Origin of the sequence: Kitasatospora sp. NPDC050463 (assembly GCF_040655255.1) — a bacterium.
Taxonomy (GTDB): domain Bacteria; phylum Actinomycetota; class Actinomycetes; order Streptomycetales; family Streptomycetaceae; genus Kitasatospora.
In genome coordinates, this window is sequence record NZ_JBFAJO010000070.1 from 1 (window position 1) to 44303 (window position 44303).

The 44303-nt window shown below is 74.5% G+C and carries 20 protein-coding genes; 8 read left to right on the forward strand and 12 right to left on the reverse strand.

Going from position 1 to position 44303, the window contains the following annotated elements; translation table 11 throughout:
* Positions 1 to 161: 161 nt before the first annotated feature.
* The 5 genes from AB0J08_RS32200 (at position 162) to AB0J08_RS32220 (ending at position 26310) form a co-directional block, all read left to right on the forward strand.
* The gene (locus AB0J08_RS32200) at positions 162 to 18896 is read left to right on the forward strand and encodes an EndoU domain-containing protein (RefSeq protein ID WP_360641392.1); all 18735 of its coding nucleotides are present in this window, start codon (positions 162 to 164) and stop codon (positions 18894 to 18896) included.
* 145 nt (positions 18897 to 19041) lie between these two features.
* Positions 19042 to 20601, forward strand: coding sequence for a hypothetical protein (locus tag AB0J08_RS32205; protein WP_360641393.1), 1560 nt, complete (start codon positions 19042 to 19044; stop codon positions 20599 to 20601).
* Positions 20602 to 20752: 151 nt separating this feature from the next.
* Positions 20753 to 24127: a right-handed parallel beta-helix repeat-containing protein gene (locus AB0J08_RS32210; RefSeq protein WP_360641394.1), complete on the forward strand. Its 3375-nt coding sequence runs from the start codon at positions 20753 to 20755 to the stop codon at positions 24125 to 24127.
* Entirely contained in the window at positions 24124 to 25419 is a 1296-nt protein-coding gene (locus AB0J08_RS32215; protein WP_360641395.1) for a S8 family serine peptidase, read from the forward strand. The genes AB0J08_RS32210 and AB0J08_RS32215 overlap by 4 nt, the downstream gene beginning before the upstream one ends.
* A gap of 231 nt (positions 25420 to 25650) precedes the next feature.
* A complete protein-coding gene (locus tag AB0J08_RS32220) occupies positions 25651 to 26310 on the forward strand; it encodes a sigma-70 family RNA polymerase sigma factor (RefSeq protein ID WP_360641396.1) in 660 nt (219 codons plus the stop codon).
* Between the two features lie 62 nt (positions 26311 to 26372).
* On the opposite strand, the gene AB0J08_RS32225 is transcribed toward AB0J08_RS32220, so the two are convergent.
* Both AB0J08_RS32225 and AB0J08_RS32230 read right to left on the reverse strand, forming a co-directional pair.
* Entirely contained in the window at positions 26373 to 26645 is a 273-nt protein-coding gene (locus AB0J08_RS32225; RefSeq protein WP_360641397.1) for a hypothetical protein, read from the reverse strand.
* Positions 26646 to 26731: 86 nt separating this feature from the next.
* Positions 26732 to 27118, reverse strand: a complete 387-nt coding sequence (locus AB0J08_RS32230; protein WP_360641398.1) for a barstar family protein — start codon at positions 27116 to 27118, stop codon at positions 26732 to 26734.
* A 502-nt stretch (positions 27119 to 27620) separates the two neighbouring features.
* Between AB0J08_RS32230 and AB0J08_RS32235 the strand changes: the two genes are divergently transcribed.
* Positions 27621 to 29207, forward strand: coding sequence for a glycosyl hydrolase family 18 protein (locus tag AB0J08_RS32235; protein ID WP_360641399.1), 1587 nt, complete (start codon positions 27621 to 27623; stop codon positions 29205 to 29207).
* A 94-nt stretch (positions 29208 to 29301) separates the two neighbouring features.
* Here AB0J08_RS32235 and AB0J08_RS32240 read toward each other — a convergent pair whose 3' ends face one another.
* The 3 genes from AB0J08_RS32240 to AB0J08_RS32250 form a co-directional block, all read right to left on the reverse strand.
* Positions 29302 to 29805: an ATP-binding protein gene (locus tag AB0J08_RS32240; RefSeq protein ID WP_360641400.1), complete on the reverse strand. Its 504-nt coding sequence runs from the start codon at positions 29803 to 29805 to the stop codon at positions 29302 to 29304.
* A gap of 254 nt (positions 29806 to 30059) precedes the next feature.
* Positions 30060 to 31754: a CehA/McbA family metallohydrolase gene (locus AB0J08_RS32245; protein ID WP_360641401.1), complete on the reverse strand. Its 1695-nt coding sequence runs from the start codon at positions 31752 to 31754 to the stop codon at positions 30060 to 30062.
* Between the two features lie 117 nt (positions 31755 to 31871).
* Entirely contained in the window at positions 31872 to 32744 is an 873-nt protein-coding gene (locus AB0J08_RS32250) for an SMP-30/gluconolactonase/LRE family protein (RefSeq protein WP_360641402.1), read from the reverse strand.
* 232 nt (positions 32745 to 32976) lie between these two features.
* On the opposite strand from AB0J08_RS32250, the gene AB0J08_RS32255 reads away from it, so the two are divergent.
* Complete coding sequence (locus AB0J08_RS32255) at positions 32977 to 33927, forward strand: polysaccharide deacetylase family protein (protein ID WP_360641403.1); 951 nt, start codon at positions 32977 to 32979, stop codon at positions 33925 to 33927.
* A gap of 346 nt (positions 33928 to 34273) precedes the next feature.
* Positions 34274 to 34501, forward strand: a complete 228-nt coding sequence (locus tag AB0J08_RS32260; protein WP_360641404.1) for a hypothetical protein — start codon at positions 34274 to 34276, stop codon at positions 34499 to 34501.
* Between the two features lie 111 nt (positions 34502 to 34612).
* Here the strand turns inward: AB0J08_RS32260 and AB0J08_RS32265 are convergent, their stop codons facing one another.
* The 7 genes from AB0J08_RS32265 to AB0J08_RS32295 all read right to left on the reverse strand — a co-directional run bounded on the left by AB0J08_RS32265 (position 34613) and on the right by AB0J08_RS32295 (position 44148).
* The gene (locus tag AB0J08_RS32265) at positions 34613 to 35278 is read right to left on the reverse strand and encodes a 4'-phosphopantetheinyl transferase superfamily protein (RefSeq protein WP_360641411.1); all 666 of its coding nucleotides are present in this window, start codon (positions 35276 to 35278) and stop codon (positions 34613 to 34615) included.
* 143 nt (positions 35279 to 35421) lie between these two features.
* Positions 35422 to 37827 (reverse strand): arylsulfatase, encoded by a 2406-nt coding sequence (locus AB0J08_RS32270; protein WP_360641405.1) that lies wholly within the window; start codon positions 37825 to 37827, stop codon positions 35422 to 35424.
* A complete protein-coding gene (locus tag AB0J08_RS32275) occupies positions 37824 to 39425 on the reverse strand; it encodes an ABC transporter ATP-binding protein (protein WP_360641406.1) in 1602 nt (533 codons plus the stop codon). Before AB0J08_RS32275 ends, AB0J08_RS32270 begins: the two co-directional genes overlap by 4 nt.
* The gene (locus tag AB0J08_RS32280; RefSeq protein WP_360641407.1) at positions 39422 to 40288 is read right to left on the reverse strand and encodes an ABC transporter permease; all 867 of its coding nucleotides are present in this window, start codon (positions 40286 to 40288) and stop codon (positions 39422 to 39424) included. Before AB0J08_RS32280 ends, AB0J08_RS32275 begins: the two co-directional genes overlap by 4 nt.
* A 3-nt stretch (positions 40289 to 40291) precedes the next feature.
* Entirely contained in the window at positions 40292 to 41236 is a 945-nt protein-coding gene (locus tag AB0J08_RS32285) for an ABC transporter permease (RefSeq protein ID WP_360641408.1), read from the reverse strand.
* A gap of 3 nt (positions 41237 to 41239) precedes the next feature.
* Entirely contained in the window at positions 41240 to 42826 is a 1587-nt protein-coding gene (locus tag AB0J08_RS32290) for an ABC transporter substrate-binding protein (protein ID WP_360641409.1), read from the reverse strand.
* 80 nt (positions 42827 to 42906) lie between these two features.
* Positions 42907 to 44148 (reverse strand): ROK family protein, encoded by a 1242-nt coding sequence (locus AB0J08_RS32295; RefSeq protein ID WP_360641410.1) that lies wholly within the window; start codon positions 44146 to 44148, stop codon positions 42907 to 42909.
* Between the last annotated feature and the right edge of the window lie 155 nt (positions 44149 to 44303).

Below are 44303 nucleotides of genomic sequence, written 5' to 3' on the forward strand. Positions count from 1 at the left end.
CGTCGTTCCATGCTCCGTCGCGCCGGGCCCGGTCGTAGACATCGCTGTGGTCGTCACGCCAGGACTGCGGCTCCGCGACGACGCCGTCGGTCCGGCGGGGCTGGTGGAGCGCTGCGGAGATCCACACCGCCGCCCCCCGCGAGGAACTGCGCGCCAGGGGTATGGACCTGTCCGCGCTGCCGGTGACGGAGACGGACCCCGCGTCCGAGCACGGCTTCCGCCGGGTGCGGGTCTGGACGCTCGACGAGGCCGTGGAGCCGGGGGCCCCGATGGCGGCCTTCACGTCCCGCTGGCACGCCTCGGCCGACGCACGGGGGCACCTGCTCTACCCGACCTGGATGCGACCCGCGGACATGGCGGAGTTCGCCCAGGAGGCGTTCGCCAATCGCACCGCTGAGCTGTCCACGGACGGCGGCCGTACCGTCCGGTGGCTGGGAACGGCCGGTCTGACCCCGATCGCGGGCATCTCGCGGGACGGCGTGATCGTGGCCCACGGCCCGGCGGAGCTGCGGCCGCACGCCCCGTACACGCGCTGGGAGGAGCACGGCGTCGCGGACCGGTCCGAGGCGGCGGACGTGCCGGTCGGCGGCCTGACGCTGACCGGTCGGCGTCACCTGCTCGACAGCGGCCAGGAGGCCGTCCGGTTCTCCGTCAGGGTCCACCTCCGGTCGGAGCCCGGGACGGGGCCCGACCGGCTGGCCGACGCCGGGCAGCATTTGCAGCGGCTGGCCGACGACCACGCCCTCACCCTGGCCGACGGCCGACTGGTCACCGTGCGCCTGGAGTTCACCGACGACCCGGCCACCGCCCACCTGACCCGCACCGTTCACGCCGACGCCGACCCGGTGCTGGCCGACCACCTGCCCGCGGAACTCGCCTCCGGCGGGCCCGGTCTGGACCGTGCGGTGCGCCTGCTCGCCGAGCGGGCACCGCTGCGGGCCACCCCGGCGGACCTCCCGGTGCTCCACGTGCGCGAGCCCGGCCTGCCGGGGGCGGACGAGCCGGCGCCCGCCCTGATCGACCGGCTCGGGAACGGGCTGGACCGTGTGCGCGGCCTGTTCACCGAGCAGGCCTGGGCGTCCCGTCGCGGCCTGCCCGAGGCGTGGACGGCGGACGAGGTCCGACTGGCCGCCGCCGAGACCTTCCGGGTCCAGGGCCACCGGCTCAACAACGATCAGCACGCGTTGGCGGCCGACCGGGTCGGCGAACCCGGCCCCGACGGCCGGGCGCCGCTGGTGCTGCGCGGCGAGTTCGCCGGGGTCCGGATCAACGTGCGCCACGAGAACGGGCTCATCACGGACGTCTGGGGCGAGCCGGGCCAGCGGTTCGGGCGCCGGCTGTTCGACGCGACGCCGGAGCCGGTGCGGCTGCTGGCCACCGCCGACGTCCTGGAGCCGAAGGGCACCCGCTTCGAGGCCCGGAGGGTCGAACTGCCGGACGGCGACACCCAGACCATCGTGTCGGTGAAGCTGTACCTCCGGGCGCCGGCGGGGGCGGACCGGAACGCGCCGCCGTTCACCGACTGGCTGCCGGAGCTGCGGCGCCGCGCGGAGGAAGGGGTGAGCCGGGTCTACGACCGGGGGCAGCGGCTGCCCAACGGGGATCTGCTGAAGGTGGAGCTCCGTTTCGTCGACCGGCCGTCGGACGGCGCCTATCCGATCACGGCATGGCCGCGCCTGGATCGCCCGAACGCGGGCAACTGGCGGTTGGACGGCCAGTGGTACACCCATGCCCATGAGGTCGGCCATCTGATCGGCCTGGCCGACGAGTACCGTGAGGCGGCGAAGGGCCCCAGGCCCGCGTACGCCGACGGCGGGTTGATGGGAAGCCGGAACCTCGACGCCTTCGGCCGTTACTCCTTCGACCGGGAGTACCGGACGCAGGAAGGCGAGATCCTCGGTGGCACCAACCAGTTGATGCCGCGCAACCTGACCGAGCTGGGCGAGGTGCTCGACCGGGCTTTCGGGACCACCCCCCGGAAGCCGCGCGGGTTCGAGCCGCCGGAGCGGGCGATCTTCCCCGAGGCCGTGCGCCGGGCCGCGCTCTTCGACGGCCCGGACGGGCGGGGCGGCCATCTGACCCCGCCGGCGGCCTCCGGGCGCCGCCGCCTGCCGGCGGCGCCGGGTGACCGCGGCATGCTCCTCGCGGACCCCGGCGCGGCGCCGGTCGGCCCCAACCGCAACGGCACGTTCCTCGCCGACGCCGGTGAGGCGCCGGGTACCCGGGCCGTGGACGACCTGGCCCTGCTGCGGCCCAGGCCGGTCCGGATGATGTTCCCCGAGCACTGGACGGCCGACATCGCGGTGTACGCGGCGCAGCAGGCGTACCTGCACGCGCGCCGGACCGGCGCCATCACCACACCCGAGCCCGGCTCCGTCTCGCGGCACTGGGTCGGCGAGTACGGCGGTGTGCGGATCGAGGGCGAGACCGAGGGGAGCCACTTCGTCTCGTTCCGTCCCTCGCTCGACCAGAGCGGACTCGACACGCCCGCCCACATGCCGTGGAGCTCGACGCACGGCCTGTTCGGGACCCGCGTGTCGGACGTCGTCCGCTACGGGGACCGGCAGACCCTCGGCGGCGCGCACCACGAGCCCGACCCGGCCGTCGCCGTCCGCCACGGCCTCTGGATCGATCCGCCGGAGAGGGTGAACACCAACGGCACCTATCACTCGCGGGTCTGGTTCCTGGACGCGGCGGTCCGCCCGTCCACCCCGCTGTCCCAGGCACTGACCCGCTGGCACAGCCGCGCGGGCGGCGAGCCGAACACCTTCTATCCGAAGGAGTGGACGTCCACCGATCTCCTCCGCGCGGTGGAACGGGCGGGCCTCTCGCCGGAGCACAGCTTCACCCGGGCCGACGGGAGCACCTACTGGGTCGGCTCCGCCTACGGGGTCCGGATCGAGGGCGTCACCAGGAACGGGCAGCACGTCGCCCACCGCCCGGCCACCGAGCAGCACGTGTACGAGGGCTGGGAGGCCGCTGCCGAGGTCGCGCGTTCGACGGGGCGCCGGGAGCCCATCGCCGCAGACCCCGACCTCGACGTGCTCGTCCGGTGGGTCCGCTTCGACAACGCCCAGCACGGGGTCGAGTTCGTCGTCCCGGTCCACCTGGAGTTCGACGGGCTCGACGCGGGTGCGCAGGCCGCGCACAGGCAGCGCGTGCAGGACGCCGCCGACGCGTTCGCCCTGCGCCACCGGGGGCCGGGCGACCTCCTGACCAGGATCACCGTCGAGTTCGTCGATTCACCGGAGGGCGCGCACTCCAGCACCCGGATCACGCCGGCGAACCGGGCGGACGCCATCGAGCTGCCGGCGCTGCTGCCGGACTTCACCGCCCTGACCGGTACCGATCTCGCCGGCTGGGCGGGCACCTACGGCGCGAGGGAGCGGAGCCCGCGGTGGCTGCCCCTGGACGGTGGGCGGGTGCCCGACCTCGCCGAGCCCGGCACTCCCGGGACCGGCCACCGCCCGCCGACCGTGGGTAAGATGACGCCGAGTCAGGAGGAGTCGATCACGGGCGAGTTCGCCCCGGCCTTCCGCCGGCGCGAGGAGCCGCTGGCGGGAGGATGGACGGCCCGCGACGCCATGTTCGCGGTGTCGGCGGGGGCACGGGCGGAGGAACGACCGCATCCGGCCGCCCCGGACGACCGGACGATCGGCCAGGTGGTGTTCCAGCGAGCCGTCCTGGTGTACGAGCGCCGGACGAGTGACGGACTGATCGTCGACGTGCGGGTGGTCGACGAGGGACGGCCCGCCGGGCCGCCGAACGCCCAGCAGCACGATTTCGACGGTCCCGCGGACCTGGACGGCGCCGCCGCCCGGCAGCCGGCGGGCCCGGCGGAGCCGCTCCACGCACCGCCGCACACCGTGGACCTGGACGAGCACACGTCGCCGGTGACCGAACCCCGTACGGAGCTCGCCCCGCGGCCGACCGGCGGCGAGGACGCGTTCCCGGACACCCGGGTGCTCCTGGACGGGGACACCGGGCCGGGGCCGTTCCACGTCCTGGAGACCGCCGCGGCCACCGGCGCGCCCGACCAGATCGCGAAGCCGCTCGGCCGGGAGGCCGGCGGGGTCTGGCAACGGCTCGTGGTCGGCGGCACGCCGACCGAACCGGCGCGGCCCGGCGCGTGGCCCGCGACCGAGCACGCGGTGGACCACAACGGCGTGGTGCGCCTCCACGAGTGGACGCCGGTCGACGGGGTCGAGCCGGGGTCGCCGGAGGCGGCGTTCCCGTGGAACCTGCGCCGGCCGGCGGACGCTCCGGGAATCGGCGCGTACTACCCCCGGGACTGGACGCCGGAGATCACCGCGCGGCACGTCGAGGAGGCCTTCGCCAACGCCGTCCACCGTGAGCAGGTGCCGGAGTCCGCGCTGTTCTGGGTCGACAGGCCGAGCGGCCGCAAGCTCCTGCCGCTGCCCGCCGGTGCCGCCCACTACTGGGTGGGCGAGGCGGGCGGGGTGCGGATCGAGGGCATCGCCGTGGACGGCGTGGTGATGCTGCACAGCCCGACCCTGCGTCAGCCGTACCCGTCCTGGCCCGAGGGCCGCCACGTGGCCCACGTCGGCGAGCAGGCGCCGTTGTTCGACGACCCGTTCGGTACGCCGATGCGGCTCCGGCGGGTGCTGTTCGACAGCGGCCAGGTGGGTGTCGAGGTCGCCGCCGAGATCCGGCTGGAGCGTCCGGCCGGCGCGAGCGACGAGCAGGTCACCGCGACGCAGCGGCACCTGCAGGGTCTGGCCGACCGCTTCGTCGCGGAGAACACGACGCCCGAGGCCGGTCTGGTCAGGCTGCGGCTGGAGTTCATCCCGGTAGCGGAGGAAGGCCTGTTCCGGGTCGGTGACCAGGAGCCGCAGTCGCTCCAGGAGCTGCTGCCGGACTTCGTGGACGAGGTGCACGGCTCGGGTCTCGCGGACCTGCGCCAGGGCTTCGAGCTCGACGCACCGGCACTGGACCGGGCTGTGGTGACGGCGTTCCTGTCGCACGGCGCCACCACGCCGGACCACCCCGGGGCGGGCGACGCGCCGGGGGCCGCCGGCTGGGTGCACGGGCAGGCGGAGGACATCGGGGCCGCGTTCCACCCGTCCGTCCCCGGGACGGCGGGGCGCGGTCTGCCCGAGAGCTGGACGGCGGAGGCCAAGCGGTACGCCGCTCACTGGGTCAGGGCGCACAGCCAGGGGGGGAGGGCCGCGCACGAGGCCGCCGTCGTCACGACGCCCGGCGCCGACGGGACGACGGTCACCACCTACGGGGAGCCGGCACCGACGGTCCACCGCGGCTCGTTCGGCGGCCTGCGGGTCAACGTGCTGGTCGAGGGCGGTCTGATCACCGACTTCTGGGGTGAGCCGCAGGCCCGGAGCCAGCGGTCCCTGCCGGACCTGGGGGAGCCGCTCGCCACGGTGGGTCCGCCCGCGGACGCCCGCAGGCGGGGCATCGCGGCGCAGAAGATCCAGCGGTTCGAGGTCCACCGGGTCGACCTGCCCGACGGGGACCGCGAGAGCGTCCTGACGGTGCGCCTCCACCTCGACACCCGGGACCTGGACCTGCGACAGCCGGTGACGCGGCGCGCGCTGGACGCGCTGAAGGAACGGATGGTGCAGGGAGTCGACCAGGCCTACAACCTCGGCCAGCGGCTGCCCAACGGCGATCTGCTGAGGGTCCGGGCGGATCTCGCCGAAACCCCGGGGCCGTCGGAACAGACCGTCAGGGTCGAGGCCGGGCGCGGGCGCGAGAGCCATGTGCGCTGGAACCTCGGCACCGAGGCGCAGGTCCTCGCCCACGAGCTCGGCCACCACCTCGGGTTCCCCGACGAGTACCGGGAGGCACGGCTCGGCACGGGGCGGCGCGCGCTGTACCCCGACGGCGGGCTGATGGGCTCCGACAGCGTCGACGCCCGCGGCCGGTTCCACCTGGACCAGAACAACTACTCGCACGGCGGGGAGTTCCTGGTCACCGAGCGGACCCTGCAGCCGCGCAACCTGCGCCAGCTGGGCTCGGCCATCGGACACGTCCTCGGCGAGCCCTCGCCCGGTTACCGGGCCGGTGGCCGGCCGAGTCGCGTCGAGTTCACGGCCGAGGGTCTGCCGACCGACGTCGAACTCCGGGGCGACGTCATCCACCGCGCGTTGTTCGGCGACTCGGACGGGCAGGGCGGCCATCTGTTCCCGCGGGCCGGTTCGGACCGGCCCGGACCGGAGCGCGTGCCCGGGCCGGTGAACCGCAACGGCACGTTCGAGGTGCTGGAACCGACCCCCCGGCGGGTGACCCACAGCGACCCCTCGGCCGGTGACGTCGAGTCCGGCCGCCGCCGGGCCACGCGGATGATGTTCCCGAAGAACTGGACGTCGGAACAGGCCGTGTACGCGGCCGAGCAGGCCCATCTGGCCGCCCGGCGGACCGGGACGATCGAGCGGAGCCGGGCAGCGGCACCGAGCAGCCCGAACGAGCGGTTCCCGGACGTGACCTACCGCTGGGTCGGTGAGTACGCGGGGGTGCGGATCGAGGGCGAGGTGCGGGGCGGCGAGATCGTCTCGTTCCGTCCGTCGGACCGGCAGGAGGGGCTGGAGACGCCCGGGTACCTGCCGTGGCGTTCCGTGGACGCGGCGTTCACCCAGGCCACCGAGGACCGGGTGCGCTACGGCGACCGCCAGACGCTGGAAGGGGTCCACCACGAGGGTGACGTCCGCGCCGCGAGGTTCCACGGCGTGAACGTCGAGCAGCCGTGGAAGGTGAACCACAACGAGACCTACCGGGCCGTCGTGTGGTTCCTGGACCCCAAGGTGCACCCGGACTCGCCGGAGTCCTGGTTCACGTCCACCTGGCACGCGCGCAAGGACGGGCTCGCCCACACCTTCTACCCCAAGCGCTGGACGCACGCCCAGGTCGAGAACGTGGTGGAACTCGCCTACCGGAACCGGCGGCCGGACCAGGTGCAGATGCTGGACGCCCGGACGGAGTACTGGGTGGGCCAGGCGCACGACGTCTGGATCGAGGGGATCGTCCGGGACGGGCAGCACCTCGCGCACCGGCCGACCACCGTTCAGCCGCACGAGCGCTGGAGCGCCGACGACGTGGCCGGGCGCTCCGGCTGGCAGGCGGTCCCGATCGCACCGGGGCACCTGCTCACCGCGGGCATCCGCCACGTGGTCTTCGACAGCGGTCAGCCGGGCGTCGAGCTCACCGTCCCGGTCCACCCGGCCATCGCCCCCGAACGGGGCGTGGACGTGGCGAAGTTCCGGGCCCGGTTGCAGGACGAGCTGGACGAGTACCTCCGGCAGGACTTCGAGGCCCCGCTGGTCCGGCTGCGGCTGGAGTTCACCGACGAACCGTGGCAGGCGCACCCCCGTTTCGGCGGCGACATCGTGGAGCTGCACCGGTGGGCCGACGCCCAGGCCCGGGACGCCGCCGCCGCCGGCGACGCCGACGGGGCCCGGCAGGCCCGCGAGACCGGCCTGCGGGACATCCTGGCCACCGTCGTGCCCGACCTCACGGCGCTGGCGGGCCACGACCTCGCGGGGTACATCCACCGGCTGGGAGAGGCCCACCCGGACGACCTCGTCGAGTGGGTGTCCCCGAAGGCCTCGCCGCCCCCGCTGCGCCCACCGGGTGCGCCCGGAACGGGCGAGCGTCCGCCGACCGACGACCTGACACCGCAGTACGAGGCGCTGGTCGCGGCACACCTGGCGGGCGTCGACCCCGCAGCGGGCCGGGGCATGCCCGCCGCCTGGGCGGAGGGCGACCGCAGGAACCTCGCGTACAGCATCCTGGAGCAGGCCCAGGTGTCGCACCGGGCGTCGCAGAAGGCGTCGCAGGACGGATCGCAGGACGGATCGCAGGACGGGGCGAAGCAGGTGCTGCCCGAGGTCCTCCAGCAGCGCTTCGGGGCGCTGACGGTCAACGTCCGCCAGCAGAACGGGCTGATCACCGACTACTGGGCCGAGCCGACCCCCGCGGCCGGGCAGCAGCCGCAGGCGGGACCGGCCCCGGTGGCCCACGCCCCGGGCGACCAGACCGCCGTGGCCGGACCCCCGTCCACGGCCGAGCAGCCGGCCGGGGGAACGAACCCGGACCACCAGGTGCTCCTGGAGTCCGGCGCCGAGCCGGAGCCGCTGAACACCGCCTCGGTCTACGGACCGGTGTCCGGCGTTCCGGGAGGGGCGGCGCGCACGCCGATCGGCCAGCCGGCCGGCGGGGTGTGGCACCAGCGCACTCCGGGCGGCGCGCTGCCCGAGCCGGTGCGGCCGACTGCCTGGCCGGCCCCGAACCACACCGTGGACCACAACGGCGTCGTGCGCGTCCACGAGTGGTCGCCGGTCCCGGGCGTCACGCCCGGATCGGCGGAGGCCGCCCTGCCCTGGAACCAGCGCCGCGCGGCCGACGCGCCGGCCAAGGAGGCGTACTACCCGCTGGACTGGACGGCCCAGATCACCGAGCAGCGGGTCCAGGAGGCCTTCGCCAACCGGATCCACGCCGACAGCGTGAGCCCCGGCACCCTGCACTGGGTCGAGACGGCGAAGGGCCGCCACCTCCAACCGCTGGGGCCCGGCCAGGCCGTGCGCTGGGTGGGCGAGGCGGGCGGCGTGCGGATCGAGGGCATTTCCGTGGACGGCCGGGTGGTCTTCCACAGCCCGACCCTGGACCAGCCGCACGCTCCCCACCCCGCCTGGTCGGAGAACCACGTCGCCCACCGGGACCGGTTCCACCCGGCACAGGGCGAGGACTACGGCATGGAGGTCCACGTCCGACGGGTGCTGTTCGACAGCGGCCAGGAGGGTGTGGAGCTCGTCACCGACATTCAGCTCCTGCCCGGCGAGGCGACCGCCCGGCAGGTCGGGGAGATGAAGGAACACCTGCAGCGGCTCGTCGACACCCACCTCCGCGACGCCCCGCGCGTGCCGGGCGCCTCCGGCCTGGTCCGGATGCGGCTGAACTTCGTCACCGACTCCGCAGACGCGCCGCAGGTCGAGGCCCACGAGGCCATCAACTCCTTCGACGAGTTCTTCCCGGACCTCGGGGACGCGGTGCGCATCTCCGGGCTCGACGCTCTGGTGCGCGAATTCACCACCGGCGTACCGCCGTTGGAAGCGCGGACGCGGCTGCTGGCCGTGGCGTACCAGCGGCCGTCGGGCGCCGGCCGGGGAGACGGCACGCCGGCCGGCGGCTGGGTGCACGGGGAGGCCGGGGACATCACCCAGAGCTTCGCCCAGGCCCTCGCCGACGGCGCCGGCCGCCGCCTGCCCACGACGTGGTCGCAGGACGTGAAGCGGTACGCCGCCCACTGGGTCGTGACGCACAGCGACGGCGCACCGGCCCACGAGGCCCCGGCCGGTGGACCCCCGGCTCCCGCGGTCCACCGCGGCAGCTTCGGCGACGTCCGGCTCAACGTGCTGGTCGAGAACGGGCGGATCACCGACTTCTGGGGCGAGGCGCACCACCGGAGGGTGTCCGCCGCGGACACCCTCGGGCAGCCGCCCGTGGCCACCGTGCGGCCGCCGACGGACGCCTTCGTCCGGGGGATGGAGGCACGCAGGGGCCAGCGCTTCGAGGTTCACCGGCTCGACCTGCCCGGAGGTGACCGCGAAACGCTGCTGACGGTGCGGCTCCACCTGGACACCAGGGGGCTGGACCTGACGAAGCAGCACGTCCGCGAGTCGCTGAACGCGCTGAAGGAACGGATGGCGCAGGGTGTCGACCAGGCGTACAACCTGGGGCAGCGGCTGCCCAACGGCGATCTGCTGCGGATCCGCGTGGACCTCGTCGAGACCCCCGGGCCGGCGGCCCAGACCGTCGTGATCCAGGCCGGGAAGACGCGCGCGCACCACCGGGCCTGGCACCTGGGCATCGACGCGGACGTCCTGGCACACGAAGTAGGCCACCACCTCGGGTTCCCCGACGAGTACCGCGAGGCGAAGCCCGGCAACGGCCGCCGCGCGATGTACCCGGACGGGGGGATGATGGGCTCCCCGTTCGTGCGACCCGACGGCCGCTTCATCCTCGACAACGACAATCCCCCCCTGGGGCTGGTGCCGACAGGCGTCGCGACCGATCTGGTCCTGCAACCGCGCAACCTGCGGCAGTTGGGCACCGGCATCGACCGGGTCCTCGGCCGGCCCGGGGCGGAGTTCACGCCCGACGGGCTGCCGACGCGGGTCACCCTGCGCGGCGACGTCATCGAGACCGCGCTGCGCGGCACCCGGGAGGGTGAGGGCGGGCACCTGTACCCGTCGGTGCGTTCGGGCCTGCCCCGGCCCACCGAGGTGACGGGGTCGTTGAAGCCCAACGGCACCTTCGAGGTCGGGGCCACGCAGAGCCGGCAGGTCACCCACGGCGGCCGGCTGGCCGGCGACATCGAGGAGCTCCGGCCCGGCCGGACGACCCGGACGATGTTCCCGAAGCACTGGACGACGGAGCATGCCGTGTACGCGGCCGAGCAGGCGCACCTCGCCGCCCGGCGGGCCGGCGACGTCCCGCCGCCGGTCCCCTCGCCGGGTGTCGGGCTGCTCGACGGCCCGCGGGCCGGTGAGCACCCGCTGAGTGCCCGCCGGGCCGTGGGCATCGAGCGGTCGGGCGAGCTGACGTACCACTTCCTGGGCGAGTACGCCGGGGTGCGGATCGAAGGTGAGGTGCGGGGCGGCGAGATCGTCTCGTTCCGTCCCTCGGACTGGCAGGACGGCCTGGAGATGCCGGCGCACCTGCCGTGGCGTCCCACCGACAGCACGTTCGGCCAGTCGACCGAGGACCACGTCCGCTACGGCAACCGACACCTGCTCGACGGCGTGCACCACCAGCAGAACCCGGTGGCCGCGCGGTTCCGCGGCGTGCGGGTCGACGAACCGTGGAAGACCAACGACAACGGCACCTACCGGTCCTCGGTCTGGTTCCTCGACCCCAACGTCCACCCGGACTCCCCGGAGGCCAGGTTCCCGTCCTCCTGGCACCGGCGCGCCGACTGGCAGGCGCACACGCTGTACCCCGCCACCTGGACGCCCGCACACGTCGAGCAGGCGGTGGCGCACGCGTACGCGAACGCGTCCCTGAAGACCCCGCCCGGGATCCGGCCCGAGCGCTGGTTCGGCATGGCCGACGGTGTCCAGATCGAGGGGATCACCCTGGACGGCCGGCACCTCACGCACCGTCCGACCACCGTTCAACCGCACCAGCGCTGGAGCGCCGATGACGTGGTCGCGGCGTCCCAGCCCTGGGTGGGGCAGCTCACCCCGGGGGTGCCGGCGATGTTCCGGCATGTGCTCTTCGACAGCAACCAGACCGGCGTCGAACTCTCGCTCAACGTCCATCTCGGCGCCGGGGACTCGGCCGCCGCCCGGACCGACCTCCAGCGCCGGCTGGACGACCACCTCGGCCGCAGCGCCGTGCCTTCGCTGGTCCGGTTGAAGCTGAACTTCACCACCGACCCGGCGCAGGCCCTGCGCACCACCGGCCACGACGCCGTCGGCATGCTCGCGGCGGCGGAGCAGCAGGCCGCTCAGGCGGATCCCCGGCAGGCGGGCGCGATCCGCGACACGGCCCTCGGGAGGGCGCTCGACATCCTGCTGCCCGACGTCCGGATGATGGCCAACGGCGACCTCGCGGGATACATCCGCTGGCTGGCCGACATGAACCCCGGCCAGGTGCACCCGGTGCCCCCCACGACCCCGGCGACACCTCTGCTGCGGGCGCCGGGAGAGCCCGGGACGGGCGACCGGCCGCGAGACCTCACCGACATGACGGCGACCTACACGCCGAAGGTGGACGCGGCCATGCCCAACCTCGCCGCCGACGCGGGCCGGGGAATGCCCGACACCTGGTCGGCGCCGAACCGTCGGAGCCTCGCGCTCCACGTGCTGGAGAACGCGCAGAACCAGCTCGCCCGGACGAGGCTCCGGACACCGGGCGCCGTGCTGGACCCGGTCGTCGAGCACTCGTTCCCGACCCACAACGTGTTCGTCAGCCACCAGAACGGGCTGATCACCGACTTCTGGGCCAGGCCCGTGACGCCGGCGGGTGCCGCGACCACGCACCCCGTCCTGCAGCACACCATGGACCAGGGCGGGGAGAACGGCGCCCCGTCGTCTAGCCGCCGGCCCGACGACGTCGAGGAGTTCGCGCCGCCCGGGCCCCGGGTGGAGGTGGCCGGCGACGGCCTCTGCCTGCTGCGGGCGGTCATCGAGAGCGCGCCCCACCTGGTCGAGCAGTGGACGATGCGCTCCGACGATCCGGTGGAGGTGCTCCGGCAGCACATCGCGGCGCACTATCAGCAGGCCCGCGCGGAGGAGGTGCCGCCGGACGTCGTCGCGGGAGCACGCAGGAACCGTCTGCGGGAGCTGGACTCCATGAGTGTCGAGCAACTGCTCCAGGCGATTCCGGCGGAGATCCAGGAGCGCTTCCTGCCCGTCCCGGAGCCTGGACGGCAGCCGGACCTGGCGACACTGCGCGACATCGCCACGGACTTCCTGCACGGGCTGCTCCCGCCGCAGGACCACGAAATGGTGGCGCTGCGCCGGACCACCGCCGACTGGCAGCGCCAGTGGTGGACGGAGGACGGCGAGATGCTTCCGGCGGCATTGGCCCACGCGCTGGGCGTCCGGCTGCGGGTGGTCGACCTCAACGGCCGGGAATACCAGCGCTTCGGGCCGCTCGACGGAACCCAGGTCACGGTGTACTTCAGCGGTGGGAACCACTACGACGGCAGCCGGCCGATCGAGCCGCCCGTGGTCGTGGAGCGGACCTCGGGCGGGGAGTCGTCGCAGCCGAAGCCCGACTCGTCGACGGCGCGCAGGCTCGCGGAGGAGCAGGAGGCTGCTGCGCTCAAGCTCGCCGAGGAGCAGGAGGCTGCTGCGCTCAAGCTCGCGGAGGAGCAGGAGGCTGCGCTCAAGCTCGCCGAGGAGCAGAAGCAGCTCCCGGCAGAGGTCCTGGCGCCGGTGCAGGTCCGTGGCGAGGACAGCCTCAGTCTGCTGGAATCGGTAGCGAGCACGGCGCCCGAGATGGTCCGGCGCCTCCTCGGCTACGCGCCGACGCAGCTGCTCCCGGAACGGTTGGCGACGCTCCTGCGGGGGGCCGTGTCACGGTACGTGCACACCGAGGCCGTGCCGGTGGCGAACCAGATCATGGAGCTCCTCGACACCGGCCACCGGCCGGAGCTGAGCCGGGAGCTGCGCCAGGTACTGGTCCGGAACCGGCTCAGGGACCTGGTCGACGACTGGGCGGCCACATCGGCCGGACCGGACGCGGCCGTGCTGCCGGCCGTGCTGGCGCACGCGCTCGGGATCCGGCTCCACGTGGTGCGGGAGAGCGCCGGTGGACCGGAGCTGGTCGCGGAGCTCGGGCCACGGGACGGCGAGGTCGTGTCGGTCTACCAGCGCGACGGCAGCCGCTACGACGCGAGTATGTCCGTCCCCCGGGAGTCCCGGGTGCCCGAATCGGAGGGATCGAGGCGGGAGGACCGGTCGGAGACCCACGACTCGAACCAGGAATGGCCCGACTGGGACAGCTCGCGGTCCGAACGGTCCGAACGGTCCGAGCGGTCTGAGCGGTCCGACCTGGACGAGAGCGATGCGCACCAGGGCGACATGTCCTCGGAGAACAGGCCGACGGACCAGAACCGCGACGAGTCGGCCGAGCACCGCGAGGAGTCGGCCGAGCACCGGACCGACCTGCCGAAGGAGATCGTCGAGGAGCTGTTGCCGCTCCCCGAGCCGGAGAAGCCCCCGGTGCCTGTCGGCGCCGCCAAGGGCGGGCACATCGCGGGCGCGGACCTCCTGATCGGCCTGACCGACAACGAGGCGGGACTGCGGACCCAGGTCATCGCCGTGATCAAGCGGATCATGAAGGGTGACGAAGCGGCCGCCCGGACCTTCGCCGACGCCTACTTCGGTCCGGCGACGCTGCGCCCGATGCTCGCCGCGCTCTCCCGGGGCGAGGTCTGGGTGGCTCCGTTCGACGGCAACGGCTGGAGCGGGAGCATCGCGCTGCGCGGCGCGGTCGAGAAGTCGACGTTCCTGCGTACGGAGAAGATCGAGATCGAGAACGGCTCCGACCGGTCGGTCATGACCGGGACGCGTGGCGACGTGCGCTGGCAGTACAACGTCGGTATCCAGGCGAAGCATTCGAGCGGCACCGGCGACCTGGCCGAGCTCGTCGGCTACTTCCACGACCGTGGCCACGGCGAGGTCGGCCTGGACAGCGGGGGGATGGTGGCGCGGTCGAAGACCGCCGCACCCGCCGACGTGTTCGACACGAAGATCAGCCTGGAGGTCGATTTCGGCGAGCTCCGGCACGAGGGTGCCACGGTGCGCAGCGAGGAGGGCCACACCAGGGAGAACGTGGAGGTCGGGGTGACGGTGGCCGTCCCGGTGCGCACGCCGATGGCGCCGGGCACGCCGGAGCAGATCCCTCCGCAGCGTCTCCAGAACGGTCGCGTCGGCGGCCAGGACATCGTGCTGGACCTCTCGCCCGGCGGCGAGCGCCAGGGCCGGCGTCCGGTGGCGGTGCTGCTGGACCACGTGGAGAGCTCCCTCCTGAAGCCGCCTGCGGAGGGGATGCGGCCGGAACCGGAGGAGGCGGCCCGGAAGAACGCCGCCGCCCACTGGCCCGAGCTTCGGCAGAAGATCCTGGCCGAGGTCGACTTCGCCCGTCTCCAGCGGGACTTGAAGAGCATGACGGCGGGTGAGCCGGTCACGGTCGTGCTGACCGACGGCCGGGGCCGGACGGTCGCCACGGCCGAGATCACCGCCAGGGTCGGCAACCTGCGGCAGATCGGCACCACCAAGGACACCGAGTTCAACATCGGCACCACCGTCCAGCAGGTGCGCAGCAGTCTGAAGAACCGTGGCAACGCGGGTCAGCTGCCGATCGTGCCCACCTTCGGGCCGAAGCTGGACGGTCCCGTGGCCGGCGCCGGTGCCACCGGGCGGCTGGGATCGGAGTCCGTCGAGGTCTCGGGGCAGAGCCGGGTGTCCCAGCTCACCAGCAAGTCCAAGGTGGACGGTGTGATCTACGACGGCAGCGTCGAGTTCCAGCTGACCTTCAAGGACATGACCACGTCGTATGCGGCGGGTGACGCCGAGGTCCGGATCCTCGTCGAGAAGGCGGACACGAAGACGCCGGAGCCGGTGTCGGATTCGGCCGGCGGGTCCCAGCAGGTCGAAGCGCCGCAGACGTTCAAGGTCATCAGGCCTCCGGACAGCGTCTGGCCCCCCAAGACCGAGCAAGGCGGGCCGAGCAGGACCGGGACGGACACCGACCGGCCTGCACCGTACGGGCTGGGCGAGTCCGTCGTCCTGCGTGACCTGGAGAGCACCGCCGAGCTGCGGAAGGCGGTGGACGAGGCCGGCGCGGAGAAGTTCCCGGACGGGTGGACCTCGGCCAGGGAGGAGGTCATGCACCTGCTCAGCCAGCCGAAGCTGGCGTCCAGGCTCACCGCGATGACCCGGGGCGAGCCGCTGGAGCTGAAGCTCCAGGGCAAGGACGGCATCATGGTCACCGCCTTCGCGAGGGTCGAGAGGATGACCCTGGTGCGGGAGGACGGCGGCGCCGAGCTCAACCCGGTGAACGAGACGAGCACCTTCTCCGCCGAGCGCCGGTTGCGCGCGCGCACCTACGCGGCCCAGGGGCAGCTCGGTGGCAGCGGCGCGAGGGAGGCGCTGGGCGGCGAGGGCGTCCTCACCGGCGGCACCCAGCAGCGGGACCGCTTCGCCTGGCGCGGCCGTGAGGCCGACCGGGTGTACGCCAACGGCAAGTACCCGGCGGGGCAGACCATCTACCGTGCCGAGCTGATGGTGGACATCCACCTGGGCAAGGTCGGCGACGATCCCGTCTCGGCACCCGTCCACGTCGAGGTGGGCCTGGAGTCCCGGGAGACGCTCAACGAGGGGACGTCCCTTACGGAGACCGTCTTCGACGGGCCCAAGCCGACCGACACCGAGGCCGGCGACGGCGGGACGATCAGCAGCGCGAGTGGCAGCGGCCGGGGGAGCCAGGGCCACGTCGCGGAGGCCTCGACCAGCTCCCACCGGAGCGAGGACCAGAGCGACCCGTACCGCGCGCCGCGCCGGATGCGGGAGGACCACCAGCTGAACGCCTCCTACGTGGTCCACGGACTGAGTGACGCCGGCAAGGTGCGCACCACCATCGAGGAGGCCGTGCGGTCCAAGTACGGGGAGCCGTCCGACGAGGTGAAGCAGCGGATCGGCGAGACCTTCGACCGGGTCGCGCTCCGGACCCAGCTCTCCCAGCTCACCCGGGGCGGGAAGATCACCGAAACCGTCGCCGGCCGGCTGTGGAGCGCCGAGATCACCGTCACGGCCAAGCTGGGAGATGCCACGTACCAGTCCACGGCGGGCAAGTACGAGTTCGAGTCCGGCACCCAGACGTCGAGCGGGCAGGGCTACGCGCGCGACCGCCTCAACCGCCATCAGGGCGGATTCCTGGGCAAGTTCAAGGCCAAGTTCATCGATGTCACCGGCGGCTACACCTACCGGCTGGACCGTACCTACGGCGATGCCGCGGACACCGTCGGATCGGTCTCGAACCGGGGCAAGCACACCGAGGCGGCCGCGATCTTCGACGTCGAGGCGAAGTACCACGTCGACGTCAGGTACACGTGGCTGAACGTGCACGACGGCACGTACACCGACCGGGTGACGGCGACCGCGCGGGTGGCCGTACCGCTGCGTGACGCGGAATCCCTGCACGCGCCGACGGGGCGGACCACCGAGAAGCAGCCCTCGGGCTTCCTGGACGGCCGCCGGCTGGATTCCTCGGCGATCGTCGCCGACGTCTTCGCCGCCCGCGAACCCGCCCGCGAACCCGCCCGCGAACCCGCCCGCGAGCCCGGCGGGGGAGCGGTCGACCAGCCGGCCCGGAAGCGGCCCGAGCCCAAGCACGCGCTGGGCGAGTCGATCCTGGACCAGCTGGAGGCGAAGCCCTGGCCGCGTCCGGACCGGAGGCCGGCGACGGCACCGGGACCGGAGCGGTCGGGGAGCAACCCCTTCAGGAGTGACTGGGACCGCATCCGGGGCAAGCTGGTGGAGGAGCTCACCCCGGGCAAGTTGCAGGCCAGGCTCAAGGCCATGACCGCCGGTGACGAGATCGTCGTGCGGCACGGGCGGACCACCGTGCGCGTCAGCGCCGTGCTCCGCGACAGGATGGTCCACCTGGGCGACACCGGGGTCACCGAGTTCAACGCCGGTACCCAGGTGCAGCGCACCTTCGCCAGCTCCGACGGCGTCACCAACTTCGGTGCCGGCCAGGGCCACAACGTCACCGCCGGGGCGACGGCCACCATCCCGGTGGCGGGGGCCGTGCCGGTGGTGGTCGGGCTGGCGGGCAACATCGGCTGGGGCAGGGACCACATGGACCTCCTGAGCCGGAGCAACGCGGCCGGCTCCGCCACCAAGGCCAAGGTGCCCGGAAGCGCCTTCGAGGGCGAGGCGGAGCTCCAGTTCGAGATCACCCGGCGGCCGCGGTTCGGGGCCTCCGTGAGCATGATGCGCACCGCGAGGGTCGGCTTCGAGACCATCGTCGAGGCGAGCGAGACCCGGCCGGTGCCCCCGTCCGGGGAGGGCGCCGCGCCCAACACGGGGATCAAGCCGACGCGGACCCTGCCGGCCGAGCCTCCCGCGCAGGTCGCCGTCCCGGTCCCGCCGGACCGGGTGTGGACGACCGGGCTGCGCGACACCGACGTACTGCGCTGGCTCGGCGACGTCGGAGGCGTGCAGGACCTGGTGCGGCTGCGCGGGCGGAAGTACTTCGGCGCGGGGACGTGGCGCCGGATCGGCCACCTGGTCGGCAACATCACCTCGCACAGCCATCTCTCGGCGCTGTTCGGGACCGCGACCCAGGGCATGGAGATCGCCACGGCCTCCCCGGGGCGCTGGCTGCTGGGCAAGGACAAGGGCGTGGAGGTCCGGGTGAAGCTCGTCGAGCTACGGCACCGGGAGAACGACGGCGCCGTCGAGCTCAGCCCGTCGAACGCGACCTCCTTCGGCACCGTGCTGACCGAACTGTCCGCGAAGCAGGCGGGCCTCCAGGCCCAGGCCGGCGTCAAGGTCCCCGGCGACATCACCAACACCCCGGTCATCACCGGCGGAGCCCAGCGGGTGTGGCGCGAGGGCGCCATGCTGGGCGACACGGGCCAGGTGATCTCGAACGGCAAGTTCCCGACCCCGATGGCCCGCTACGCCGGGGCCGCCGAGATCGAGGTGACGTTGTTCGACGGGAACCGCGAGCGCGTCACCGAGAGGGGGTTCGTCCCGTTCACGGTCGACATTCCGCTCGCGCAGACGGCCCCCCGGGACGTGCCGGGCGACACCTACCCCACCTTCAGCAGGGACGAGCGGGGCGGCGAGCTGCGCTTCGCCGAGAGTCCGACGGCGCTGCGTGAGATCCACCTGGCCCTGGAGACGCCGGGGCCGAGGCGGGAGAACGGTGACCCGAGCCGCCAGGGCGACTTGACGGAGCCCCAGATCGAACACCTCCTGGGGACCTTCCGGGTCGGGCGGGCGGCCTACGACGGGGGGTTCACGAGCACCACCGAGGAGGGGCTCAGGCACATCCACGCGACCCACCGGCTGGTCGAGCTGGCCGGCGGGTCCTCGACCGCCGCGGCCCGCCTGGTGCGGGAGCTGCTCCAGTGGCCGCCCCAGGCGTCGCTGCGGGCCGAGGTGCTGCGGAGGGTGATCGGATTCATCGAGGAGCGGACCGCGCACGGGGACGGCGTCACGCTCGCCGACCTCAGGGCCTGGGCCGCAGCCGCGCAGGAGCCGGTCGCGCCGGTTCCTCCGGTCGCGCCGGCCCCTCAGGATCCTTCGGTGGAACCGGCGCCGGCGCCGGCACGGCTGCTGGAGGTCGACCTGGGTCCGTCGCTGGCGGACGACATCGTCCGGGCACTGAACGGGTAGGCCGGGCGGCCGGATCCGCAGGTCCACCGACGACCGGTGAACCGTCGGACCCGGCCGGGCCGTAGGTACGGAGTGGAAGCGTCCGTGGCCCTGTCGGCCGGACGGTTCCGCCGACAGGGACTGCATGCGGAGCCGAGGAGCTGCGGTGGGCACGAGCACGAGTGGAAACGGGGCTCAGGGCGGGGCGGCGAGCATTCAGCTGCCCTCGGTGGCCTGGGAGATGGAGGAGGAGGCCGGGGGAGCAGGGGCGCCCGCCCCGGCGGTTGCGGTGGTGCCGCCCGCCGCCGTGCTGCCCGCCAGCCCACCGCCGGCCGTCCCGCAGTACGGGCAGGTCGCCGCCGTGCCGACCGGGCCGGTCGCGGCCGCGGCACCTCCGGCGCAGCCGCCCGTCGCCCCCGTCGTGCCCGGCCCGGTGCTCGCGCCGGTGCCGGATCCCGGTCTCACTCCCGAGCCCGGCCAGGGGGCGGACCCGGCCGGCCCGGCGCCGGCCGCGCGCCCGGACCGCCGCGCCCGGCTGAAGCGGCCGGTGCTCGTCGCCGCCGCCACCGCCGGTGTGGTGCTGATGGGCCTGCCGTTCCTGATCACCGACGGCAACCGGGCGGCCGGCGACGGGACGGGCGACAACGTCGGGCTGAGCCAGGCGGACCTGCCCCTCGCCGAGGGCCCCGAGCTCGGCGACCCGACGCCGACCTCGCCGCCCGCCGATCCGAACGCCTCCGGCGCACCGACCACGCCCGCCGATCCGACGCTGGTCCCCGATCCGACCACGGGCGCCCCGACCGCGCCCGGGACGGAGGGCACCCCCGAGGGCGTGCCCGGCACCGGCCCCAACACCGGCGGGGCCCCGGCGCCCGGCACCAACCTGCTCTCCAAGCCCGGCAACACGCCCGCCCCGGGCACCAGGCCGCCGACGACCGGTGGCACGGGCGGTACGGGGGGTTCCGGTGGTACCGGTGGTACCGGCAGCACCGGTGGTAGCGGTAGCACCGGTGGTACCGGCAGTTCTGGCGGCGGCAGTACGGGTGGCACCGGCAGCACCGGTGGCACGGGCAGCACCGGTGGTACCGGCAGTACGGGTGGCAGCGGTAGCACCGGTGGTACCGGCAGTACCGGTGGTACCGCGCCGGTGCCGCCCGCCCCGCAGCAGCCGGCGCCCCCGCCGCCCGTCCCGCCGAAGGCCGCCGCGCCCACCTTCAACGCCGTCGCCGGCACCGGCTGCAGCAACTCCGGCGCGAGCTACGCCCAGTACGGCCAGTGGACGCAGGGCACCACCGGCTGGACGACCAACTCGGCCGGCGGCTACTCCGGGTCGGGCTGCAACGGCAAGTACGACTCGGTGCCGATGACCGGCGCGGCGAACTCGGACAAGGGCAACGAGGTGGTGTGGACCTTCACCACGGCCCCGGTCACCAGCGGCAGCTGCAAGATCTCCGTCTACATCCCCAACAGCAGCGACCGCAAGCTGGTGGGCGGCAAGCCCACCTACTACACCGTGCAGAACAGCTCGACGCCCGGCAGCGGCACCATCGGCGACTTCAAGATCGACCAGACCGCGTACCGGGGCAGCTGGGTCAGCGCCGGCACCTTCGCGCTGACCGGCGGCCGGATCGTGGTGATGCTGCACGACCGGGGCATCGACTGGGGCGGCGACGCCGACAAGGCGCACCACGCGGCCGCCGCCGTCCGTGCCGAATGCAGCGGCTGACGGGCGTTCGGATCATCACCGGAGCACTCCCCTCCAGCACCGGACCGGTCGGCCTCGGCGCCGGACCGGTCCGAGGCGTGACCGGGCCGGTCCGGCCCGGCGGCGAATCGGTCCACGTCATCGACGGATCAAGCGAAAGGAAGGCCACGCCATGTCGCGCCATGTGCTGACGGTGTGCCCGGAGCAGCGGGACGGCCGGTACCGCACCATCGGCGAGGCGCTGGCGGCGGCCCGCAGCGGGGCGGTGATCTCGGTGCGCCCCGGCCGGTACGAGGAGAACCTGGTGATCAGCAAGCTGGTCACCATCACCGCCGCGGAGGCCCGGGGCAGCGTCCGGATCACCGCCCGGCGGGGCTGCGTCGTCCAGGTCACGGCCGAGGCGGTGCAGCTGACCGGCCTGATCCTGCAAGGGCAGGACGAGGAGATGCCCGCCATCGACGTGCCGCGCGGGCAGGCCGCCGTCCAGGACTGCGAAGTGGTCGGCAGCTCCTGGACGGCCCTGCTGACCCGCGGCGACGGCACCCTGGCGATGCGCGGCTGCCGCGTCACCAACCCGGCGGGCGCCGGCATCGTCGAGACCTCCAGCGGCACCAGCATCATCGAGGACTGCGTGATCGAGCACCTCGGCAGCTCCGCCGTGGTGATCGGCGAACGGGCCAACCCGCTGCTGCGCAACTGCGTGCTGCGCGACGCGCGCGGCAACGGCATCTGCGCCAACGGCGACGCCCGGGGCACCTTCGAGGGCTGCGAGATCTCCGTCACCGACAAGCCCGGCATCGCCCTGGAGGAGCGCAGCACCACACGGCTGGTGCGCACCGTGGTCCGCGACACCACGATCGGCATCTACATCAGCTCCTCCGCCCAGGTCGTCCTGGAGGACTGCACCGTCACCGCCACCTCCGGGCACGGCATCGCGCTCGCGGCCGGCACCGACCCGCAGCTGCGCCGCTGCCGCGCCTCCCGGACGGCCGGCCACGGCATCCACGTCACGGCCCGCTCACGCGGCACCTTCGAGGACTGCGAGGTGGACAGCGCGCAGGGCACCGGCATCTGGGTGGGCGAGTCGTCCGGCCCGACGCTGGCCCGTACCGTCGTCCGGGACTGCGGCGCCGACGGCGTGGAACTGACCGGCGACAGCTCCGCCGACTTCGACCGGCTGGAGGTGCGGGACGTCGCCGGCAGCGGCGTGCTGATCACCGACGGCGCCAACCCGCGGCTGCGGCGGGTCGCCGTGCACCGCGCCAAGGGCGACGGCATGACCGTGGTCCGGGACGGGCGCGGGCAACTGGAGAACTGCGAGGTGCTGGACGCGGGCCGGGCCGGCCTGCGGTTCGCCGAAGGCGCGGACACCCGGGTCGGCGCCACCGTGGTGCGCGGCTCCGGCGGGTCCGGGGTGCTGCTCGGCCGGGTCGGCACGGCGACGCTGCGCGACTGCGAGGTGTCCGAATCGGCCGAGGACGGCATCACCGCCGAGGACGGCGCCGAACTGACCTGCACTCGGGTCCGGGTGACCGGAAACCGCCGCCACGGCGTGCGCATCGGGGCCGGGGCGCGGGCCGTGCTGGTCCAGGTCACGGCCACGGAGAACACCGGCGACGGCGTGCGCACCGACTCCACCGAGGCGGTCCGGCTGACCGGCTGCACGCTCTCCCGCAACCGGGGCTCCGGCCTGCGCCAGAGCGCGCCGAGCGAGCGGCTCGCCCTGGAGGAGCTGGTCAGCGAGGAGAACGGCCTGCCAGACGCGCACGGCACCGCCACCGCAGGCTCCGCGCCCGCCCCCCGGGCGGCGCAGCCGGCCGGCGCCGCTCCCGGCCCCGGCCACCCGGCCGAGGGGGAGCCCGCGGCGGAGAGCGCGCCCGCGCAGCCGGCCGCCGCTCCCGGCCCGCTGGAGGTGCTGGAGTCGCTGGTCGGCCTGGCCGGCGTCAAGGAGCAGGTCGCCACGTTGGTCAACCTCAACAAGCTGGCCCGGCGCCGGGAACTGGCCGGCATGCCCGCCCTGCCGATGAGCCGCCACCTGGTCTTCGCCGGCCCGCCCGGCACCGGCAAGACCACCGTCGCCCGGCTCTACGGCAGCATCCTCGCCGAGCTGGGCGTGCTGCGCAGCGGGCACCTGACCGAGGTGGCCCGCGCCGACCTGGTCGCCTCGATCATCGGCGGCACCGCGCTCAAGACCACCGAGGTGTTCCAGTCGGCGCTCGGCGGGGTGCTCTTCCTCGACGAGGCCTACACGCTCTCCGCGGGCTCCGGCGGCAGCGGGCCGGACTTCGGGCGCGAGGCGATCGACACCCTGGTCAAGCTGATGGAGGACCACCGCGAGGACATCGTGGTCATCGTGGCCGGCTACTCCGCCGAGATGACCGACTTCCTGGCCTCCAACCCGGGCCTGGCCTCCCGCTTCAGCCGGACCGTGGAGTTCGCCAACTACGCGGTGGACGAGCTGGTCACCATCGTCGAGCGGGCCGCCGCCGGGCACGGTTACGAACTGGCCGACGGCGCCCGCGAGTCCCTCACCGGGCTCTTCGAACGGATGCCCAAGGGCGAGGACTTCGGCAACGGCCGGGCCGCCCGCAAGGTGTTCGAGGAGATGGTGGACCGCCAGGCGACCAGGCTCTCGACCCAGGCCGAGATCTCCGACGAGGACCTGGCGCTGCTCGTCCCCGAGGACGTCGCCCCGGTGGAGCCCGCGCAGGCGGCCAAGAAGGACGGCACCGAGCTGCTCGCCGAGTTGAGGGCGATGGTCGGCCTGCCCGCCGCCAAGGAGCAGGTCGAGGACCTCGTCAACCTGATCCGCCAGGTCCGCCGACGGGAGGAGGCCGGGCTGCCCACCGCGACCATCAGCCACCACCTGGTCTTCGCCGGCCCGCCCGGGACCGGCAAGACCACCGTCGCCCGGCTCTACGGGCAGCTGCTCGCCGAGCTTGGCGTGCTGCCGGGCGGCCAGCTGATCGAGACCGCCCGCTCCGACCTGGTCGGCCGCTACGTCGGCCACACGGCGCAGCTCACCAAGGAGGCCTTCGACCGGGCCCGCGGCGGGGTGCTCTTCATCGACGAGGCGTACACGCTGACGCCGCGCCACGGTGGTGGCGGCGACTTCGGTCAGGAGGCGGTGGACACCCTGATGAAGCTGATGGAGGACCACCGGGACGAGGTGGTGGTGATCGTCGCCGGCTACGACGACGAGATGCAGCACTTCCTGGCCTCCAACCCGGGTCTGGCCTCCCGCTTCTCCCGGCAGGTCGACTTCGGCCACTACACCGACGCCGAACTCGTCACCATCGTCGGCCGGCACGCCGAGAAGGCCGGCTACACCTGCGCGCCGGAGACCCTGGCGGCGCTGCAGCAGCTGTTCGCGGCCGTCCCGAGGGACCGCACCTTCGGCAACGGCCGCTTCGCCCGGCAGGCCCTGGAGGGCATGATCACCCGCCAGGCGGGCCGGCTCGGCCGGCTCGACTTCGCCGACCTCTCCGAGCTCAGCCTGCTCCTGCCGCAGGACATCGCGGTGGAGCGGATGGGTTCCGCGGTATGAGGCGGGGTCGGGGGCCGACCGCCCGTCGACGCCGGGCCGGGGCGGCGTCCGCGCTGTGCGTCGCCCTGCTGAGCGCCACCCCGCTGACCGCCGCCGTACCGGCCGCGGCGGACACCCCGGCGCCCTCGTCCTCCGCCACGCCGTCCGCGTCGGCCGAGCTGCCGCCGATGGGCCAGACGTTCCCCGACGTCCGGGAGAGCGGCTGCCGCAAGCCGTCCACCCGGACCGCCGACCGGGCCCCCTGGGCCCAGGTGTACCTGCGGCCCGAGGCGGCCTGGCCGCTCGGCCGGGGCGCCGGGGTGACCGTCGCCGTGCTCGGCTCCGGCGTGGACGCCTCGGCGGGCACCGGCACCGGCGCACTGGCCGGGCGGCTCAAGCTCGGCCCCCGGGTGCAGGGCCAGGGCGACTCCGGCCAGGACTGCGTGGGCCACGGCACCTTCCTCGCCACCCTGCTGGCCGGCCGGCGCCCGTCCGACGGGGGACCGGCCGGACTCGCCCCGGAGGCGACGGTGCTGGCCGTCCGGGTGACCGACGACGCCGGGACGACCACGGCGGACCTCGTCGCCCAGGGCATCCGGGCGGCGGCCGACGGCGGCGCCCGGGTGGCCGTGATCGGGAGCCCCGCGCCGGCACCGAGCCAGGCCCTCGCCGAGGCCGTCGAGTACGCCGCGGCGAAGGGCGTGCTGCTGGTCGGCCCGACCGGGCCGGACGGCCAGTCGGCGAAGGGCGCGGTGTACCCGACCGGCTACCCCGGCGTGCTCGCGGTGGCCTCGATCGGCCCGAGCGGGGCACCGTCCGGTGCGTCCGTCTCCGGTGACGCGGTGTCCGGCGGTGCGGCGACCGCGGGCGTCCGGGTGGACCTCGCGGCGCCCGGGGAGGGCCTCCAGGCGGCCGGGCCGGGCGGCGGGCACTTCACGGCCTCGGGGCCGAGCGGCGCCGCCGCCCTGGTCGCCGGAGCGGCGGCCCTGCTGCTCTCCCGGGAGCCCGGCTGGACGCCGGCCCAGGTCGTCGAGCGGCTGAAATCGACCGCCTACCGGCCGGGGTCGGCGCTGCCCGATCCGGCCGTCGGCTGGGGCACGGTGGACGTGGTGGCCGCCGCGACCGCGCAGCCGCCGGTCACCGGCGCGCCGCGGGCCACCGCCGACCCGGTGACCGTCCCGCCGCCCCCGGACCGCACCGCCGTCACCCGGGCCTCGGCACTGGCCGGGGCGAGCGCCGGGCTGGTCGTGGTGGTCACCCTCGCCGCGGCGGCGCTCCGGGCGGGCCGCCGGCGCTCCCGGACCGCGCCGTAGCGGGCCGCCGATTCTCCCGGCCCCGCCGCGCTGTAGCGGGCACCCGGTGCTCCCGGACCACCGCGCCGTAGCGGCACCCGGTCCGTCGCCAACGCCCCGTCACGAGGCTCATTGGCGGAGCGTTGGTCCGGTGTTGGCGGTGGCTGGAAACGTATCCGGCCAAGGGGGTAAGGGGCAGCCGCACCGGCCTGCCCGACGTACCGACCAAACGTTGCGAGGGGCTCAACCGCCGTGGCCATCGACGCTACCGATCACGCCGAGGACACCCACCGGGCAGCCGGGGAGACAGGGGAGACCGGGGAGACAGCGCAGACCGGGGAGGCCGGGGAGACCGGGGGCACCCCGGAGACCCCCGTCGCCCGTGCGGACCGGCCCACCCTCGACCAGCACACCCTGGCCGAGCTGTACCGCCTGCACGGCGGCTACCTGCTGCGCGCGATGCTCCGCGTCACCAGCGGCGACCGGGGCAAGGCCGAGGACATCGTCCAGGAGACCCTGCTGCGCGCCTGGCAGAACCCGGCCGCCATCCGAAGGGGCCCCGAGTACAGCCGTCCGTGGCTCTTCACCGTGGCCCGCCGGATCGCCATCGACCACTTCCGGATGCAGGCCGCCCGCGCCCAGGAGGTCGCCGACGACGCCCCCGAGGAGCACGCCGGCACCCACGACCCCTACGACGAGGTGCTCGCCGCCCAGGACATGGCGATCGCGCTCGCCGAACTGCAGCCGCACCACCGCGACGTCCTGGTCGAGCTCCACATGCACGGCCGCTCGATGGCCGAGGCCGCCGCCGTCCTCGGCGTCCCGGTCGGCACCGTCAAGTCCCGCAGTTTCTACGCCGTCCGCGCCCTGCGCCCGATCCTCGAAGCCCGCGGCATGGCATCGGCGATGTAGCGGCCCCCGCGCGGGTCGACGTCCCCGGGTCCGGAGGCACGCCGCCTCCGGACCCGTGCGTTTCAGGCGCTCGCCACGACGCGGTCGCAGTGCGGGCACACCTTGCCGCTCCACTGCGGCGGGTACCACGGGGCATCGGGCCCGGGCGGCCGGTACGGATCCCGTCGCATCCGGCCGGTGCCCATGCCGCAGAGGGTCAGCTCGTCGGGCTCCCCGCCCGTTTCCGGGCCGGCCGACGCCGCGTGCACGGCACGCACGCCCTCGACGTAGTCGGTGGTCTCACCGACCGCCGAGGTGCGGACGAGTTCGGTTTCGAGGAGTACGCGAATGCTCACCACCTCACTGTGGTCGGCGGCGCTGCGGAGCGCACCTCGGCGGCGACGGGCGGTGTGCGGGGCGCAGTCGGCTCGGCGCAGTCGGCTCAGCGCAGTCGGAGGGCTCCGGGGGCGCGTTCCTCGAAGATCTCGACGAGCCAGTCGAAGACGGTCGGGCCCTGCCCGGCGCGCGCGGCCCGGAGCTGCTCGGCGACGGCCGGGCGGTTCGAGGGGTGGCAGCGGGCGAGGCGCAGTTCGAGCTGACGTGCCGTCTCCGGGTGGCCGAGGGCGCGCCGGGACGTCTCGTGGTCGCGCCACTCGACGTGGAAGTCCCCGTCGTCGGGGGTGCCGAAGCCGCCGGAGAGGCAGTCGGCGAAGGCGTCGAGGTTCCGTCCGAAGTACCCCCCGGGGCCGTTGACGGCCTGGCCGATCTCCAGCCAGAAGTCTTCGAGGGTGGCGATCCGGGTGCCGGCCAGTACGTAGGTCGTGGTCACGGGAGCGAGCCTAGGGGTTCGGGGGGCGGCGCGGCCCGCCGCAGGCCGCACCCTCCCGCCGCTGCGCTGACCTCAGGAAATCCTTCGTACCGCTGAACCGCGGCGCGGACCGCGTCCGTTCTTCAGGGTGGCGGTACCGCCACCGGCGCTCGTTCCCCCGTGCGGGCGCCGGTTCAACCGCCCCTGGCCGGTGGCCAACTCCGGTCCGGTCCGGTCATCCTGACGATCAGTCTGACCCGGAGTGCGTGAACCGGGAGGCGCGGCCCGTCCGTAGCTACAGCTGAGAGCCGCGCCCGGCGTACGGCGCGCGGTGTGTCCCGGGCCCACCGGCCCAGGTCTCGCGTCCGACTCCGGCCATGGAACTCCCGGCTCCCGCGCCCCGGCGGGATCCGGGCCCCCTGGCGCCCCGGCGGTGCCCTTGTGGGAGGGCGGCCGCCGGGGCGCTCCGCGTGTCGGACGCCGGGCCGGTCCGCCCGTCCGCTCCCAGCCCAGGAGAGTCCCGATGCCCAAACACCGGCTCACCCGCCGCCGACGCATGGCGGCGGCCTCCACCGCCCTCGTCGCCGGCGCCGCGCTCATCCTCACGCAGTACGAGGCGCCCGCCGCCGTCACCGCCGACACCGCGGACCCGATCGGCCTCAACGCCGTCTCCGAGTACCTCGGCTGGGGCGACGCCCCCGACCCGGTCGCGGTCATGAAGGCCACCGGGCTGCGGCAGTTCGCCCTCTCCTTCGTCCTCTCCGGCGGCGGCTGCGACCCCAAGTGGGACGGCAACCGCGCCCTCACCGGGGGCGGCGACGAGAAGGCGATCAAGCGGATCCGGGCCGCCGGTGGCGAGGTCCTCGCCTCCTTCGGCGGCTGGGACGGCGCCAAGCTCGGTGAGCGCTGCGCCACCGCGGCCGAACTGGCCGCCGCCTACCAGAAGGTGGTCGACGCCCACGGTCTCAAGGCGGTGGACATCGACATCGAGTCGACCGAGCTGAGCACCCCCGAGGTGCGCAAGCGGGTGGTCGACGCGCTGAAGACGCTGAAGGCCAAGAACCCCGGTCTGCTCGTCTACGTCACCTTCCCGGTCGACCAGGCGGGCCCCGACGCGGACGGCGCCGACCTGATCACGCTGGCCGCCAAGACCGGCCTGGTGGTGGACGGTTGGACGGCGATGCCGTTCGACTTCACCGGTCATGACGGCACCATGGCGGCCGCGACCGTCACCGCCGTCACCGGCCTCCAGCGGGCCGTCGCCACCGCCTACGACTGGGACGACGACAAGGCCTGGCGCCACTCCGGCCTCTCGTCCATGAACGGCCGCACCGACCAGCAGGGCGAGCAGCTCACGCCGGCCGACTTCCGCTCCGTGCGCGACTTCGCCGCCACCCACCACCTGGCCCGGTTCGGCTTCTGGGCGGTCAACCGCGACCGCCCGTGCGCGGGTGGCACCTTCACCACCGCGACGTGCAGCGGCGTCCAGCAGACCGCGTACGACTTCACCCGGATCGTGGCCGGCTACCACGCGGACTCGGTGCCCGGCGGCGACGCCCCCTGCCCGAGTCCGTCCGTCGTCACCACCCTGCCCGCCGGCCCCGGCCGGACCACCTGGCCGCTGCCGACCCCGACCACCGCCCGGCCGGCAGACGCGGCCCCGTCGGCCGGTGAGCCCAAGCCCTCGCTGCCCGGCCCCGCGACCGGTACCCCGACGCCCGCCCGGACGGCCTGCGTCCCGCCGAGCTCGCCGCCGGCCACGCTCCCGCCGACGCCGGTGCCCACGGCCGCGCCCACGACGGCGACGTCCAGCGCGCCGGGGGGCTCGGGCGCGACCAACACGACCACGACGTCCAAGCCGCCCGCGACCCCGGCCGGTACGACCACCACGCCGGCCGGTCCGGGCGACGCCGCGGCGCAGTCGCCGTCGCCGACCCAGGCCGCCGGTGGAGCCCCCGCGCCCGCGGCGCCGGGCGGTGGTTCCCTCGCCTCCACCGGTGCGGGGGCCACCGACATCCTGCTGACCACCACCGGGGCCCTGCTCTTCCTCGGCGGCGCGCTCGGCCTGATCGGCACCCGCCGTCGCGACCCCGAGCCGGCCGCCGGCTGATCTCGCCGACCAGGCCGCGACGACCGGCCCCGGCACGGCGCGCGGCCCTCGGCACCCCGGTCCACCGGGGTGCCGAGGGCCGCGTCCGTCGGGTTCACCAGCCGAGCAGGAAGGCCCCCCGGGCCAGGCCGGTGAGCACGGCCCCGGCCGTCTCCGCGGGCTGCGCCGCGGTGTCCACCGCGTGCCGGTCCGGCGGGCCCGGCTCCTCGGGGCCGCCGGCCGGCCGCAGCACCACGTAGTGCAGGGGCGCCCCGGTCGTGCGGCTCTCGCGGCGCAGCAGGTCCAGCGCCTGCGGAGCGAGCGTGGCCTCCAGCACCACCTGGTAGCCGCCGGTGGCGAAGGCGAACGCGGCCTGGGTGGCGGCCGCCAGGGCCGTCTCGTTCTGCCGGCGAGCCTGCGGCAGGTGCGCCGCGACGAACCCCTGCCGGATGGCCTTGCGGAAGTCGTCCGCCCGCAGGTGCACGCTGGGGTGCAACGCCTTCGCCAGCAGGGGCGCGACCGTGGCGCTCCCGGCCCCGGCCGGGTCGGCGAGGACGACGACGCCACCGGCGCCCCGACCGCCCCCGAGCTCCGTCCCACCTACGGTCGTACGGTTCACAGCTGCTGATCCCTTCGCGGGCCGGGGGACGGACGAGGTGCCGGGGGGAGGGGCGGCGGCCGAAAGGCACGGGCCGGCCGGAAACGTACGGGCAGCCGGACCAGGATCCGGCAGCCGGACCAGGGTACGGACAGCCGACCGCCTCGTCCCTACGACTGACTGCTGTCAGAGATCAACCTAGTCCACGCCGGTGCCCCGAGTCCTCCCCCCGTCGGTCCTCGGACCGCTCCCCGGCCGGTCCCCCGCCGGTTCTCCTAACGGTTCTCCTCCCGGTCCTCGGGCCGTTTCGGCGACCGCAGCACGATCGGGTTGGTCAGTGCCGCCATCGGCCCCCAAGGGAGTTCCGGCCCCATCGCATTGCCCCGGCCCGGCGTCCCGTCCGCCCGGGGGTGGCGGACCTCGGCCCGGACGTACGCGGCGAGCGAGGCGGTGGTGCGCCAGATCACCGTGCCGGTGCCGTCGGCGGGCAGGGACTCCTGGTGCAGCTGGCCTTCGTCGGTCAGGAGTCGGACGGTACCGCCGGGCACACCGGACACCGTGAGCCGGACGTCCACCGGAGCGTCCGCCGGGACGGTCAGCTGCTCGCCGACGCCCGCCTGGCGGCCCTGCCCGGTGGCGGTGAGGTCCAGCTCGATTGCGGCCGATTCGGCCAGCCAGCTGTGGCCGGCCCGCAGGCCGTCGAGGATCGCCGCCCGGGTGAGGTCCTCGGCCCGGACGACGGTGTGCGGCGAGCCGACGACCTGCGGGGCGCTGTGCGCGTCGCTGTTGCCGACGGCCGGCAGCCAGGGCCGCCCCTCGCGCAGCGCGACGGCGAGCTGGGCGTCCCAGGCGTCGACCGCCGACTCGTCGTCGTACGTCCACGGCCCGTTCCAGACCTCCACCGCGTCGGCGTCCTGGTAGCCGAACTTCCACTGGCAGGCGACGTACGGGCAGTACGGGTGCGCGGGCACCACCAGGCCGCCCTGGCGGCGGACCTGCCGGGCGAAGCGCGGGAAGGCATCGTCGCGCGCGCGGTAGCGCCAGTCGACGAACTGCCCGGGCTCCAGGCCCAGCGCCAGCCAGTGGCCGTTGCGGGTGGTGACCTCCTCGCCGAGCACGATCAGCAGGTCGGGGCCGGCGAGCGACCCCCAGGCGCCGTGCGCGGAGCTGGTGTTGTGGTCGGTCGAGACGATGAAGTCCAGCCCGGCCGCCCGGGCGTCCGCCGCCACCTCGGCCGGGAGCCGGCGTCCGTCGGAGTGCACGGTGTGCAGATGGGAGTCGCCCCGGTACCAGGCGCACCCCCGCCCGCGGGCCCGCTCCGGCGGGTAGGACGGGGTGAACTCCGGCCCCGGCGCGCCGAACCGGAGCGTGACCTCGACGCGGTAGTCGAGCCCCTGCGGCGCTACTTGGTAGGGGCCGATCACGATGTGCCACCTGCCGGGGCGGATCGGCCCCGGCAGGTAGCCGGGCGTCGCCCGGTCGCGGGCGACGGTGAACTCGGTGCGGAACCCGCCCGACCAGCCTCGGAAGCCGGGGCCGCCGAGTTCGGTGCCGCGCTCGTCGAAGAGGCCGATGTCGCAGGAGTTGCCGGGCGTCCCGGCGGGGACGGCCGGCCGGTCGTAGCCGTAGGAGACGGCGATCTCCCGGACGCCGGCCGGGACGTCGAACGGCAGGAGCACGAAGTCCGGGGCACCGGTGGGGAGATGGCCGGCGAGGGTGGTAGTCCGGTCGGGTGTCGCGGCGGCCGCCCCGGTGGGCGCGGCGGCGGCCAGACCGAGGGCGGTGACGGCGCCGGTGGCCAGACCGGTTCGGATCAGGCCACGCCGGTCGAGCCCGAGCCGGTCGGCCGGCGTCTCGTCGGCCCGCAGTGCGCCGGCCCGCGGTGCGTCGGGCCGGTCGGCCCCGCCGGGGCGGGCGGGCTCGGGGCCACGGTCGGGCTCGGTGTCACGGTCGGTGTCGCGGTCGGTCATCGGAGCCTCCGGTCTCGGGCGGACACCGGCGGCGGGCGGACACCCGGCCGGTACGCCCGGCTCCCTACCCCCGCCGGTGAACCGCCGGTGAGCCGGGCCCCACCGGGGTGGGGCGGGTCAGTGAAGGTGCCCCGGGACGTCGACCTCGACGGCCAGCAGCCGGCCGGTGCGGACGCCCTGCGGGGGCGGCCACCGGGCGGCGGTCAGGAAGAGGGTCCGGCCGTCCGGACCGCCGAGGGCGCAGGAGAAGCAGCCGCGGTCGAGCTCGATCCGCCGCAGCACCTCGCCGCCCTCGCGGACCCGGACGCAGCAGCGGCCGGGGACGTCGGCGAACCAGACCGAGCCCTCCGCGTCCAGGCAGATGCCGTCCGGTGCCGAGCCGGCCACCTCGGCCCAGGTCCGGCGGTCGGTCAGCCCGCCGTCGGGCGCGATGGTGAAGGCGGTGAGCCGGCTCGCGTACGACTCGGCGACGATGAGCGTCGAGCCGTCGGGGGTGACGGCCATGCCGTTGGGGAAGGCCAGGTCGTCGGCCACCCGGCGGACCGCGCCGTCCGGGGTGACCAGGGCGAGCAGCCCCGGGGCGGGGGCTTCGCCACTCATCAGGTCGAACCCGATCCCGTTGACGTAGGCGTTGCCGCGCCCGTCCACGGCCACCTCGTTCCACGGCCGGTCGGAGAGCGGCCGCAGGTCCGCGTACGGGGCCAGGGTGCCGTCCGCCTCGCGGCGCAGCAGACGCCGGTCGCCGCCGGCGACGACCAGCAGGCGGCCGTCCGGCTCGGGCAGCCAGTCGATGCAGAACGGGAACGAGGGGACGACGGCGGCGACGTCGGCCCGGCCGTCGCTCCCGACCGTGATCAGCTCCTGCGCGCCCCAGTCGCAGAGCCAGAGCCGGCCGTCGTGCCAGCGGGGCGACTCGCCGAGGGCGAGCCCGGTGAGGACGGTGCGCATGCGGTCGGCGCCGTGCTCGGCGGCCGGGTGTGGTTCGGGCATCGGGGCTCCTCGGTGGGCGGCCCGGGCGGCCCGGGCAGCCGGACGACTGGGCTGTCCGGAGTAGGACGTCGGACCGGCCGGCTTGCCGGTCCGCCCGCGGCCGGGGGCTCGCTGGTGGCCGCAGAGAGCGGCGGGGCGGCCGGGGCGTGGAGTTGCGGGTGGTGGCCGATCGGTATTCATAGAAGCAGACGGGTGGTTTGTCTGACTTTATGACGAATGTGGAGGGATGGGCATGGGACTGAGTCGTCGGGTGGTCCTGGTGCTGGCGGCGGGCGGCGCGCTGGCGGGGTGTCAGCCGCTCGCCGGGGCCGGTCGCGGGCCGCAGGGCGGCACCACGGCGGCCGCGCCCGCCGCTGCCGAGCCCACCGCTGCCGAGCCCGCGTCCGTACCCTCCGTACCGCCCTCCGCACCGCCCGCTTCGGTGCCTCCGGCCGTCGCGGAGCCGCCCGCCGCGCCCGAACCGCTGCCCGCTCCCGCCGCCGGCCGGGCCGCGGTGGTCGCCAGGTACGGGGACGCCGCACCGGGGGACTGGGGGCTGGAGGTTCCCGGAGTGATCACCGTGCTGCCGGACGGGGAGCAGGCCACGGCGCTCACCTTCGACGCTTGCGGGGGCCCGGGCGGCTCCGGCTACGACGCGGACCTGATCGACCTCCTCCGGGCGAACGGCGTCCCCGCGACCCTCTTCCTCAACGCCCGCTGGATCGACGCCAACCCCGCCGAGTTCGAGAGCCTCGCCGCGGATCCGCTGTTCGAGATCGCCAACCACGGGACGGCGCACCGCCCGCTCTCGGTCGCCGGCCGCTCCGCGTACGGGATCAGGGGCACCCGGGACGTGGGCGAGGTGTACGACGAGGTCGCGGGCAACGCGGCGAAGCTGGCCGCCCTGCTCGGCCGGCCGCCGCGCTTCTTCCGCTCCGGCACCGCCCACTACGACGACGTCGCCACCCGGATCGTCACCGGGCTGGGCGAACGCGTGGCCGGTTTCACCGTCAACGGGGACGGCGGCGCCACCCTCGGCGCCGCGCAGGTCCGGCGCGAGGTGGCGGCCGCGCCGCCCGGCGCGATCGTGATCGCCCACATGAACCACCCGGGCGGCGGGACGGCTCCCGGCTTCGCGGCGGCCCTGCCGACCATGCTGGCGGCGGGCCGCCGCTTCGTCCGCCTCTGCGACGCCCTGGCCTGAGCCGCCGGGCGCGGCTCGCCCGGACGCCGCACCGGCCGGAGCCCGGTTTGTCAAGGGATCGTCCGAACTCGCCCACCCCGTAACGGGAAGCGCTCCGGGGGCCGGGGTCGGCGGCGGCGGCCGTCCCGGCGGGGCCGCCCGGAGGCGGGGAGGGGACGGGAACGGCACCGGAACAGAGCTGGAACGGAGCAGGCACGGAGCCGGGACGCCACCGGAACGGGGCGCCCCGGTGCTCGCGCCGCCCCCGGCGCCGGCCGGTGTCGAGGGGCCGGGCAGCCCGCCCGGATCCTGGAATTCGGTGACCTGGTGCGGCCCGGGACCGCGAACTGGGCGCATACTTCCAGGGATGACGAAATCACCTGCGCCGAGACGCCACCTGCCCACCAGTCCCTTCCGATCCGAGGTTCCACCGCCGCTCAAGGAGTTCGCCACCGGTGACCGCGTGACCCACGACCAGTACGGTCTGGGCCGCATCATCAGCATCGAGACGGGCGGCCAGGGCGCGGTCCTGGTCGACTTCGGCTCGCACCAGGTGCGAGTCGTGCAGCCCTACGACAAGCTGTTCAAACTCTGAGCCGGGCCGGCCGCCGGAACCCCAGGCGGCCGATCCGGCCCTTCCCGATCGAGCCGCCCCGGCGTCAGGCCCACGCCCCGGCGGCCCGGGCCGCCGTGCGCCACCCGGGTGCTACCCGCGGGCGCCCGGCAGGACGGTGATCGCGGTGGCCAGCAGGCCGTCGCGCACCACCCACCGCCCGTCGAACCCGGAGAGCCGGTGCCCGCCCACCACCGGGCCCGGGACCAGCAGGACGGCGTGGAAGGTGCCGTCCGGACGCAGCGTGATGTCCGCCTCCGAGAAGTCCAGGAAGATGCCGGTGAGCGGGAACCAGGCCTTGTAGACGGCCTCCTTGGCGCTGAACAGCAGCCGGTCCCAGGGAAGCCCCGGGTGGTCCGCGAGCAGCTTGCCGTTGCGCTCCTGCTCGGCGGGGAGCGCGATGGTGTCGAGCACGCCCTCCGGCAGGGCCTCGGCCGGTTCGGCGTCGATGCCGATCGAGACGACCTCGCCCGCGCGGGCGACGGCAGCGCCCCGGAAGCCGGCGCAGTGCGTCAGGCTGCCGACCACCCCGTCGGGCCAGCTCGGTGCGCCGCGCAGGCCGGGCACCAGCGGCCGGTACGGGACGCCGAGCCGGCCGAGCGCGAGGCGGGCGCAGTACCGGACGGTGGTGAACTCCCGTCGCCGGGTCTCGACGGCGCGGGCGACGACGGCCTCCTCGGCCGGCTCCAGCCGGGCCTGCGGCGGGTCGTCGTAGGCCGTCTCCACCACGACCGATGCGGGAAGCAGTTCGCCGATCACAGGTCCCCCCTGAATGTGTGGCATGCGTACGACGGTGAGCTTAACCCGGCCGGCCGGTCCCGGAGGAGGGCCGGCCCGGCCCGTGGCCGGAGGTCGCCACGGTCACCCGAGAGCCACCGCGGCCACCCGGGGAGCCGCCGTGGCTACTCGAAGGCCGCCGCGGCGTCGCGCAGTGCCCGGGCGACGGTCTCGGGGTCGTACGGCGCCGGGTCGCCCGGCCGGTAGGTGACCGCGCGCAGGCCGCCGGTGTAGCGGAACGAGCGGTGCCGCTCGTACACCGGCCAGGAGACCGGGGACTTGCGGTCCACACCGACGCTGATGCCCTGGAACGGTGCCATGCCGATCAGTTGGTGGACCGGCCCGAGCCGTCCGCCCTCGGCGCCGTCGACCAGCAGGCGGAACTCCCACCGGAGGTCCGCCACCGCCGTGGCCTCGACGGTGATCAGGTGCGCGCCCGGCGCGAGCGGGCCGCCGTCGGCCTCGATCAGCTCGCCGTACTGGTTGTAGGCGAACCGCAGTCGGCCGTGCTCGACGTACAGGCTGTAGCCGCCGCCCTGGTCGCCGTGCGACACCAGCACGCCCTGGTCGTCGGCGCCGTGCGCGGTCAGCTCGGCCTCGATGCGGAAGGAGCGGAAGGAGATCAGCCGGGACGAGCGGTACCGCTCCAGCTCGGGGGTGCCCGCGAGCAGGGTGACCGGCCGCCGCAGCCGCTCGGCCTCCGGGCCGCGCAGCGCGAGCGCGCCGCTGCCGTCGGTCAGCGGGAAGACGCCGTTGCGCCAGCCGGCGGCCTCCCAGGCGGCGGACAACTCCTTGACGAGGTCCGGGTGTTCGGCGGCCACGTCGTGGATCTCGGTCGGGTCGGTGCGCAGGTCGTAGAGCGCCCACTCGCCGTCGTCGTAGGGCGCGCCGAAGCGGTGCAGGGTGACCAGCTTCCAGCCGTCCCGGTAGTAGCTGCGGTTGCCGGTCATCTCGCAGTACTGCTCGGGGTGGGTGGACTCGGCCGCCGGATCGCGCAGGACCGGCGCGAAGCTGATCCCGTCGAGGGACTGCACCGGCTGCCCGGCGCGCTCCGACGGCCGCTCCACGCCGGCGAGTTCGAGCAGTGTGGGCAGGATGTCGGTGACGTACTGGTACTGCGGCCGGACTCCGGGGTCGCTCTCGGCGCGCGGCAGGCCGGCCGGCCAGGAGAGGACGAACGGCACCCGCACGCCGCCCGCGTAGGTCTGGCCCTTGTAGAGGCGGAAGGGCGTGTTGGAGGCCATGCCCCAGCCGCGCGGATAGTGCACCAGGCTCTGCGGGCCGCCGATCAGTTCGATCTCCCGCTCGACGTCGGGGTTCCAGTCGGCCGGCAGGTTCGGGTGGTGGACGAAGCGGCTGAAGTAGCTGCGGGTACCCTCGGCGCCGCCCTCGCCGGTGCCGCCGTTGTCGGAGGTGAACACGATGATGGTGTTGTCGAGTTCGCCGAGCGCGGCGAGGGTGTCGGTGAGCCGGCCGAGGTTCTGGTCGACGTTGTCGACCATCGCCGCGTAGACCTCCATGTAGCGGGCGTACAGCGCCTTCTGGACGTCGGTGAGTTCGGACCACGGGCCGACGTCGTGGCCGGCCTCGGTGCTGCGGTCGGGCAGCTCGGTACCGGCGGGGAAGTGGCCGGCGGCGAGCTGGCGGGCGAAGCGGGCGGCGCGCAGCTCGTCCCAGCCGCCGTCGTAGCGGCCCCGGTGCCGGGCGAGGTCGGCGGGCTTGGCCTGGAGCGGGCCGTGCACCGCGTTGTGCGCGAGGTAGAGGAAGAACGGCTTGTCGGCGTCGTGCGCGCGCAGCGACTTCACCATGGCGATGGCCCGGTCGGTGATGTCGTCCGTGTAGTAGTAGTCGTCGGGGAACTCGTCGATGTCCAACGGGCTGTTGTCGCGGACGAGTTGGTGCGGGTGGAACAGGCTGGTCAGGCCTTCGAGGACGCCGTAGTACTGGTCGAAGCCCTTCTGCAAGGGCCAGTTGGCGCGGTCATCGGCGGCGTTGGAGGCGGAGTCGCGGGTCAGGTGCCACTTGCCGACGGCGTAGGTGGCGTAGCCGTTGTCGTGCAGCGTCTCGGCCAGGGTCGGGATGTCCGCGGCCACCTCCATGCCGTAGCCGGGGAAGCCGGGGTCGGCGTTGGCGACGAAGGAGTAGCCGACCCGGTGCGGGTTGAGGCCGGTGAGCAGCGCCGCGCGGGCGGGCGAGCAGAGCGGCATGGTGTGGTAGTTGGCCAGCTTGACGCCGTCGGCCGCGAGGCGGTCCAGGGTGGGGGTGGGGATCTCGGCGCCGAACGGCCCGATGTCGCTGTAGCCCATGTCGTCGATCAGTACGACGACGATGTTGGGCGCCCCCTCGCGCGCGCGGACCGGCTGCGGCCAGGCGGGGCTGGACGCGCCGAAGGTACGGCCGACGGTGCCGGCGAATCCGGCGTACGGGTCACGGCGCCCGGGCTCGTGCGCGGACCCGGGGGCGGGCTCGGCGACGGACTTGTGGCCGGGCTCGTGCGCGGACTCGGGGGCGGAGTCAGGGGTGGTGCTCATACGGTGCTCCTGAGGGTGGGGCCGACGGCGTCCAGGCGCGGTACGGCGGCGAGGAGTTCGGCGGTGTACGGGTGCTCCGGCGCGGTGACCACCCGGTCGGCCGGGCCGGTCTCGACGATCCGGCCGCGGTGCATCACGGCGATCCGGTGGCTGACCTGGCGGACGACGGCGAGGTCGTGGGCGATGAACAGGACGGCGAGGCCGAGTTCGCGCTGGAGCCGGGCGAGCAGCTCGATCACCTGGGCCTGGACCGACACGTCCAGGGCGGAGACCGGCTCGTCGCAGATCAGCACGCTCGGCCGGGGCGCCAACGCGCGGGCGATGCCGATCCGTTGGCGCTGGCCGCCGGAGAAGGCGCGCGGGTGGCGGTCCGCCGACTCCGGCTCCAGGCCGACCTGTCGGAGCAGTTCGGCGACCCGTGCCGCGCGCTCGGCCGCGCTGCCGAGACCGTGCGCGATCAGCGGCTCCTCGATGATTCGGCCCGCCGTCATCCGCGGGTTGAGCGAGGAGTAAGGGTCCTGGAAGACCATCTGCAGCTCCCGGCGGGCGGCCCGGCCGCCGCCGCGCCCGAGCTCCTCGCCCCGGAACCGGATGGTGCCCGCCGACGGCGCGTGCACCTGGACGAGTGCGCGTGCCAGCGTGGACTTCCCCGAGCCGGACTCGCCGACCAGTCCGAGCGTCTCGCCGGGATGCAGTTCCAGGTCGACGCTGTCCAGCGCGGTGACCGGCCGTCGGCGGGGGCCGTACGTCTTGCGCAGTCCACGGACGGTCAGCAGCGGTTCGGGGCCCGGGAGGCTGTTGGCGGCGGCCTCGGAGGGCGCCTCCAGGCGTGGGACGGCGGCCAGCAGCTGCTTGGTGTACGGGTGTCGGGGTGCGGCGAGCACTTCGCCGGTGTCGCCCCGTTCGACCACCCGGCCGTCGCGGAGCACCAGGATCCGCCGGCAGGTCTGCGCGATCACGCCGAGGTCGTGGCTGATCACCACCAGGGCGGTGCCGGTCTCCCGGTTGATCCGGGAGAGCAGGCGGAGGATCTGCTGCTGGACGGTGGGGTCGAGCGCGGTGGTCGGCTCGTCGGCGACCAGTACCTCGGCCTCGTTGGCCAGGGCGAGCGCGATCATGATGCGCTGGCGCTGGCCGCCGGAGAACTGGTGCGGGTGGTCGCCCAGCCGGTCGGCGGCGCCGGGGATGCCGACCAGGTCGAGCAACACGGTGGCCCGGGCGGCACGTTCGGCCCGGTTGGCCGCGCCGTGGGCCCGCAGGGCCTCGTCGAGCTGCTTGCCCACGGTGAGCACCGGGTTGAGCGAAGACATCGGGTCCTGGAAGATCATCGCGATCCGCCGCCCGCGCAGGCCGCGCAGCGCGGCCTCGGGCAGCGCGGCGAGGTCCTGTCCGTCCAGCTTGACCGAACCGGCGGTGATCCGGCCGCCGGCCGGCAGCATGCGCGAAAGCGCCAGCGCGGTGGTCGACTTCCCGGAGCCGGATTCACCGACCAGGCCGAGCGTGTCGCCGGCGGACAGCTCGAAGCCGACTCCGTCGACGGCCCTGGTGGCGCCGAACTCGACGGTGAGATCGCGTACCTGAAGGACTGGGCGGCTCAACGGCGGATCCCCCTGTTCAGAGCCTCGGCGATCAGTGTGAAGCCGAGCACCAGCGCGGTGGTCGCGGCGAGCGGGGCGGCCGCGAAGGTGGGGTGGGTGGAGAGGTAGGCGACGGACTGGCTGAGGATGGAGCCGAGGGTGGGCTCCGGCGGGCGGACACCCAGCCCCAGGAAGCTCATCGCGCCCTCGATGAAGACGCCGATGGAGAGGGCGACGGCGGTCTGCACGATCAGCGGGTCGGCGGCGTTGGGGACGACGTGGCGCAGCAGCACCCGGAGCCGGGACGCCCCGCCGACCCGGGCGGCCAGGGCGTACTCGCGCTCCCGCTGGACCAGGATGCCGGCTCGCAACTGCCGCCCGAATCCGGGTATTTCGGCGAGTGCGATGACGATCAGCACCGGCCAGCGGCCGGGTCCCAGCACGGCGGTCACGGCGAGCGCCAGGATGATCCCGGGGAAGGCGAGCAGCAGGTCGAAGGCGCGCTGGACGGTGACGTCCGCCCACCGGGAGGAGGCCGCGAGCAGGGCGAAGGAGCAGCCGAGCAGGGCGCCCACCGGGACGGCGCTGAAGGTGATCGCGAGATCGGTGCCGATGCCGTGCAGCACCCGGCTGAAGAGGTCGCGGCCCAGGTCGTCGGTGCCGAAGGGGTGGTCGGCGCTGGGGCCCGCGAGCGCCAGGGCGCTCTGCGCGTCGGGGTCGAGGTCGGTGAGCAGCGGTGCGAACAGGCCGGCCAGCGCGAGCAGGCCGACCAGGGTCAGGCCGGTCAGGCCGCGCCCGGTGAGCAGACCGGCCAGGTAGCGGTTGCGGTGGGCGCGGGCGGTGCGCCTCGGCGCCTCGGCGCTCGGGGTGGTCAGGGCGGTCATCGGTCACTCCCACCGGATCCGGGGGTCCAGCCACGCGTACACCAGGTCGGTGAGCAGCTGGACGGCGACATGGACGGCGACGATCAGCAGCAGGAGGTCCTGCACGACCGGGTAGTCGCGGCGGATCACCCCCTGTTCGATCAGCTGGCCGAGGCCCGGCCAGGCGAAGATCCGCTCCACCAGCACGGCCCCGGCGATGAGATGGCCGATCTGCAGGCCGAGCACGGTGATCGTGGACGGCAGCGCGTTGGGCAGTGCGTGCTGCCAGACGATCCGCCGGCGGGAGACGCCGAGGGCGGTGGCGGTCCGGACGTAGTCCTCGGCGAGGGCGCGTTCCAGGCCGTCCTTGAGGTAGCGGGCGAGGACGGCGGCGCTCGGCAGGGCCAGGCAGAGGGCCGGCATCAGCAGGTACTGCACGGCGAGGTCGGGCTGGTCGAGCAGGGACTCGTGGCCGCCGGCCGGCAGCAGTCGGAGGGTGACCGCGAAGAGCAGCACCAGGAGCACGCCGGTGACGAACGGCGGCACCGCCAGGACGGCGGTGGTGAAGGCGCGCACGGCCGCGGCGACCGGCCGGCGGCGGGTGGTGGCGCCGAGCACGCCGAGCGGCAGCGCGATCAGGATCACCAGCAGCAGGGCACCGAGGGTGAGTTGGGCGGTGGCGCCGATCCCGTTGCCGATCAGGTCGGAGATCCGGCCGCCGATCGCGTAGCTGGGCCCGAGGTTTCCGGTGAGCAGGTCGCCGATCCAGCCCACGTACTGGGTGAGCAGCGGCTGGTCGAGGCCGAGCCGGCCGCGGATCGCGGCGACGGCCTCCGGCCCGGCGTCGGGGCCGGCCAGCGAGGTGGCCGGGTCGCCGGGGATCAGCCGGAGGATGAGGAAGACCAGGAAGGAGGCGAGGACGAGGACGAGCAGGCCGGAAGGGAGCCGCTTGAGCAGGAAGGAGCGCATCGGTCAGGCCGTCAGGTAGGCGTCGTCGAGGTTGAGGTAGCCGAACTTGTTGAGGTCGGTGCCCCGGGCCTGCCGGCCGGCCACCTCCACCAGGCCGCCGATGGCGAGGTCGATCACGAACTCCTCGTCCAGCAGCACGTCGGTGATCCGCTGGTGGAGCGCCTTGGCCTCGGGGCTGTCGCTGTCCGGGCGGTGCCACGCCTGCTGGACGAGCTCGGTGTAGGCGGGCGAGCTGAAGTGCGAGCTGTTCCTGGCCTCGTTGAACGGGTAGGCGCTGACCGTGAGGGTGGCGGGCTGGAGCTGGGCGAAGCCGTGGCTGAGCGTCCACAGGGCCGGCATGGACTGCGCGATGAGCTGCTTCTGCATGGTGGGGGAGTCGGTGGGCTGGAGCACCGTCTCGATGCCGACCTGCCGCAGGTCGTACTGCAGGATCTGGGCGATCGCGGTGTTGCCCGGGTCGTTGGAGTGCGCGAACGGCAGGGTGATCGTTCCGACGCCGGCCTCCTTGAGCAACTCCCTCGCCTTGTCCGGGTTGTGGCTGTAGCGGGTGGCGTTGGCCTCGCTGTACGCGGGCGAGGACCTGGGCCACGGCGCGGCCGAGACGGTGCCGTAGCCGCCGAGGGCCTGCTGCACCAGTCGGTCGCGGTCCACCGCCCAGGCGATGGCCTGCCGGACCCGCTTGTCGCTCACGTGCTCGGCGGTGAGGTCGGCGCCGATGTAGTAGGCGCCGGAGCCGGTGTCGTACTGCTTGACCCGGAACTGCGGGTCGCCCTTGAGGGTGGCCACGTCCTTGCCGCGGATGGCGTAGGAGAGGTGGGTCTGGCCGGTCCTGAGCGAGGAGAGCAGCGACTCCGCCTGGGGGACGATCCGGATCTCGACCCCGTCCAGGTAGGGGCGGCCCGGATTCCAGTACCTGTCGTTGCGGGCGAAGGTGATCGAGCTGCCGGGCTTGCGCTGGGTGAAGGTGAAGGGGCCGGTGCCGATCAGCCTGGTGCCGGCGACGGCGTCCTCGACGCTGGCCGAGTCCGGGATGATCATGAACTCGAAGAGGTCGAAGAGGTTGCTGACCGGGTGGGCGAGGACGAGGGTCAGCTCGAAGTCGCCGTTCTTGCGGAACTCGGTGACGGCGGCGGCGGTGGAGCGCAGCTGAGCCGAACGGGCCGGGTTCTGCAGGTTCTTGACGGCGAACACCACATCGTCGGCGGTGAACCGGCGACCGCTGTGGAAGAGCACGTCCTCGCGCAGTTCGAGGGTGACGCTGGTGCCGTCCGCGCCGAGCTGCCAGGAGGTGGCCAGTTCGGGCTGCGGCCGGAGCTGGTCGTCGTAGCGGGTCAGGGTGTTGAAGACCAGGCGCTGGACGAGGGTGTTGGCGCTCTGGGCGAAGAGCAGGCTCGGGGTGAAGTCGATCCCGGTGCCCACGGTGAGGACGCCGCCGCGTCGCGGGGTCGCCGAGCCGCTCGCGGCGGAGGAGGCGGTGTCCGCGGCCGAGCGGCAGGCCGCCAGCGTCAGCAGGCCGGCCCCCGCGAGGCTCCCGCGTAGCAGGGCGCGCCGGGAGAGGCCGGAGGGGGAGGTGGAGGTGAACGCGGTCATGGCGGGTCCTTCGGGAGGGCACGGGAGGGCGGGCGATGGGGGGAGGGGGTCGACGGGAGCGGCCGGTCGGCGGTGGGCGGCTACCGCAGCAGGCCCCGCCCGCTCGGCGGCGTCCGGGCGGTCGCCGCCGTCGCCTGCAGCGGCCGGGCGTACAGCACGCCCAGCACCGCGGCCCCGGCGGCCACGGCCAGCGCGTCCGGGCCGCGCTGCTGGGCGATCACCAGGTCCGCGTCCCGTCGCAGGTGCGAGCGGCGGGTGAACTCGGCGCGCACCACGTCGAGATGGGCCGGGTCGAGCGCGGTGAAGGTCTCGGTCAGCACCACCAGGTCGGGGTTGACCACGTCCGCCAGCAGTGCCAGCGCGCGGCCGATCACCTCGGAGCGCCGGCGGACCAGCCGGTCGGCGCGCGGGTCACCGGCCCGCACCGCGGCCACCAGCTCGGCCCGGTCCGGCCGTTCGGTGACCCCGGCCGCGGCCGCCGCCTCGAACAGCGTGGTGTCCGAGGCGGCGGCCGCCAGGCAGCCCTGCCGGCCGCAGTGGCAGCGCGCGTCACTGTCGGGGACCGGTAGGTGGGCGACGTCCCCGGTGGCCGAGGCCGGCCCGAGGTGGACCACGCCGGCCACCGCCAGCGCCGCGTCGACCACATGGCCGACGAAGAGTTGGACCATGCTGCGGCGCGCCGCCGGGTGGCCGAACAGGATCTCCGCCTGGGTGAGCGCCCGGGCATGGTTGTCCACCTGGACGGGCAGCCCGCTGGCCCGCGCCAGCAGTTCGCCGAGCGGCATGTCCTTCCAGTCCAGAGGATCGTGACGCACCGTCATGCCCCGCTCCGGGTCCACCGTGCCGCCGGTGACCGCGCCGAGGGCGATCACCCTGCGGCCGCCGGGCACGGTGGCCAGCAGCCGGGGCAGCCGTTCCAGCAGGGGCTTGAGCACCGCGTACCCGGTCCGGCCCCGGTTGCTCGACTCCTGCCGGTACAACACGTTCCCGCGCAGGTCCAGGAGCGCGAAGGTGGTGTACGGCACCCCGATGTGCAGCCCGGCGACGGCGAGCCGGCCGGTGTCGATGTCGACCGGCTGCTGCGGCCGGCCCACCGACCCCACCCCGCCACCGGTCGACTCCGGCCGCTCGCCGAGCAGTCCGAGCCGGAGGAGGTCCACCACCTGCCGGGACACCGCGGAGGCGCTGAGGCCGGTGAGCGCGGCGACCCGGCTGCGCGCGATCGGCCCGTGGTCGAGCACGGTCCGCAGCACGGCGGCGGCGTTGACGTCCCGCCGTTCGTCCCCGATCCGCAGGAGGGGGCGCGGGAGCTGGTCCGGCATCGGTGGGGCCCTTCGCGGGTGACGGGGTGGGGAGGTGGGTCGGCAGGGGCCGGTGGGAGACGGATGCTCTTATGGATGTCAAGCAGCGGTGGTGAGCTGCTCAGCGGTGATGCGTGTGGTGCTGGACGTGGTCAGGACCTGGTAGATCTCGCGGG

What these genes read in the sequence shown, in the direction of transcription:
- AB0J08_RS32200 (WP_360641392.1), top strand. Translation starts at nt 162, where the DNA reads ATGGACCTGTCCGCGCTGCCGGTGACGGAGACGGACCCCGCGTCCGAG.
- AB0J08_RS32210 (WP_360641394.1), top strand. Translation starts at nt 20,753, where the DNA reads ATGTCGCGCCATGTGCTGACGGTGTGCCCGGAGCAGCGGGACGGCCGG.
- AB0J08_RS32215 (WP_360641395.1), top strand. Translation starts at nt 24,124, where the DNA reads ATGAGGCGGGGTCGGGGGCCGACCGCCCGTCGACGCCGGGCCGGGGCG.
- AB0J08_RS32235 (WP_360641399.1), top strand. Translation starts at nt 27,621, where the DNA reads ATGCCCAAACACCGGCTCACCCGCCGCCGACGCATGGCGGCGGCCTCC.
- AB0J08_RS32245 (WP_360641401.1), bottom strand. Translation starts at nt 31,754, where the DNA reads ATGACCGACCGCGACACCGACCGTGACACCGAGCCCGACCGTGGCCCC.
- AB0J08_RS32250 (WP_360641402.1), bottom strand. Translation starts at nt 32,744, where the DNA reads ATGCCCGAACCACACCCGGCCGCCGAGCACGGCGCCGACCGCATGCGC.
- AB0J08_RS32255 (WP_360641403.1), top strand. Translation starts at nt 32,977, where the DNA reads ATGGGACTGAGTCGTCGGGTGGTCCTGGTGCTGGCGGCGGGCGGCGCG.
- AB0J08_RS32260 (WP_360641404.1), top strand. Translation starts at nt 34,274, where the DNA reads ATGACGAAATCACCTGCGCCGAGACGCCACCTGCCCACCAGTCCCTTC.
- AB0J08_RS32270 (WP_360641405.1), bottom strand. Translation starts at nt 37,827, where the DNA reads ATGAGCACCACCCCTGACTCCGCCCCCGAGTCCGCGCACGAGCCCGGC.
- AB0J08_RS32280 (WP_360641407.1), bottom strand. Translation starts at nt 40,288, where the DNA reads ATGACCGCCCTGACCACCCCGAGCGCCGAGGCGCCGAGGCGCACCGCC.
- AB0J08_RS32285 (WP_360641408.1), bottom strand. Translation starts at nt 41,236, where the DNA reads ATGCGCTCCTTCCTGCTCAAGCGGCTCCCTTCCGGCCTGCTCGTCCTC.
- AB0J08_RS32290 (WP_360641409.1), bottom strand. Translation starts at nt 42,826, where the DNA reads ATGACCGCGTTCACCTCCACCTCCCCCTCCGGCCTCTCCCGGCGCGCC.
- AB0J08_RS32295 (WP_360641410.1), bottom strand. Translation starts at nt 44,148, where the DNA reads ATGCCGGACCAGCTCCCGCGCCCCCTCCTGCGGATCGGGGACGAACGG.